This is a genomic window from Gammaproteobacteria bacterium (assembly GCA_015709695.1).
Taxonomy (GTDB): domain Bacteria; phylum Pseudomonadota; class Gammaproteobacteria; order Steroidobacterales.
In genome coordinates this window covers 2,787,515-2,844,467 of record CP054183.1, presented here as the reverse complement: position 1 = coordinate 2,844,467, position 56,953 = coordinate 2,787,515, and the positions used below count along the sequence as shown (strand labels likewise).

The 56,953-nt window shown below is 70.0% G+C and carries 52 protein-coding genes (1 of these 52 only partly in view); 16 read left to right on the top strand and 36 right to left on the bottom strand.

From position 1 onward, the window contains the following. Window positions 1–38 precede the first annotated feature (38 nt). A complete protein-coding gene (locus HRU81_13115) occupies window positions 39–1,589 on the bottom strand; it encodes an amidase (protein QOJ32983.1) in 1,551 nt (516 codons plus the stop codon). 334 nt (window positions 1,590–1,923) lie between these two features. Between HRU81_13115 and HRU81_13110 the strand changes: the two genes are divergently transcribed. Both HRU81_13110 and HRU81_13105 read left to right on the top strand, forming a co-directional pair. Next, entirely contained in the window at window positions 1,924–2,886 is a 963-nt protein-coding gene (locus HRU81_13110; protein ID QOJ32982.1) for a hypothetical protein, read from the top strand. 17 nt (window positions 2,887–2,903) lie between these two features. Next, entirely contained in the window at window positions 2,904–3,284 is a 381-nt protein-coding gene (locus HRU81_13105; protein ID QOJ32981.1) for a hypothetical protein, read from the top strand. Between the two features lie 85 nt (window positions 3,285–3,369). Here the strand turns inward: HRU81_13105 and HRU81_13100 are convergent, their stop codons facing one another. From HRU81_13100 to HRU81_13060, 9 genes are all read right to left on the bottom strand, one after another. Beyond that, window positions 3,370–3,597 carry a hypothetical protein gene (locus HRU81_13100; protein QOJ32980.1) on the bottom strand — a complete coding sequence of 76 codons (228 nt, stop codon included), beginning with the start codon at window positions 3,595–3,597 and terminating at the stop codon, window positions 3,370–3,372. 65 nt (window positions 3,598–3,662) lie between these two features. Next, window positions 3,663–4,448 (bottom strand): tryptophan synthase subunit alpha, encoded by a 786-nt coding sequence (locus tag HRU81_13095; protein QOJ32979.1) that lies wholly within the window; start codon window positions 4,446–4,448, stop codon window positions 3,663–3,665. A gap of 8 nt (window positions 4,449–4,456) precedes the next feature. Next, window positions 4,457–5,701, bottom strand: a complete 1,245-nt coding sequence (gene trpB, locus HRU81_13090) for a tryptophan synthase subunit beta (GenBank protein ID QOJ32978.1) — start codon at window positions 5,699–5,701, stop codon at window positions 4,457–4,459. Next, a complete protein-coding gene (locus HRU81_13085; GenBank protein ID QOJ32977.1) occupies window positions 5,694–6,311 on the bottom strand; it encodes a phosphoribosylanthranilate isomerase in 618 nt (205 codons plus the stop codon). The genes trpB and HRU81_13085 overlap by 8 nt, the downstream gene beginning before the upstream one ends. A gap of 10 nt (window positions 6,312–6,321) precedes the next feature. Continuing rightward, window positions 6,322–7,176 carry an indole-3-glycerol-phosphate synthase gene (locus tag HRU81_13080; GenBank protein ID QOJ32976.1) on the bottom strand — a complete coding sequence of 285 codons (855 nt, stop codon included), beginning with the start codon at window positions 7,174–7,176 and terminating at the stop codon, window positions 6,322–6,324. After that, window positions 7,173–8,204 carry an anthranilate phosphoribosyltransferase gene (gene trpD, locus HRU81_13075; protein QOJ32975.1) on the bottom strand — a complete coding sequence of 344 codons (1,032 nt, stop codon included), beginning with the start codon at window positions 8,202–8,204 and terminating at the stop codon, window positions 7,173–7,175. Before trpD ends, HRU81_13080 begins: the two co-directional genes overlap by 4 nt. Next, window positions 8,201–8,782 carry an aminodeoxychorismate/anthranilate synthase component II gene (locus HRU81_13070; GenBank protein QOJ32974.1) on the bottom strand — a complete coding sequence of 194 codons (582 nt, stop codon included), beginning with the start codon at window positions 8,780–8,782 and terminating at the stop codon, window positions 8,201–8,203. The genes trpD and HRU81_13070 overlap by 4 nt, the downstream gene beginning before the upstream one ends. Next, entirely contained in the window at window positions 8,779–10,170 is a 1,392-nt protein-coding gene (locus HRU81_13065) for an anthranilate synthase component I family protein (GenBank protein QOJ32973.1), read from the bottom strand. The genes HRU81_13070 and HRU81_13065 overlap by 4 nt, the downstream gene beginning before the upstream one ends. A 197-nt stretch (window positions 10,171–10,367) precedes the next feature. Continuing rightward, window positions 10,368–11,789 carry a hypothetical protein gene (locus HRU81_13060; protein ID QOJ32972.1) on the bottom strand — a complete coding sequence of 474 codons (1,422 nt, stop codon included), beginning with the start codon at window positions 11,787–11,789 and terminating at the stop codon, window positions 10,368–10,370. A gap of 175 nt (window positions 11,790–11,964) precedes the next feature. Here HRU81_13060 and HRU81_13055 point away from each other — a divergent pair, with 175 nt between their 5' ends. Beyond that, window positions 11,965–14,733 carry a phosphoenolpyruvate carboxylase gene (locus tag HRU81_13055; GenBank protein ID QOJ32971.1) on the top strand — a complete coding sequence of 923 codons (2,769 nt, stop codon included), beginning with the start codon at window positions 11,965–11,967 and terminating at the stop codon, window positions 14,731–14,733. Here HRU81_13055 and HRU81_13050 read toward each other — a convergent pair. From HRU81_13050 to mshL, 9 genes are all read right to left on the bottom strand, one after another. Further along, window positions 14,730–15,338, bottom strand: a complete 609-nt coding sequence (locus HRU81_13050; GenBank protein QOJ32970.1) for a prepilin-type N-terminal cleavage/methylation domain-containing protein — start codon at window positions 15,336–15,338, stop codon at window positions 14,730–14,732. The two genes, HRU81_13055 and HRU81_13050, sit on opposite strands and share 4 nt — an antisense overlap. A 126-nt stretch (window positions 15,339–15,464) precedes the next feature. After that, entirely contained in the window at window positions 15,465–16,241 is a 777-nt protein-coding gene (locus HRU81_13045; protein QOJ32969.1) for a type II secretion system protein, read from the bottom strand. Next, entirely contained in the window at window positions 16,235–17,650 is a 1,416-nt protein-coding gene (locus HRU81_13040; GenBank protein ID QOJ32968.1) for a hypothetical protein, read from the bottom strand. Before HRU81_13040 ends, HRU81_13045 begins: the two co-directional genes overlap by 7 nt. Further along, complete coding sequence (locus tag HRU81_13035; GenBank protein QOJ32967.1) at window positions 17,647–18,603, bottom strand: hypothetical protein; 957 nt, start codon at window positions 18,601–18,603, stop codon at window positions 17,647–17,649. Before HRU81_13035 ends, HRU81_13040 begins: the two co-directional genes overlap by 4 nt. Then, the gene (locus HRU81_13030) at window positions 18,590–20,116 is read right to left on the bottom strand and encodes a hypothetical protein (protein ID QOJ32966.1); all 1,527 of its coding nucleotides are present in this window, start codon (window positions 20,114–20,116) and stop codon (window positions 18,590–18,592) included. Before HRU81_13030 ends, HRU81_13035 begins: the two co-directional genes overlap by 14 nt. Further along, on the bottom strand, window positions 20,113–21,318 hold the full coding sequence (locus HRU81_13025; protein ID QOJ32965.1) for a type II secretion system F family protein: 1,206 nt from the start codon (window positions 21,316–21,318) through the stop codon (window positions 20,113–20,115). Before HRU81_13025 ends, HRU81_13030 begins: the two co-directional genes overlap by 4 nt. Continuing rightward, on the bottom strand, window positions 21,315–23,066 hold the full coding sequence (gene tadA, locus HRU81_13020; GenBank protein QOJ33408.1) for a Flp pilus assembly complex ATPase component TadA: 1,752 nt from the start codon (window positions 23,064–23,066) through the stop codon (window positions 21,315–21,317). Before tadA ends, HRU81_13025 begins: the two co-directional genes overlap by 4 nt. Window positions 23,067–23,094: 28 nt before the next feature. Continuing rightward, window positions 23,095–24,285 carry a tetratricopeptide repeat protein gene (locus HRU81_13015; protein ID QOJ32964.1) on the bottom strand — a complete coding sequence of 397 codons (1,191 nt, stop codon included), beginning with the start codon at window positions 24,283–24,285 and terminating at the stop codon, window positions 23,095–23,097. Continuing rightward, the gene (gene mshL / locus HRU81_13010; protein ID QOJ32963.1) at window positions 24,282–26,009 is read right to left on the bottom strand and encodes a pilus (MSHA type) biogenesis protein MshL; all 1,728 of its coding nucleotides are present in this window, start codon (window positions 26,007–26,009) and stop codon (window positions 24,282–24,284) included. Before mshL ends, HRU81_13015 begins: the two co-directional genes overlap by 4 nt. A 176-nt stretch (window positions 26,010–26,185) precedes the next feature. On the opposite strand from mshL, the gene HRU81_13005 reads away from it, so the two are divergent. Next, window positions 26,186–26,872, top strand: coding sequence for a hypothetical protein (locus tag HRU81_13005; protein QOJ32962.1), 687 nt, complete (start codon window positions 26,186–26,188; stop codon window positions 26,870–26,872). Between the two features lie 34 nt (window positions 26,873–26,906). On the opposite strand, the gene HRU81_13000 is transcribed toward HRU81_13005, so the two are convergent. The 8 genes from HRU81_13000 to ilvC form a co-directional block, all read right to left on the bottom strand. Beyond that, on the bottom strand, window positions 26,907–27,776 hold the full coding sequence (locus HRU81_13000) for an NAD(P)H-binding protein (protein QOJ32961.1): 870 nt from the start codon (window positions 27,774–27,776) through the stop codon (window positions 26,907–26,909). Window positions 27,777–27,845: 69 nt separating this feature from the next. Then, on the bottom strand, window positions 27,846–28,142 hold the full coding sequence (locus HRU81_12995) for a hypothetical protein (protein QOJ32960.1): 297 nt from the start codon (window positions 28,140–28,142) through the stop codon (window positions 27,846–27,848). An 89-nt stretch (window positions 28,143–28,231) separates the two neighbouring features. Beyond that, window positions 28,232–29,395, bottom strand: a complete 1,164-nt coding sequence (locus HRU81_12990) for an energy transducer TonB (protein ID QOJ32959.1) — start codon at window positions 29,393–29,395, stop codon at window positions 28,232–28,234. 50 nt (window positions 29,396–29,445) lie between these two features. Beyond that, window positions 29,446–31,413, bottom strand: coding sequence for an acetate--CoA ligase (acs, locus tag HRU81_12985; GenBank protein QOJ32958.1), 1,968 nt, complete (start codon window positions 31,411–31,413; stop codon window positions 29,446–29,448). Window positions 31,414–31,424: 11 nt separating this feature from the next. Beyond that, window positions 31,425–32,324 (bottom strand): fructosamine kinase family protein, encoded by a 900-nt coding sequence (locus tag HRU81_12980; protein ID QOJ32957.1) that lies wholly within the window; start codon window positions 32,322–32,324, stop codon window positions 31,425–31,427. Window positions 32,325–32,364: 40 nt separating this feature from the next. Then, window positions 32,365–33,249, bottom strand: a complete 885-nt coding sequence (locus tag HRU81_12975) for an exodeoxyribonuclease IX (GenBank protein QOJ32956.1) — start codon at window positions 33,247–33,249, stop codon at window positions 32,365–32,367. 62 nt (window positions 33,250–33,311) lie between these two features. Next, complete coding sequence (locus HRU81_12970) at window positions 33,312–34,046, bottom strand: HNH endonuclease (GenBank protein ID QOJ32955.1); 735 nt, start codon at window positions 34,044–34,046, stop codon at window positions 33,312–33,314. A gap of 64 nt (window positions 34,047–34,110) precedes the next feature. Then, window positions 34,111–35,127: a ketol-acid reductoisomerase gene (ilvC, locus tag HRU81_12965; GenBank protein QOJ32954.1), complete on the bottom strand. Its 1,017-nt coding sequence runs from the start codon at window positions 35,125–35,127 to the stop codon at window positions 34,111–34,113. Window positions 35,128–35,406: 279 nt separating this feature from the next. Here ilvC and ilvY point away from each other — a divergent pair, with 279 nt between their 5' ends. From ilvY to HRU81_12940, 5 genes are all read left to right on the top strand, one after another. Further along, window positions 35,407–36,282: an HTH-type transcriptional activator IlvY gene (gene ilvY, locus HRU81_12960; protein QOJ32953.1), complete on the top strand. Its 876-nt coding sequence runs from the start codon at window positions 35,407–35,409 to the stop codon at window positions 36,280–36,282. 278 nt (window positions 36,283–36,560) lie between these two features. Continuing rightward, a complete protein-coding gene (locus HRU81_12955) occupies window positions 36,561–37,370 on the top strand; it encodes a hypothetical protein (protein ID QOJ32952.1) in 810 nt (269 codons plus the stop codon). A 56-nt stretch (window positions 37,371–37,426) separates the two neighbouring features. Further along, complete coding sequence (locus HRU81_12950) at window positions 37,427–37,882, top strand: hemerythrin domain-containing protein (GenBank protein QOJ32951.1); 456 nt, start codon at window positions 37,427–37,429, stop codon at window positions 37,880–37,882. Window positions 37,883–38,064: 182 nt separating this feature from the next. Beyond that, the gene (locus tag HRU81_12945) at window positions 38,065–40,341 is read left to right on the top strand and encodes a nitric-oxide reductase large subunit (protein QOJ32950.1); all 2,277 of its coding nucleotides are present in this window, start codon (window positions 38,065–38,067) and stop codon (window positions 40,339–40,341) included. Window positions 40,342–40,424: 83 nt separating this feature from the next. Further along, window positions 40,425–40,892 (top strand): Rrf2 family transcriptional regulator, encoded by a 468-nt coding sequence (locus tag HRU81_12940; protein ID QOJ32949.1) that lies wholly within the window; start codon window positions 40,425–40,427, stop codon window positions 40,890–40,892. Window positions 40,893–40,923: 31 nt separating this feature from the next. Here HRU81_12940 and HRU81_12935 read toward each other — a convergent pair whose 3' ends face one another. Next, window positions 40,924–41,226, bottom strand: coding sequence for a DUF2249 domain-containing protein (locus HRU81_12935; GenBank protein ID QOJ32948.1), 303 nt, complete (start codon window positions 41,224–41,226; stop codon window positions 40,924–40,926). A 144-nt stretch (window positions 41,227–41,370) separates the two neighbouring features. Then, the gene (locus HRU81_12930) at window positions 41,371–41,865 is read right to left on the bottom strand and encodes a hypothetical protein (protein QOJ32947.1); all 495 of its coding nucleotides are present in this window, start codon (window positions 41,863–41,865) and stop codon (window positions 41,371–41,373) included. 169 nt (window positions 41,866–42,034) lie between these two features. On the opposite strand from HRU81_12930, the gene HRU81_12925 reads away from it, so the two are divergent. Beyond that, window positions 42,035–42,928, top strand: coding sequence for a fructose bisphosphate aldolase (locus tag HRU81_12925; protein ID QOJ33407.1), 894 nt, complete (start codon window positions 42,035–42,037; stop codon window positions 42,926–42,928). Window positions 42,929–42,977: 49 nt separating this feature from the next. Here HRU81_12925 and HRU81_12920 read toward each other — a convergent pair whose 3' ends face one another. Genes HRU81_12920 through HRU81_12905 form a run of 4 tightly spaced genes read right to left on the bottom strand, consistent with a single transcriptional unit; the run spans window position 42,978 to window position 48,472 of the window. Beyond that, window positions 42,978–44,063, bottom strand: a complete 1,086-nt coding sequence (locus HRU81_12920; GenBank protein QOJ32946.1) for a cytochrome-c peroxidase — start codon at window positions 44,061–44,063, stop codon at window positions 42,978–42,980. 32 nt (window positions 44,064–44,095) lie between these two features. After that, window positions 44,096–45,442 (bottom strand): NADP-specific glutamate dehydrogenase, encoded by a 1,347-nt coding sequence (gene gdhA / locus HRU81_12915; protein QOJ32945.1) that lies wholly within the window; start codon window positions 45,440–45,442, stop codon window positions 44,096–44,098. Window positions 45,443–45,484: 42 nt separating this feature from the next. Further along, window positions 45,485–46,894, bottom strand: coding sequence for a Re/Si-specific NAD(P)(+) transhydrogenase subunit beta (gene pntB, locus HRU81_12910; GenBank protein QOJ32944.1), 1,410 nt, complete (start codon window positions 46,892–46,894; stop codon window positions 45,485–45,487). 12 nt (window positions 46,895–46,906) lie between these two features. Further along, window positions 46,907–48,472: a Re/Si-specific NAD(P)(+) transhydrogenase subunit alpha gene (locus HRU81_12905; GenBank protein QOJ32943.1), complete on the bottom strand. Its 1,566-nt coding sequence runs from the start codon at window positions 48,470–48,472 to the stop codon at window positions 46,907–46,909. A gap of 398 nt (window positions 48,473–48,870) precedes the next feature. Here HRU81_12905 and HRU81_12900 point away from each other — a divergent pair, with 398 nt between their 5' ends. The 5 genes from HRU81_12900 to HRU81_12880 all read left to right on the top strand — a co-directional run bounded on the left by HRU81_12900 (window position 48,871) and on the right by HRU81_12880 (window position 53,222). Continuing rightward, entirely contained in the window at window positions 48,871–49,470 is a 600-nt protein-coding gene (locus tag HRU81_12900) for a hypothetical protein (GenBank protein QOJ32942.1), read from the top strand. 88 nt (window positions 49,471–49,558) lie between these two features. Continuing rightward, the gene (locus tag HRU81_12895; protein QOJ32941.1) at window positions 49,559–51,085 is read left to right on the top strand and encodes an IS21 family transposase; all 1,527 of its coding nucleotides are present in this window, start codon (window positions 49,559–49,561) and stop codon (window positions 51,083–51,085) included. Then, a complete protein-coding gene (locus HRU81_12890) occupies window positions 51,075–51,851 on the top strand; it encodes an ATP-binding protein (GenBank protein QOJ32940.1) in 777 nt (258 codons plus the stop codon). Before HRU81_12895 ends, HRU81_12890 begins: the two co-directional genes overlap by 11 nt. A gap of 142 nt (window positions 51,852–51,993) precedes the next feature. After that, complete coding sequence (locus tag HRU81_12885) at window positions 51,994–52,656, top strand: hypothetical protein (protein QOJ32939.1); 663 nt, start codon at window positions 51,994–51,996, stop codon at window positions 52,654–52,656. Then, the gene (locus HRU81_12880; protein QOJ32938.1) at window positions 52,653–53,222 is read left to right on the top strand and encodes a response regulator; all 570 of its coding nucleotides are present in this window, start codon (window positions 52,653–52,655) and stop codon (window positions 53,220–53,222) included. The genes HRU81_12885 and HRU81_12880 overlap by 4 nt, the downstream gene beginning before the upstream one ends. A 52-nt stretch (window positions 53,223–53,274) precedes the next feature. Here the strand turns inward: HRU81_12880 and HRU81_12875 are convergent, their stop codons facing one another. From HRU81_12875 to HRU81_12865, 3 genes are read right to left on the bottom strand one after another with little or no spacing between them, the layout of a single operon-like run. Further along, window positions 53,275–53,793 (bottom strand): DUF3106 domain-containing protein, encoded by a 519-nt coding sequence (locus tag HRU81_12875; protein QOJ32937.1) that lies wholly within the window; start codon window positions 53,791–53,793, stop codon window positions 53,275–53,277. Between the two features lie 10 nt (window positions 53,794–53,803). After that, entirely contained in the window at window positions 53,804–54,244 is a 441-nt protein-coding gene (locus tag HRU81_12870) for a hypothetical protein (protein QOJ32936.1), read from the bottom strand. After that, window positions 54,241–54,837 carry an RNA polymerase sigma factor gene (locus tag HRU81_12865; protein ID QOJ32935.1) on the bottom strand — a complete coding sequence of 199 codons (597 nt, stop codon included), beginning with the start codon at window positions 54,835–54,837 and terminating at the stop codon, window positions 54,241–54,243. Before HRU81_12865 ends, HRU81_12870 begins: the two co-directional genes overlap by 4 nt. Window positions 54,838–55,159: 322 nt before the next feature. Between HRU81_12865 and HRU81_12860 the strand changes: the two genes are divergently transcribed. Then, a protein-coding gene (locus HRU81_12860) for a primosomal protein N' (protein ID QOJ32934.1) crosses the window boundary here: on the top strand, window positions 55,160–56,953 show its 5' portion. Its footprint extends 414 nt past the window's final position; only the first 1,794 of its 2,208 coding nucleotides appear in the window; the start codon lies at window positions 55,160–55,162; its stop codon lies off the right edge, out of view.

The following is a 56,953-nucleotide window of genomic DNA, read 5'->3' as shown; positions in this document are numbered from 1 at the left end:
ACACCGGCACCCGGTGCCCCTGACGCGGACGTCGGCGGCTACCCTTGCAGCGCCTCCGCGAACAGCGGACTCATGTGCCCACCCCACGGCGCCACTCGCTCGAGTTGAGCCGCCAGGCGCAGCAGCGTCGCCTCGTCGCCGTAGCGGGCGCCGAACATCGTGCCGACCGGCATGCCCGCAGCGTTCCAGTGCAGCGGCAGGGTGATGGCGGGCTGGCCGGTGCAGTTGTAGAGCACGGTGAAATCGCTGCAGCCCGTCATGCTGGCGAGAAACTTGTCGAGGGGAAGGTCGAGGGTGAAATCGCCCACCTTCCACGGCGGGCGTGGCGAAACCGGCATCAGCAGCACATCGAAGTCCTGCATGAAGCGGCTCATCGCGAAGCCCAGGCGTTGTATCGCCTGGCGTGCGGCTTCGTAGTCCACGGCGCCGATCCTGGCGGACTGGTGGTACACGGCGAGCACCACGGGTTCGAGATCCTCCGCGCCGGGCTCCCGGCCGAGCTCACGGGCACGGTCGCGGATCTGCAGGCTGGCGCCGACGAGTGGCAGCGGCCCGACGTTGTCGGCATAGCGGACGAACGACTCGGGCAGGACGGTCTCGTGCAGTTCGTGGCCCAGCGAACGGCACAGGTCGACCGCCTTGCGCACCGCATCGAGGCAGTCCTGGTGCACGGCACTGCCGAGCGGCGACTGCGTGACGACGGCGATGCGCAGCCGGGCGGGCTCGCGTTCGAGTTCGCTCACATAGCGGCCCGCCGGCGCCGGCGGCCAGTAGGCCGCACCGGGCTCGGGGCCCTGCGTGAGGTCGAGCAGCAGCGCCGTGTCGCGCACGGAACGCGAGACCACATGTCCGCAGGAGAGGCCGGCCCAGCCCTCGCTCTTGTCGGGACCGAGTGGCGTACGCGCGCGCGTGGGCTTCAGGCCGACGAGTCCGCACAAGGCTGCCGGAAAACGGATCGAGCCACCGCCATCGGTCGCGTGCGCCACAGGCACGATGCCCGCGGCCACGGCGGCAGCGGCACCGCCCGAGCTGCCCCCCGCGGAATACTCCGGGTTCCAGGGGTTGAGCGTCCTGCCCCACAGCGTCGAGATGGTATTCGGCAACATGCCGAACTCGGGTGAGGCCGTCTTGCCGAAGATGTTGAGGCCTGCCGCCTGGTAGCGTTGCACCACCGTGCTGGTATGGGTGGCCACGCGGTCCGCGAAGAAACGCGAGCCGTTGCTGGTTACCGTGCCCTTCAGCTGCACGCCGAGGTCCTTCAGCAGGAACGGCACGCCGGCCAGCGGCGCCCTCGGGTCGATCGACTTCAGCGCCGCGCGGGCCGCCTCGTAGTGCTTGCGGCAGATGGCGTTGATGGCGGGATTGACGGCCTCGGTGCGCGCGATCGCGAGCTCGAGCAGCTCGGCAGCGGATACCTCACCACGCTTCAGCAGCGCGGCGAGCCCGGTGGCGTCCTGCGACAGATAATCACGCATCGCCCCGCGAGAGATACCCGCAGCGACGGCGCCGGGAGGCATCAGGGCCGCGCCAGCCAGCATGGCGCCGGTGCGGATGAATTCGCGGCGTGTGGTATCGGGTGCGTCGGTCATGGGGTACTCCATCGCTGTCGCAGGGTGGTCGCAGGGTGCCGGTGTTACGGTTTCGGTAACCGCCTCATGCTGCGCTGGACCGTTGCCTCGCGCGCAAATACCGAAACCGTAACACCGGCACCCTGTGCTGGCACCCTGTGCTGGCACCCTGTGCTGCGCTCCGCCAGCCCATTGGTCCCGGCCAGATGACAGCAGGGCCTACCCGACGATTGCCATGGGTTGCATTCTGTTTGCCTGCGGTTGACACACCCGGCTGCGCGGCCTGCCTAGACTTCCAGGCAGAGGACATCGTCGTCGCCAAGTTGCGTTAACTCGAGCTACCGGAGACAGTCGCATGAGTGCAGCAAAAGCCATTGCCCAGCCGACTCCCGCCAAGTCGAAGCTCTGGAAGCCCCCCATCGTCGGCCTCGTCACGTTCGTGGCGATGTTCCTGGCCGTGGGCCTCGGACACACCGCCATGGTGCTGATCGAGCACCTCCTCGGGCGCGAGACCACCATGATGGTTTCGCCGTTGCTCGGCTTCACCGGCATCATCATGCTCTGGTACGGGGTGAAGTCGAAGAACGAAACCTTCCAGACCTGGATCGGCTTTTTCGCCGGCCTGATCGTCTGGATGTGCTGGATCGAGTTCTTCTACATGTGGTACGGCCGCATGAACTGGGGAATGCTGCCCCGGATGAGCGGCGCCGACGGCCTGGAAGTCAGCGGCACCTACCCCGAGTACATGATCATGGGCTCGACGGTGGGCCTGCTGCTCATGATGCTGTCCTTCTACACCTTCGACAAGGACACGCGCTGCAACATGTTCCTGTGGTTCCAGGACAAGCTGGGCCTCGTCGAGGGTCTTGGGCCAAGCACCAAGACGGCCAAGGATCGCAACTACGCCATCATCACCTTCATGGAGACGATCTTCGTCACCTGGTTCTGCTACACCTGGAACCTGCTCACCTTCGATCCGGGCCTGATGGGCAAGGGCACGCTGTACGTCGCCGTCAACATGGCGTCGATCTTCGTCGCCGTGACCTGGGCGGGCTACTGTCTTACCCGGCTGTTCCAGTTCAAGCGCACCGCCACGGCCCTGCGCTACGGCATCCCGGTCGGCAACATCGCCTGGGTGAACGTGGAAATCATGGAGAAGATGGACTGGATGGGCCACGCGGTGTTCATCGAGCCCTGGAAGCACCCGCTTGAGGCCGGGACGCTGACCGCTGCCCTGCTGTTGCTGATCTACATGCTGCTGATCGCGCCCAAGAAGCCCTCCGAGCTGGGTCGCCGCGCCAGCGTTGCCACGGAATGAAGGACGGATACCGCCCCATGAAGCTGCCCCGGATGTCTTTCCGTCACGCACTGCCCGCACTGGTCCTGCTGCTTGCCGCGGGTGGTGCCCCGGCCGAGAAGCTGGAGATGCCCAGAGGAATGGGCGGCGTCCCGGACATCGGCGCGATCCCCTGCAAGGTATTCAGCGAGATGGTGCGCATCTCCCCGCTCGGCAGTCGTCACTCGCTGATCACCTGGGCCGCCGGCTACCTGCAGGCGGCCAGGGGCAAGTCGCTGCAGGAACTGGTCGACGCGGCCGACGGCAAGGGCTCGCCCTGGACCTACCAGCGTCTGGGCGACGAGCTCACGACGTTCTGCAAGGCCAACCCCGAGGCGCTGACGCGAGACGCCGTCGAGAGCATCGCCCAGGCGTTATAGCGGGTGCCGGCACCGCATACCAATATCATCACTGTCAATTTGGTGATGACTAAAAACTCAAATAAAAACAAATTCTTGAGCTTGCCTACGCCGCGCTCGCCTCTTCGATCTCCTCGATCGCTGCCAGCAGCTCCATGCGCTGTCTTTCGGCGCTCCGCCAGCGCTCCTGCGCGGCGGCCACCCGGGCATCCGAAGCCGGCAGGGCATCGCACAGGGACTGGAACTCGGTCCACGCCGCCGTCGAGTACTCGGTGATGTGGTGCCAGCGGCGCATGAGCTGCTCGAGATCGGTATCGGCGTCGATGACATCCATGGCGGTGCTCCGGGTCGGCTCCTGTCCGTGGGACAGCGAAACCGCCGCCATGTTCCGGCCCGGGGTCAGTGACGGCGGCTGCGCAAGGCCGTGAGGAAGGCGACGGGATCGCGCCGGGCCTCGAGTTCCTCGACCAGGGCGGAGCCGACGATGACGCCATCGGCGTGCCCGCTGAGCGCGCGTACCTGCTCGGCGGTGCGCACGCCAAAGCCGGCGCAGACCGGCAGCCGGGATGCGGCGCGGACGCCGTCCAGGTAGCCGGCGGTTTCCACGGGCATGGCCCGCGCGCCACCGGTGGTGCCGCGCATGGTGACGGCATAGACGAAACCACGGCTGGCCGCGCACAGCCGCTGCATGCGCGAGGCCGGGGTGGCGGGCGTGACGAGCTGGATCAGGCCCAGGCCGCGCGCGTCGAGCTGCGCATCGAACTCCGCGGCTTCCTCCAGCGGCAGGTCGGGGACGATGAAGCCGCCCACATGCGCCGCGCGGGCGGCATCGGCGAGCTTCTCGTAGCCGAATGCCAGCAGGGGGTTGAGGTAGCTCATCAGCACCACCGGCGCCGGCAGCTCCCCCGCCTTCTTCAGTTCGGCGAGTATCCAGCGCAGCGAGACGCCACTGGCGATGGCCGCACGGCTGGCGCGCTGGATGGTGACGCCATCGGCCATCGGGTCGCTGAAGGGCACGCCCACCTCGATGACGTCGGCCACCTCGGCGAGCAGCCGCAAGGTCGGGATGAAGCCGGCGCGCTCGGGATAGCCGGCGGTGATGAAGGGCACCAGCGCGACGCCATGGCTGCCTGCGGCATTGCGGATGGCGGCGGTGACGCGCTCGTGTGCGGGGATCTGCGGCATGGCGGGCCTCAGTGATGGCTGCCGGCGGCGGCGCCGGCCAGCGCCTGCGACAGCGTCGGCATGTCCTTGTCGCCGCGGCCCGACAGGCCGACGAGGATGCGCCGGCCCGGGTTGTCCCGCGCCCAGCGGCGGGCGCCGGCCAGGGCATGGGAGGACTCCAGCGCGGGCAGGATGCCCTCGGCGGCGCAGCATTCGCGCAGCGCGTCGAGCGCCTCCGCGTCGGTGACGCTGACGTAACTGACGCGGCCTATGGCCTTGAGCAAGGCGTGCTCCGGGCCCACGCCCGGGTAATCGAGGCCGGCGGAGATCGAATGCGTTTCCTGCACCTGGCCGTCGTCGTCCTGGAGCAGCAGGGAGTAGCTGCCGTGGAGCACGCCCGGCCGGCCGCGCCCGAGCGTCGCGGAATGCTCGCCCAGCCCCGTGCCGCGACCACCGGCCTCCACGCCCATCAGCCCCACCGTGGCATCGGCCACGAAGGGATGGAACAGGCCGATGGCATTGGAGCCGCCACCCACGCAGGCCACGGCGAGATCCGGCAGGCCCCCGGTGACTTCGATGAACTGGGCCCGCGCCTCCCGGCCGATCACCGACTGCAGCTCGCGCACCAGCCAGGGATAGGGGTGCGGGCCGACGGCGGAGCCGAGCAGGTAGTAGGCGTCCTCGGGGTCCGATACCCAGTCGCGGAAGGCCTCGTCGATCGCCGCGCGCAGGGTGCGGTCTCCGCTCTCCACCGGCACCACGCGGGCACCGAGCTGGTGCATGCGATCCACGTTGGGCGCCTGGCGCTGCACGTCGACGGCACCCATGTACACCGTGCAGGGCAGGCCGACGCGGGCGCAGGCCGCGGCGGTTGCCACGCCGTGCTGGCCGGCACCGGTCTCGGCGATGACGCGCCGCGCGCCCAGGCGACGCGCCAGCAGCGCCTGTCCGAGCGCGTTGTTGATCTTGTGCGCCCCCGTATGCGCCAGGTCCTCGCGCTTGAGATACACCTGCGCGCCCCAGGCCTGGCCGAGCCGGCGCACCGGTGTCAGCGGCGTCGGCCGGCCCACCCAGTCGCGCAGCTCGCCGGCGAGTTCGGCGGCGAACGCCGCATCGTGCAGGTAGCGGCGCACGCCGGCCTCCAGCCGCTCCAGCACGGACATCAGGGTCTCCGGCGCATAGCGGCCCCCGTAAGGGCCGAAGCGGCCGCGCCCGTCGGGAAACTCCCCGCGCAGCAAGCGCTGCAGCAGCGTGGCCGCCTCCTCGCTATCCATGTTCCGCATCTTCCTGTCCTGCGCGGCGCACCGCCGCGACAAACGCCCTGATCCTCTCCGGATCCTTGATGCCGCGCGCGGCCTCCACGCCGCTGCTGACATCCACGCCCCAGGGCCGGACCTGGCGGATCGCCGCGCCGACATTGCCGGGATGCAGCCCGCCCGCCAGCACCAGGCGCGTCTGCCGCGCCAGGTGACGTGCCCGGTCCCAATCGGGCGCGAGCCCGGTGCCGCTGTCGGCCGACTCGAAGAGCAGCTGATCTTCGCGGCCGGCCGCCCTGCTGTCGAGGCCGGGCGCATCCCGGTACACGGGGAGCAGGCCGATGCCGGGCGGGATGGCGAGACCGGCGATATCCGCGGTATCGGTCTGCAGCCAGTCGGGCCGCAGCACCGCCGCCACCGCATCCCAGTCCGCGGGATCCGGGTGGCGCATCACCGCCACGCGCAGGATGCCGGGCGGAACCCGGGCCGCGAGCGCCGCGGCCTGCTCCGGACTGACCCGGCGCACGGACTCGGCGAAGACGAAGCCCAGGGCATCCGCGCCCGCCTCGATGGCCGCATCAACGGCCTCCGCCGTGCGCAGGCCGCAGATCTTGACGAACGTCCGCATGGCAGCACGCCTAGCCCGCTGCGCTGCGCAGCGCGGCGCGCCCGGCGGCGAGCAGCGCGGCAGCACTCCCGGGCACGTCGCCCGAACGCATCAGCGCCGTGCCGACCAGCGCCAGGCGGTAGCCGAGGGCGGCCACCTCCGCGGCCTGGGCCGGCGTGCCGATACCGCTCTCCGCGACCCAGGGCAGGGCCCGCGGCAGCTGCGGGGCGAGGGCCGCGAAGCGCGAGAAGTCCACCTGCAGCGTGCGCAGGTCGCGGCAGTTGACGCCGAGCAACACGCGCCCGGCACCGGCCGGCGTCCTGGAGGCGGCGAGCACCGCGGGCTGGCAGCGGGCAAGGTCCTCCTGCCCGAAGACCTCGACGAGCACGAACATCCCCAGCCCGAGGGCGCAGGCCAGCATGGCTTCGAGTTGCCGGGGCTCCAGCATGGCGGCGATGAGCAGCACACCGGCAGCACCGGCGGCGCGTGCCTCCAGCACCTGGTAGCCGTCGACGAGGAAGTCCTTGCGCATGACCGGCAGGGCCGGCAGCGCGGCGGTGACGGCCTCGAGATCGGCGAGACTGCCGGCAAACTCCTCGGGCTCGGTCAGCACCGATACCACCAGCGCACCCGCCCCGGCGTACAGCCGGGCCTGCTCCACCGGCGACAGCGATGCGCCGGCCAGCTGGCCGACGGAGGGCGAGCGGCGCTTGACCTCGGCGATCAGGTGGAAGGCCGCGGCATCGAAGCGCGGTGCGGGCGGCGATGGCAGCGCCGCGACACGGCGGCGCAGGTCCGCCTCGGCGAGCCGCGCGCGCGCCTGCGCGAGCCGGCCCTGGCTCGCCGCGGCCATGCGCACCAGGAAATCGCCGCCGCTGCCGCTCACGGCCGGCTCCTGCGGAACTCCCGCAGGCGCTCCAGCAGCGCGGCGCCGGCGCCGGCATCCAGCGCCCGGCGTGCGGCCTCGATGCCGCGGCGCAGGCCGCGGGCGCGACCGGTCAGGTCCAGCACCAGGCCGGCACCGAGCACCAGCGCTTCGCGGTGCGGGCCACGGTCGCGGCCGGCCAGCACCGCCTCGAGGGCGCGTGCGTTGGCATCGGCATCGCCACCGGCCAGGCCCGCGGGCGTGCAGGGCGTGATGCCGAAGCGGGCCGGATCGCGGCGCAGCCGGCGCACCACGCCGGGGCGCACGTCGAACAGCGTGAAGGGCCCGCAGGGCGTGGCCTCGTCCCAGCCGGGTTCGCCATGGACCACGAAGCAGCGCTCGATGGGCAGGCCCGACAGGGCATCGGCCATCAGCCGCGCGGTCGGCAGGTCGAAGGCGCCGATCAGGCCGTAGGGCGGCGCCGCCGGATTGGTCAGCGGCCCGAGGACGTTGAACACCGTGCGGATGCCGAGCGCGCGTCGCACCGGGGCCACGGCCTTCATGGCCGGATGGAAGTTCGGCGCGAACAGGAAGGTGAAGCCGCAGCGGGCGAGGCAATCGAGCGCCTCCCCGGGATCGCGGGCGAGCGGCACGCCCAGCGCCTCGAGCACGTCGGCGCTTCCCGAGCGCGACGATACCGAGCGGTTGCCGTGCTTCACCACCGGCACGCCGCAGGCTGCGGCGAGCAGCGAGGCGCCGGTGGAGATGTTGAGGCTGCCGGAGCCGTCACCGCCGGTGCCCACCACGTCGGCCGCGGGCAGGCCCGCCGGCAGCTGCACGCGCCGCGCCAGCTCGCGCATGGCGCTGGCGAAGCCGCGCAGCTCCTGCGCGGTCTCGCCCTTGGCCCGCAGCACGGCCAGCACCGCCCCGGACAGCGCCGGCGGCAGGGTCTCGTCGGCGAGCGCGTGCATCAGCGCAGCGGCCTCGTCCGCCGCCAGGGAGCGGCGCGCCAGCAGAGCCTCCAGCGATGCGCCGGCGACCGCGCTCATGCCCGGCGCAGCTCGAGGAAGTTGGCCATGAGCTGGTTGCCGGCCGGCGTCAGCACGCTCTCGGGGTGGAACTGCACGCCCTCCAGCGGCAGGCTGCGGTGGCGCACGCCCATGATCTCGCCGCGCTCCGTGCGGGCGCTGACTTCCAGCTCCGCCGGCATGCTGGCGTCCTCGGCGCTGAGCGAGTGGTAGCGCCCGGCCTCGAACGGATTGTCCAGGCCCGCGAACACGCCGCGGCCATCGTGGCTCACCAGCGAGGTCTTGCCGTGCATCAGGCGCGGCGCGGCGACGATGCGCCCGCCGAAGTGCTGCACCAGGCTCTGGTGCCCCAGGCAGACACCGAGCAGCGGCACGCGGCGCTCGAAGGCGGCGATCATGGCCAGCGAAACGCCCGCGTCCTCCGGCCGTCCCGGCCCGGGCGAGATGCACACATGGCTGGGCGCCAGCGCGAGCGCTTTTTCGACCGTGATCTCGTCGTTGCGGAACACCTCGACGTCGGCGCCCAGCACCAGGAAGGCCTGCACGAGGTTGTAGGTGAAGGAATCGTAGTTGTCGATCAGCAGCAGCTTCGGTGTCACAGCCCGCCCTCCGCCATGGCCAGCGCGCGGCGCAGGATGGCGCTCTTGGCCAGCACCTCCTGGTATTCGCTCTCCGCGACGCTGTCGGCGACGATGCCCGCGCCGGCCTGGTAGCTGTAGCGGCCATCGCGGAACACCAGCGTGCGGATGGTGATGGCCTGGTCCATGTCGCCGTTGTTGCCGAAGTAGCCGACCGTTCCCGCGTACAGGCCGCGGCGCACCGGCTCGAGTTCATCGATCAGCTCCATGGCCCGCACCTTGGGCGCGCCGACCAGCGTCCCGGCCGGGAAGGCCGCGGCAAACAGGTCGAAGGCATCGCGGCCCGGCGCCAGCTGCCCCTGCACGCCGCTGACGATATGCATGACATGGCTGTAGCGCTCGATGGCCTTGTAGGGGTCCACGTGGACGGAACCGGGCACCGCGACCCGGCCGAGGTCGTTGCGCGCCAGGTCCACCAGCATCACGTGCTCGGCGTTCTCCTTCTCGTCGGCGCGCAGGTCCGCCTCCAGCTCCAGGTCGGTGGCGGCGTCCTCGCCGCGCGGGCGGGTGCCGGCGATCGGGCGCAGCGCCGCGCGGCCACCGCGCAGCCGCACCAGCGCCTCCGGCGAGGAGCCGGCCACCTGCAGCTCGCCGAGATCGAGGAAGAACATGTACGGCGAGGGATTGATCAACCGCATGGCGCGGTAGGTCTCGAACGGCGAGAGGCTGTGCTCGCCGGTGAAGCGCACCGAGAGCACCAGCTGGTAGACATCGCCGAGGGATATCGAGTGTTTGGCGCGCTCCACCGCGGCACGGAAGTCCGCGCCGCTGAAGCTCTGCACCGCGGGCCCGTGACGCTGCTCCGGCGCCGGCGGCGGCAGCGGCCCGCGCAGCAGCCGCATCACCTCCTGGCGCAGGCTGGCGCGTTCGGCACCGCTGCCCGCATGCAGCAGCGCGATGCGGCGCGTGAGGTGGTCGAAGACCAGCAGCGAATCGGTGGCCAGATAGGCCGCCTCGGGCACGGCGGGAACCGGCGCACCCGCCGGCGGCCGCGGCAGCCGCTCGAAGTGACGCACGATGTCGTATCCGGCCACGCCCACCAGGCCGCCCGCGAACGGCAGGCCCGGCACCTCCGGCGCCAGCCTCGGTGTGGCGGCGAGCGCCGCGCGCAAGGCATCGAGCAAGGCGTCGCGGCCGGGTGCGAGCGGGCGCATGGCGCCATTGACCCGCAGCCCACTCGCGTCGAGATGCAGTTCCGCGGCGGCACCGAAACCCAGGAAGGAATAGCGCGCCAGCTGGAAGCCGCCCTCCACGCTCTCCAGCAGGAACCGCGGCCGCAATGGCCGCAGCTTGAGGAACGTGGACACCGGGGTGTCCAGGTCCGCGGCGATGTCAAATGGTCCTTGCATTCAGTGCATCCATGGCAGGTGTCCGCTTTTCTTCCGGGCAACAAAAAACCCATCCCCGCTGCCGCGAAGATGGGTCATTGGCCGGACGAACGACAGGTGCTAGCCAGCAACCCCCTCCGCGGAGAGGGTGCGCCACCAACGACCGGCTTCGTTCACGGAAAACACGCGGGGCAGTATCCATGCCCCCCGCGGGGAGGTCAAGGACGGTTGTGGCCGATGGCCCAGGTGAGGCGCAGCAGGCGGCGGAAAGTCTGCGGCGGCAGCGCGCGGGCGATGCCGTCACCGTGCATGGCGATGGTGTCGGCGAAGCGCGTCACCGGCAGCAGGTGCAGGTAGGCCGGCAGCGGCCGCCGCGGGCGCCCGCGGGGAAACACCGCGTAGGGCGAGAGCACCAGCAGGTGGCGGTGGCGCAGGCCCGCCTGGCGCAGCACGCGTCGCGCCCGCTCGGCGCCGAAGCTGCGGCTGAGGCTGGCCTGCAGTTCCTGCAGCTGCAGCCCGGGGAACGGCCCCCGCTCGCGGGCCAGCGCATTGGACTCCCGCAGCAGCAGGCGGCGCAGCAGCCCGATCCAGCGCAGCGCGAGACGCACGGTGCCGAACTCCTCGGGATCCAGGCCCCAGCGGTCCACGAGGTCGCCCAGCCCCGTCACATGCAGGGCCAGGCGGCGGTTGACCAGCGCGTCCTGCCCCAGTTCGGGCGATGGCCAGTCGGCCTGCTCCACCAGGTTGTCGGCGAGCCGCAGGGTCGCCCGCAGCAGGCGGCGCAGGCCGACGAACGCGGCGGCCGGCGCCTCGCCAGGCAGGGCGTCGAGCCGCAGTTCCACGGCCAGCCAGGCGCTGTCGGCACGCACCTCGAACAGCCCGAGCGGCAGCACGGCATCGCTGCGCTCGCCGGCAGCGAGCGTGCAGGCCGGCCGTGTCGTCTGCTGCAGCAGCAGGTGCACGCCCGGCTCGCGGTGGCCGATGCCGGTGAGGCCCTGCCAGAGCGGCAGCGGATCGCCGCGCCACGCTGCGGGCTCTCCCGTCTCGGCACCGCGCAGCGCCAGCATCAGCGCATCGGGCAGGCGGATGGCGATGCCGGGACGGCCGAGCGCGGCGCAGTGGCGCAGGCGCAGGAGGTCACCGATGCCGGGATGATCCGCCCCGGCGGAGAGCGTGAGGCGGCCGGGGGCAATGCCATAGCGGGCGAGCGCCGCCGGCAACGACGCCTCGAGTCCCGAAGCCACGAGCCGCATGTGCTCCGGCCGCGGCGACTGCGCCGGCGCGATGCCGGTCACGGTGGACAGGTCCAGCGCCACCTCCGCTCCCGGCGCGAGCAATGGCGCCAGCCGCCTTGCCACCACCGCCATGCTGCGTCCGGCGAGCCAGTCCGCGTCCGCCGACACGCGCGGGAAGCAGGCGGCGTACTGCCCGGCGAGGGCCGCGAGCGTCAGCGGTGCATCCGGTTCCGGCGCCGCCACCGGCGAGATCGCCGCGTGGCCGAGCAGCCAGCGGAACTCGCCGATCCAGGTGGACGGCCCCGGCTCAGCGGCGCTCGCTGCGTCCAGCAGCTGTGCATCGACGCCGCGCCTGGCCCCGCCTGGCGGCGCATCCGCAGGACGATGCAACAGCTGCTTCGACAAGGGAGACTCCGGCGGCGGGCGAGTAGCCCGGCACGGGCAATCTGCCAGAGGGCTACTTCGCCGGCGCTGCCGATATGACGCGCCTTCATGCCGATTTGTGCGGCCCGGTGCTAAGATTTCCAGCCCCGGGGCAACCCGCCCCGCACGGGCAGCGAATCCGTCCCCCCGGCCCCTGATGTCCGCCTGGAATCCAACCAATCTCACGGGCCTGCACCCGACCGCGAGGCCGAGCGAACGGCGCCAGGACATCGAGTTTGCCGAGAAGGACGCGCAGCTGCGCCGCGACGTCCACGAACTCGGCAACCTGGTGGGCGAACTGCTGCGCGAGCAGTGCGGCGAGGAGCTGTTCCAGGCCGTGGAGGCCGCGCGGCGTGCCGCCATCGACCGCCGCGAGGGCGATGCCGACGCCGGTACGCGCATCGGCGCGATCCTCCAGCAGTTCAGCACCGCCAGCGTGCGCGATTTCGTCCGCGCCTTCTCCACCTTCTTCCAGGTGGTGAATACCGCCGAGCAGGTGCACCGCATCCGGCGCCGGCGCGACTACCTGAAGGCCTCCTCGATGCGCCAGCCCGGGAGCATCCGCGAGACCATCGCCAGGCTGCGTGACAGCGGCCTGGATGCGGACGCGGCCGGCAGGCTGCTGGCCTCGCTGCGCATCGTGCCGGTCTTCAGCGCGCACCCCACCGCGCCGACGCGCCGCACCATCCTGCGCAAGCACCAGGCGATCGCGCGCCGGCTGGTGGAGATGCAGAACCCGGAGCTGACGCCGGCGGAGATCGCCGCCTTCGTCGATGCCATCCGCACCGAGATCACCACCATCTGGCAGACCGAGGAGTACCCGGCCGAGGCGCGCACGGTGTTCGACGAACTCGAGCACACGCTGTTCTTCCTGACCGAGGTGATCTACCGCGTGATACCGGCATTCTACGAGGCCATCGAGCAGGCGCTCGCCGAGGCCTACGGCGCCGGCGCCCCGGCGCCGCCGTCCATCGTGCGCTTCGCCTCCTGGATCGGCGGTGACATGGAGGACAACCCCGAGATCACCGCGCGCGCCATCCGCGAGGTGCTCGCCCGGCAGCGCTCGCTGGTGCTCGACCTCTACCACCGCGAATGCCGCGACCTCGCCAACAAGCTCTCGCAGGGCACCGGCCGCGTGGCCGCCGATGGCGCCGTGCACGAGCGCATCCGCCACTACGCCGCGCACTTCGGCCGCGCCATGGGCGCGATCCCGCTGCGCCACCGGGACATGCCCTACCGCGTGCTGCTGCGGCTGATGATGGCGCGCCTGCAGGCAACCCATGACGACGGCAGCTACCCCTACGAGTCGCCCGAGGAGTTCCTCGACGACATCGGCCTCATCGCCACGAGCCTGCGCGCCAACCGTGGCGCCAACGCCGGGCTGTTCGCCGTGCGGCGGCTGCAGCGGCGGGTGGAGACCTTCGGCTTCCACCTCATGGCGCTCGACCTCAAGCAGAGCGCGATCGCCATCCGCGAGGTCGTCGGCCGCTGCCTCGGCGACCCGCAATGGCTGGAGCACACACCGGAGGAGCGCGCCGAACGCATCCGCGAGGCCATCCGCCGCAACGAATCGCCCCGCGAGAACCTCGACAACGATGCCAAGCGGGTGCTGGCGGCTTTCCAGGCGGTATCGTTCTGCCGGCGCAAGTACGGCAAGCGCGCCATCGGGCCGTTCATCGTCAGCATGAGCCATGGCACCGACGACCTGCTGTCGGTGCTGCTGCTCGGCCGCTGGGGGGACTTGCACGGGCCGGGCGGCTCGGTGCCCCTGGACGTTGCGCCGCTGTTCGAGACCACCGAGGACCTGGCCAATGCCCACGCCACCATGCGCCAGCTGCTGCAGGACCCCATCTACTGGGAGCACCTGGCACGGCGCGAACGCCGCCAGATCATCATGCTCGGCTATTCCGACAGCAACAAGGATGGCGGCCTGGCATCGGCCCGCTGGCTGCTGAAACAGACGCAGTCGGCGCTGGTGCAGGTGCTCGACGACGCCGGCGTGGAATTCACCTTCTTCCACGGTCGTGGCGGCGCCATCAGCCGCGGCGGCGGCAAGACCCACGCGGCGGTGCTGGCCTCGCCGCCCGGCGCGGTACGCGGGCGGCTGCGCGCCATCGACCAGGGCGAGATGGTGAGCGCCAAGTACGGCTTCCGCGGCGTGGCGCTGCGCACGCTGGAACAGGCCATGGGCTCGGTGGCGCTGGCCACGCTGCTGTCCAGCCAGGCCGGCGACCAGGACGGCGCTGCGTGGCGCGCCATGATGGAGGACCTCGCCCGCTGCAGCCGCGAGCACTACAAGGCGCTGGTCTACGACACGCCGGACTTCTTCGACTACTTCAGGCAGGCCACCCCGGTGGATGCCATCGGGCGCATGCAGTCACGCCCCGGACAGGAGCCGGCTGGCGGGGACGGCATCGACAACCTGAAGGGCGTGCCCTGGGTGGCGGCCTGGACGCAGACGCGGATGATCATGCCGGGATGGTTCGGCTTCGGCACCGGCCTCGACACCATCATGAAGCAGCATGGCGAGGCGGCGGTACGCGACATGGCGCAGAACTGGTACTTCTTCCAGGCATTGCTCGGCGATGTCGAGCTGGTGCTCGCCAAGGCCGACATGGGCATCGCCGAACGCTATTCCGAACTGGCCGGCGACCTGCACACGCGCTTCTTCGCCCGCCTGCGCAGCGAGTTCGACCTGTGCGTGGAGCGCGTGCTGGCCCTGCGCGGCCAGTCGGTCCTGCTGGAGGGCAACCCGGCCCTGCGCCGGGCCATCCGCCTGCGCAATCCCTACGTGGATCCCATGAGCCTGCTGCAGGTCGACCTGCTGCGCCGCTGGCGCGGCGGCAATCGCCAGGATGCGCAGCTCTACGAGGCGCTGCTGGCCACCGTCAACGGCATCACCCGCGGCCTGCAGGACTCCGGCTAGAAGCGGAACGCCAGGTTGTAGTTGGCGTTGATGTTGTAAGCCGTCTGCGTGGGGCTGCCCTGGATCGAACCGGAGGACGGGCTGCCGTTGTCGCCGCGCGCCTCGAGGATCTGGTCGATGTTCCCCGGCAGTGCGCCGAACACCAGCACGTGCCCGCTCAGGTTGTACAGGCCCTGCTCGAAGCCGATCAGGCCGCCGAAGGCATGGGAGGGCTGCTGGTAGCTGGCCGCGGTGTTGTCGACCGGGCCCTTGATGAAGCCGGCGCCGCGCAGGTGCTTCCAGATCTTCCGCGACTCGTCGCTGTTGACGGTGCTGTTCCAGTTGCCGTTGACCACGCCATTGCCGTTGCCGTTGTCCGCGCCGCTCCAGGTGCCGGCGAAGCGCGTCGAGGCGGCCGGATCATCGCCGGGCAGCACGCCATAGCGGTCCTGGTAGGCAAGGATGGCCGCGGTGATGCCCTTGTAGTCGTTCTCGACCCGGCTGACCTTGGCGTTGGTGATCATTTCCTGTCCCTTGAGGACGCCGCCGATCATCAGGCCGATGATGACCAGCACGATGGCGATCTCGACCAGGGTGAAGCCCTGCTGCTGCCGCGGAAGGTTCATGCTCATCTCCACTGTGGGTACCAGGCCAACCCCGGCCCGGGCTCGTGTGCGTGGCAGCAATCTTTTCGCAAACCGCGGCGGGTCTTCTGTAAAACGGCTCACAGTTTCAGGATCGTGCCGGCGCGCTCAGGGCAGCCGCCCTGCCGCCACCATCTGCCCGTACAGGCCGCCCGGTGAGATCCAGTTCACGATGTCGTCGAATTCCGCGCCGGCGGCTGCGGCCTGGGCGTGGCTGACGAAGACCAGGTCGTCGGCGACGCGATACACCAGGCCGGATGGCCCGCCGCCGATCGTCGCCCCGGCGTTCTCGACCTGGTCGGGCGAAGCGAAGGCGGCCCAGTCCTTGCCCATCGACAGCAGGATGGCGGGGGTATTGGCCACCACCGTGGTGGCGCTGCTGGCGCAGGCCGTCGCCGTGGACCCGGCCGCGGTGGTGCAGACCTTGAGGTCGGGCGCCAGGGCGGCGAGGGTCACCGCTCGCATCTGCCCGGGCCGGACGAAATCCCAGTTGCCGTCGCCGTTGGCATCGCTGCGGCTGACGGAGTAGCGGATGGGATTGCCCCAGGCGTCCAGCAGCAGCTGGTCGGCATTGCGCGGCCCGGGCAGGCCCAGCGTTGCCGCGGGCACGAAGCCGTGCTGGACCGTGCAGCCGTTGGCCGTGGGAGCGGCACGGCCGTTGCTGGCCGGCGTTGCCGGGCAGGGCAGCGCATCGTTCGCCAGCGCGTGACCCTGCAGGGCGGCGCGGATGTCCACCAGCTGCTGGGCGGTGCTGTCGTGGCGCTGCTGGTCGATGCGGGCGCCGAGGGGCATCGCCAGGCCGGCCAGCAGCAGACCCATGATGGTCAGCACCACGGCCAGTTCGATGAGGCTGAAGCCGCGTTCGCGGCGCGATGTGTTCAGCATGCGGCCACCCCCAGGTTCGCATCGATGCAGTACAGGAGGTCGTTGAAGTTCGCGCCGGGCGCAGCGGACTGGTAGTCCTTGTCACCCGTGCCATCCGGGAAGTTCGCGGCATTGCGCCCTTCCAGGTAATTGCCCGCCAGCGCGCGCGTGTCGGCATCCATCGGCGGCTGGTCGCGGATCTGGCCCGGCGCGGCCAGGCGCTGGCCGGCGAAGATCACCAGCGCCGCATGGCTGCCCGCGCCATTGACGCCGAGGCAGCTGCCGCAGCTGGAATGCGGCAGCGCATCCGGCCTGAAGCTGCCGGCAACCACATAGAAAAGGTGGTCCTTCCAGTGGCGCCAGAGGGCGAGCATCGCCGGGGTCCACTCCGGCACCGCCGCGGCATCGCAGTTGGTCAGCAGGCGCGCCAGGGTATTGCCGGTCAGCGCGTTGCTGTCGTTGACGCGATCCGGGACGCGGCCCGACAGCCAGCCGATCGACGCATCGTCGTAGCTTGCATCGCTGCGGTACTGCGCCAGCGCCATGGGTGCCGGCCAGGGCAGGCGGCGATCGGCCGCGCCGCCGGGATTGGTCTTGCCGTACCGGGCGATGCACTTCGCCACCGCGCCGGTGAGGTCGCGCAGGCGGGCCTGGACATCGGCCCGGCGCATGAGGCGATCCTCGATCTCCGCGCGGGTGACGAACACCAGCTGGTCGTCGAGGTCATCGCGGCCCGGCTCGGCATTGATGAAATCGTCGATGGCGTCGGGCAGCGCCGAGAGATCGGCGTTGTCGACGCCCGTTGCGCCATCGCGGTCCAGGTAACGCGCGGCGACGTAGTTGCCGCCACACTGCCCGGTGCCGGGGCCCGACGCCGGGCGTGCCTGCCCGGCGAGCGGCGCCCCCGGTGCGATGATCACCGCGACGGCGCGACTGGCCGGCGTCGCGCCGGCCATGAGTCTGCCATCGGCGGCCAGCACGCGGAACTGGCCATTGCTGTCGGGGTTGACGAGTTCCGCGGACGCCAGCGTCGCGGCCTTCCAGGTTCCCGACACCGCGTACCACAGGCACTCGCCGATGCTGCCGCGCGCCGGCGCCACGCCGACGGTCTTCCACGGAAAGCGTCCCATGACGCTGCGATACCGTGTCAGGCAGGCGCTGTCGTGGGCGATGCCCTCGGCGAACGTGCCGGAGGCGTCGATGTCCGGGCAGGGCAGGAGCCCGAAGCTGCCCGGGAAGGCCGCCTCGGTGGTGACCATGTAGCCGAGCAGCGCTTCCTTGGCCTCCGCCAGCGCGGCCGCGGATCGCTGCACGCGCGCGGTGGCCGTGGCCCGGGCATCCAGGCCACGAACCAGCCAGGCCGAGACACCGAGGACGAGGATCAGCATCATGATCAGCAATGCCGCGCCCCGCTGGGCACGGGCGTTCATGGCGCCGCCTGGCCGGGGTCGGGCAGCGAGGCGATGCAGGAGCCGCAGTCATGCACGCGCCGGCTGACCGGGTCCCAGGATTGCCCGGGCTTGAGGCGCAGCGGCGCGGCAGCGCCTGCTGCCGGCACGGCGACCCGGTTCTGCGCATCCAGCGGCATCTCCAGCGGCTGCGGCTGGCCGTTGAGCCAGGCCAGCGCGGGCCCGTGGCGCGGCCGCAGGACACCGTTCACCACCACCCGCCGGCCGGGAACCGGGATCGCGGGACGGTTGTCATCGCCGGCCCCGGCTTCATGCCGGCCACGCCGCGCACGTTGCAGTTCCGGCGCCGCGTGTCCGGCCAGCTGCGTGCCGGGCGCATCCAGCGGTATCGAGTACCAGCGCAGCGTGCAGCTGCCGGCGAAACTGGCCTTGCCGGCTTGTGGCGCGGCATCACCACCCACCCGCTCCAGCGAGCAGGCGGCCACGTCGAAGTAGCCGGGCACCTCCTGGCGCAGCCATGCCAGCAGGCGCAGCAGGTCGGCTTCCCGGGCGAATCCCGCCTGCACGTCCACCGCGGTGGCCATCACCGGCGCCGCCGTCCCGGTCCCGAGATAGGGAGCCTGGAAGGCGTGGCGCGGGCCCATGGCGTAGCGCAGGTACGGAATGCCGAGCGCCGTGGCGGCATCACGCAGCCCCTGCGCGATCAGCAACCGCTGCGCCTCGCCCACCACACCGGATTCCACGAGCGACTGGAAGCGCGGCTCGAACGCCTGCCGGGCGTCGAGGCGCTCGGCGAATTCCACACGCTGCTGCTCCAGGGCGGCGAGCTCACCGCGCTGCCGCTCCGAAGCCACCGAGATGCCGGTGCGCACCCACCAGGCCACGCCAAAGAGCAGCAGCGCGGCCGCGAACGCCACCAGGCGCCAGCGCAGGCCATCGACGAGGAACCCGAGGTCGATATCAGCCCGTCGCATCGGGGAGCCTCATCAGCAGTTCCAGCGTGAAGCCAGCCCGGGCCTTGCCGGGCTGGTCGCCAGCGACTTCGTCGGTGAGCGTCGACCCGGGGCTGAGGTCGAGCGGCTGCGCCTTGAGCGTCACCTGCGCGGCGGCGGGCTGGCTGCGCAGGGCCTGTGCAAAGGCTTCGACCTCGGCGAACGCCTGCACGTAATCCCCGCTGAACGGGGCGACATGGCCGCGCAGCGTGACCGTCACCCTTTCGGCGGCGGGCACGGACGCAGGCGCGGGCGGCGTCTCCTCATCCACCCCGGGTTCGACCGGTGGCGCATCGGCCGCGGCCACCGGCGGGCCGACCGTCCATTCGATGCCATCCAGCCGGATTCCCTGTCCGGCGCCCATGGCCTCGCCCACCGCGGCGAGGACCCAGGCCGGATCGGCCTGGTGCCCGGCCACGGCGTCGTAGGCCGTCACGGCCGCACGCATGAGCAGCGGGTCCACGCCCCTGCGGGCGCTGCCCGGATCCGGCAGGGCCGCGTCGAGCTGGTCCACCGCGGCGGCCGAACCGGCCACCTGCTGGCGGGCCTCGAGGATCGCCAGGCCGTTGGCCAGCGCGCCGGCCAGCGACAGCCCGGTCGCGACCAGGCAGGCCACGCTGGCGTAGCGGCGCACGCGGAACAGCTGGTAGCAGCGGCGTTCTCCGGCGGTCGCGAAATCGCCGGCCGGTGGCAGGATCCGCAGCAGGTCGATGAAGCAGCGGACGGAGTCCCCGGGATCGAAGGCACGCGCCTGCCAGTTCTCGCCGCCGGAACCGGCAGCGGCCAGTGCCGCCAGGTCGGCCGCAGGCAACAGCAGCTGCAGCGGCTGCCCGGCACTGGCCTGGTAGGTGGCGTCGAAGTAGCGCAGGCTTTCCTCGACCTGGCGCTGCACCAGCAGGCCATCGCCGGCCTGCTGCCCGGACCCCGCACGCAGGCCGCGGCTGCCAGCCAGCCTGCCGCGGCGGAAGAAGCAGTGCTGGAGGCGCCCGCTGGCCCGGCGCAGCACCAGCAGCGTGGCGTCGGCGCCGCGGGCCGCCTCATCGAGCAGCCGGCCGGCGAGCAGCGCCGGCACCTGCACGCCGGCAACCGGGATGCGCGCCGCGGCCAGCGCATCGAGCAGTTCACGCACCGGTTCCGGACGCGTGAGGGCGGAGAACAGCACATCGGTCTCGCCGGGGTTGCGCAGGCTGGGTCCCTGCAGCTGTGCCGTGCGGAACATCGAGCGCGGAAAGGCACGCGCGAGCCTGCGCTCGAGCACGGCCCGCTGGTCGCGCCGGCCAAGCCGCGGCAGGGTGTCGCGCAGGTGTTCCTCGTCGACGCGATCGACCAGTACCGCAACCGGGGCCGGCGGCAACACCCGCAGTGCAGCGACCAGCTGCGTCGTGCCGGTTGCCGTGCCGGGCGGCAGCGGCGCGAAGCCGCGCCCCCGCCACGCCCAGAGCGTGGCGCCGGAGCTGCCCAGGTGTATGACGTAGCCGATGCGCATGGCGATCACATGGCGATCCGGCCGATGGTGTCGTAGATGGGGCCGAGCACCGCCAGCATCACCCAGCCGAGGATCAGGCCGAGGATCACCGTCATGGCCGGCTCGATCATCGCCTGCAGCCGCTCCACCGATTCCTTCACCTCGCGGTTGTAGAAGTAGGTGATGTTGAGCAGCGACTGCTCGAGCTGGCCGACGTCCTCGCCCATCTTCACCATGCGCAGCACCAGCGGCGGGAACAGCTCCGCCCGCGCCAGCGCTGAACTCAGGCTGTTGCCCTGCTCGACGTATCCATGGGCCTTGCCCAGGGCCTCGGCCACCACGGCATTGCCGGCAAGGTCGCGCGAGGTCTTCAGCGCATCGACGACCGTGATGCCGGAGGCGTACATGATCTGGAAATAGGTGATGAAGCGGCTCATCACGATCTTCTCGAGGATCGGCCCGACGATCCACGCACGCAGCTTGAGGCGGTCGAAGGCCAGCCGGGCCCAGACATGGCGCCGCACCAGCCAGCGCAGGCCCAGGGCAAGCACCACCGGCAGCACGAGGAGCAGGTACCAGTACGCGGTGACGAAGGCCGAGGTCGCCACCAGCGCGCGGGTGTGCAACGGCATGTCCTGCCCCATGTTCTTCAGGAACTCGCTCATCTGCGGCACGACATAGATCATCAGGAAGGCCACCACGGCCATCACCACCGTGGCGACGAAGGCCGGGTAGAGGGTGAGCCGGCGGGTCTGTGCGACGAGCTCGTCCTGCCACTTCAGCGAGGCGGTCATCTGCTCCAGCACCGCGGCCAGCTCGCCCGACTGCTCCCCCGCCCTGACGAGGTTGACGAAGACCCGGTCGAACGTGACCGGGAAGGCCGCCATCGCCGCGGAGAGCCCGCGCCCGCCCTCCACCGCCAGCGCCAGCGAGGCCAGCACGTCGCGGAAGGCCGGGTTGCCGGTACTGTCACGCAGGTCGCGCAGGGCATCGAGGATGGGCAGGCCCGCCTTGTGGGCCTGGCCGAGGTGGAAGCAGAAGTTGATGAGTTCGCGGCTTCCCGCGCGGACGCCGCCCGCGCTGGCTCGCCCCTGCCGCAGCGGCCGGCAGTCGATGAGCTGCAGGCCGGTCTGCTGCAGCAGACCGTCGAGTTCCAGCTCGCTCGCCGCCGCGAGCTGGCCACGCACCACCCGCCCGCCGGCGGCCACGGCCCTGTAGGCAAAGCCGCTCATGGGCCAATCTCCATGGCGCGCTCGGTGAGGTCGACGACCCGCGAGACCTCCTCGAGGCTGGTGTCACCCGCCAGCACGCGGCGCATGCCATCTTCGGCCAGCGGCCGGAAGCCCCTGGCGAGCGCCAGCGCGCGCAGCTCGCCGAGGGACTTGCCCTCGGCCAGCGCGTAGTCCAGGTCGCGATCGAAGCGGACGATCTCCATGAGGGCGAGGCGGCCGCGGTAGCCGGTCCCGTGGCAGCGCTCGCAGCCGCCCGCTTCGAACAGCTCCGGTGCTGCGTCGGCGTCGATGCCCAGCAGGCGCCGCTCGATGTCGGAGGGCGGATGCGGCCGGCGACAGTGGTGGCAGAGCCGGCGCACCAGCCGCTGCGCGAGGATGCCGATGATGTTGCCGGCGAGGATGCCCGGGCGCAGGCCGATGTCGAGCAGGCGCGGGATGGCGCCCAGCGCCGAGTTGGTGTGCAGCGTCGAGTACACCTGGTGGCCGGTCATCGCCGCGCGGAAGGCCATCTCCGCGGTCGCCTCGTCGCGGATCTCGCCGACCAGGATGATGTCCGGGTCCTGGCGCATCATCGAGCGGATGCCGCCGGCGAAGTCGAGCTTCACCGCATCGCCGAGCGAGGTCTGGCGGATCATCGGGAACGGGTATTCGACCGGATCCTCCAGCGTCATGATGTTCACCGACTCGTCGTTGCGGTGGTTGAGGATCGAGTACAGCGTGGTGGTCTTGCCGCTGCCGGTCGGGCCGGTGACGAGGATGACGCCCTCGGGCCTGGCCATCAGCAGCTTCAGCAGCGTGAGCTGGTCATCCGCCAGGCCGAGGTCGTCGAGCGGCACGACCCCGGAGCGCCGGTCGAGGATGCGCAGCACGATGTTCTCGCCGTGGATGGTCGGCTGGCTGGCGACGCGGAAGTCCACTGCCCGGCCGCCATGGCTGAGCGAGATCCGCCCGTCCTGCGGCGCGCGGGTCTCGGTGATGTCCATGCCCGCCATCACCTTCAGGCGCACCACCATGGCCGCCCAGAACTTCTTGTGCACCGTGGACACCTGCCGCAGCACGCCGTCGATGCGGTAGCGCACGCGGATGAAGCCGTCCTCCGGCTCCAGGTGGATGTCCGAGGCGCGGCGCTTCACCGCATCGGCCAGCAGCGCGTCGACCAGGCGCACCAGCGGCTGGGTGACCTCCTCGTCGCCGGCCATGGCGGCCGGAACGGCGCCGTCGCGGGGTGCGTCGATCTCCTGGAGGATGGCCGCCAGCGAGAACTCGTGGTCGTAGAAGGCCTCGATCGCCCCCTGGATCTCGGCATCGCTCGCCAGCAGCGTGCGGATCTGGATGTTGCCGCCGAGCAGTGCCGCCACCTGGTCCAGCGCGACGACGTCGAAGGTATCCGACATGGCGACGGTGAGCACGCGCAGGTTCGGGTCGTAGGCCACCGGCAGCAGGCGGAAACGTCGCGCCAGCTCCTCCGGCAGCAGCGCCACGGCATCGCTGTCGGGCACCACCCTGGAGAGGTCGATGCTCTCCACGCGCAGCATCTCGGCCAGCGCATCGCGCAGCACGGACTCGCTCGCCAGGCCCAGGCGCACCAGGATCTTGCCCAGACGCTCGTTCTTCTGCTTCTGCTCGGTGAGGGCGACCCGCAGCTGGTCACGGTTGATCAGCCCCTTCTCGACCAGGAACTCGCCGAGCTGCTTGCGCGGCGCGCGACGCTCCCGGGCCGGCGCGGCGGCGGCCGGCCGCGCAGCCATCGGCTGGTGGGGAGCGCCGGGCATGGCCTCAGCCACCCGGCCCGCGCAGGCTCGCGAGGCGGGCGCGCGCGGTGTCGATGTCGAACTGCTGGCCGCCGGTAGCCAGCTCGATGGCGCGCTGGTAGTAGCTGGCGGCAGGCTGCACCTGTCCCAGCCGGTCCAGGCTCACGGCGAGGTTGAACGCATAGTCCGGGTTGCGCGGCGCCAGACGCAGGGCCTCGAAGAACTCCAGCTGGGCATCCGGCCAGCGTTGCCCGGCGACATACTGCAGCGCCAGCGCGAAATGCAGACCCGCCGAGCCGGGCTGCTCGGCCAGAAGCACCTTGAGCTGGCTTTCGCCGGCATCGATGCCGGCCTCGCCGGGGAGCGCCGACAACGCGGCGGCTGCCGCGGCATTCTTCGGATCGAGCTGCCGGACGCGGCGGAACTGCTCGCGTGCCTCCGCATGGCGCCCGGCCTGTGCGGCCAGGGTACCCAGGCCGAGGAGCGCATCGATGTTTCCCGCATCGGCGGCCAGGACCTCGCGGTACGTCGACTCGGCGGCGGCCGCATCACCCGCCACCAGAGCCTGGTAGGCGGCGGAAAGGCGCTCGAAGGCGGGGTCCGGCCGGGTGCCGCGCGTGATGCGGATTTCCGTGTCGGTGCTGGCGGGTGCCGCCTGGGCTGCGCCGTCCTCGGCGGGCAGGGCGGGCTGGTCATACCAGGCGAGCACCGGCCCGGGCTGCGCCGGGACCGCGGCCCTCGCCGGGTGGCGGCGCGTCGTGCCGCGGGCTGGCGCCGCCGGCGGCGGTGCCAGGGCCGCGGTGTCGGCGGGGGCGGCGTCGCTTGCGGCCGCGGTCGCCTCTTCCTCCACCACCGCCGCCGCATCCGGCGTGCGGAAGTACTGCCAGGCCAGCCAGCCGATGCAGGCCAGCCCCGCGATCGCCACCACGGCCACCGGACCCAGGCGCCCGCGGGCGGCGGGCGGCAGCGTCATGGCTCTCGTCATGACCGGCTCCGCCGCCGGTGCCGGCGCCGGTGTGGCCGGCGGCTCGCGATCATCGGTCCAGCGGCGCGAGAAACCCTGCGTGTCGCCCGCCTCGTCGCCCTCGGGCGCAAGGCTGAGCGTGGCCTCCTGCGGCTGCCCGGCCGCGGGCTCGTCCGCTTCCGGTGCTGGCGCCGTGGCGGCGAGCTGCGCGCGCGACGGGCGCTTGTGCAGGACGTCGAGCAGAGTGCTCACGGCTGGCGTACCAGGGACGGCAGGCCCGGCGCATCCAGCGAGGTGGGCAGTGCGGCCCGGGCCACCGCCGGCGCACCGACGCCGGCGCTGCGGATCACCGTCGGGCGCAGGAACAGCACCAGCTCGCTCTTGCGCACGGCATCGTCGCGGTAGGAGAACAGGTTGCCGATGCCCGGCAGGCGGCCGAGCAGCGGGATCTCGTCGCGGTTCTTCTGCAGCTCGTCGGTCATCAGGCCGCCGAGAACCACGGTCTGGCCGTCGGCCACCTCGAGGAGCGACTCGATCTCGTTGACGTGGATTTCCGGCACGAGGTTCTCGAAGTCCGCGCCCATCAGCTGCGGCGCCGGATCCGTCGCGAAACCGAGGATGCGCGTCAGCGTCGGGCGGACATTGAGGCTGACATTGCCGTTGGGGTTGATCTGCGGCGTCACGCTCATGACGAAGCCCACCGGCACGGTGTGGATCTCGCTGGTGATGATGGTGCGCGGGTTGTTGTTGTCGGTGCCTTCCACCGTATCCTGCTTGAGGCTGAAATAGACCCGCTCGTCCACGACCTTGAGCAGCGCGGTCTGGTTGTTCAGCGCCATGATCCGCGGACTCGACAGCACCTTGGTGTCGCCGAACTGCGCCAGCAGTTTCACCGCCGCGGAGAAACCGCTGCCGTCGGCGTCGAAGTTGTTGTAGGTCATGGTGAAGACCGGCGGCGACGCCAGGTTGCTGCCGAGCATGGTCGACAACATCGAAATGCCGTCCTTGCCGGCGCCGCCCGCGGAAGAAACCTTGGACCAGTCGACCCCTGCCTGGTAGGCATCGCTGAGGTTCACCTCCACCACGGTGACCTCGATCAGCACCTGGCGCTTGGCATTGGTCGTCACATGGTCGAGATAGGCCTGCACCTGGGCATGCCGGGCCTGGGTCGCCAGGACGCTGATGATGCCGGCGACGGGATTGGCGACCACCGGGTCAGCGGCTGCCGTCGCGCCGGCCTCGCCGCCGGCCCCGCCGCTCGCGGACTGGCCGGTGACGAGCTGGCGGACGTTCGCCGCCAGCGTGGCCCAGAAGCTGTTGTCCGAAGTGCTCTTCACCTTGGTGCGGGAGGTGTTGCCCTCGCCCTCGTCGCCACTGCCGCCGGAGCTGGTGCCGGAGCTGGTGCCGGAACCGGAGGCTGCCGAACCGACGTCGGCACCGCCGGTGGTGGCCACCTGCGTGGCCACGCTGACCTCGCCCTCGCTGGTGCGCGCCAGGTTGACGTAGTCGACCGCGTAGTTGCGCCAGAACGGCGCGTCCGGCATCACCACCAGGCTGCCGGATTCGAGCTGGTAGCGCAGGCTCACCTGCCGGGAGATGCGATCGAGCAGCTGCACCAGCGTCTGGTCGATGGCGTTCATGGTGACGCGGCCCTGGATGTCGCCGTGGATGTCGACATTGATGCCGGCATCGCGCGCCAGAGCGAAGAGCACGTCGCGCACCGGCAGGTCGGTGACGACGACGCTGAAGGTCTCCGGGCGCTGCGCCGGCTTCGGCGGTGGCGGCAGCGGCACCTGGCCCACCGGCTCCGGTATGCCCTGCCTGGCGTCGGCGGACTCCAGGTGCCCGGGGTCGGGATCGTATTTCGTCAGCGGCCCGCAGCCGGCGAGCAGGGTGATGCCCGCCGCCAGCAGCGTCAGCAGCAAGCGCTGCGGCAGGGATGCCGCGGCAGGAATGCCCTTGCGCCCATAGATCATTGCCGTACGCCCTGTTGTGGATCCACGCCGTTGCACCCCGCCCGCAGGCGGGTGGCACCGGCGCCGGCAGCTTCCCCGACGGCGTGAACGGGCGACGTGTCATATGTCACATTCCCGCCTGCCGGGCGGGTTCCGGCCGCAGGTTATGCAAAGTGGTTCTCGGGTAGAGTGACCCCATGATGGGTTCGTTCGGCAGGTTCCTCGAGGTCAGCGTGCCCGCGGCGGACGTGCTGCGTTCACTGAACTTCTACCGTGCGCTCGGCTTCGGCGAACTGCCCGCGGGTGACATCCGGCCCTGGCACTACGCCGTGGTCACTGACGGCACCCTCGTCGTCGGCCTGCACGGTGGCGGCCTGGACGAGCCGGCGCTGTGCTTCGTGCGCCCGAACCTCGCCCGCCAGGTGCGAGCCCTGGAAGCGGCCGGCCTCGGCTTCGAGACCTGCCGCCTGGGCGAGGACGAGTTCCACGAGGCCGCCTTGCGCAGCCCGGACGGCCTGCTGCTGCTGATGCTCGAGGCACGGACGTTCTCGCCGGGTGACGGGATCGACCGTGGCAGCTCCCTCATTGGCCGCTGCACCGAGGTCACGCTGGACTGCGCCGATCCGGCCACCAGCCGCGCCTTCTTCGAGGCCGCCGGCTTCCTCGAATCAGGCAGCGACGACGACACCGTGAGACTGGACACACCCGGCCTCAGGCTGGCACTGCGCCGGGCAGCACGTCCGGGCGGACTGGCCTTGCGCTATGCGGAACAGGATGGCGACACGCTGACCCGTGCCCTGGCAGCGCGGGATTTGCAGCCCGTCCGTGGACCGGACGGCCGGCTGTTGCGCGCGCCGGAGGGCACGCGCCTGCTGCTGGGCTGAAGGCGCGGACGGCGGGCGATGGCCGTGGCGCGGCTCAGCCGGTGGCGCGCTTGCTCCGGCAGTCTTCCATCATCTGGCGCAGGGAGCGGCAGGGACGCCCGGTGGCGGCGGCGAAGTCCGACGGCACATCGAAGGCGCCGTTGCGGATGCACTGGAAGCAGCCGGTCAGCATGCGCGCCACGTCCTCGCCGCGTTCCGGGTAGACGCGCAGGAACCGGGCGATGCAGTCCTCGTCGCTCTCGGTGTCGTAGGCCACCGCGAGCCCGAACACCGCATTGGCGAGAGCCACCAGCTCCGCCTGGGTCGCGCACTCGCCGCAGAGGTTGTAGACCCGACCGGCTGGTGCCGCGCCCGTCACCAGCCGCGCGGCACCGAAGGCCAGCTCGTCGATGGTGATGTAGGGCGCCCGCCCGGGCCCGCCCGGATTGCGGTACACGCCGCCTTGCGCGCCGGCGCGGATGATGTGCTCCAGGTCGAGCTCCATGTACAGGCCGTTGCGGGCGACGATCCATTGCATGCCGGAGGCGCGCAGCTCCGCCTCGGTCTGGCGGTTGAGGCCATGCATGGGCTTGAACAGCGTCCCTTTCGCGCCGTCGCTGCCGATCACGCTGGTGTAGAGGGTGGTCTTCACCCCGGCGCGGGTGGCGCCGGCGATGGCGTTGCGGTGCAGGGCCAGGCGATCGGTGCCCGGCGTCACCGGCGCGGAAATCATCACCAGCGCATCGATGCCTTCGAGCGCTGCCTCCATGGACCGGACGGACTGGTAGTCGCCGCTGCGGGTCTCGATGCCCGGCACGGCGATGCGTGCCGGCCTGCGCGCGACACCGACCACGCTTGCGGCACCGACCTCACGGACCAGCGCGCGGAGCGTCGCGTGGCCCAGCCGCCCGGACGCGGCAGTCACGGCCACCCTCAAGATTCACCGTCCTGCGAGGCGGGTTCCCGTGCCGGCCTGGAACGGCACACGGCCCGGTCAGATCTCGCCCAGCGGTCGCACGAAAGTGAAGCGCGCCGGCTCCACCACCAGCTTCTCGGTGGCCGCGCCGACGTTGCCGCCGAGCGCGCTGAACGGCAGCGTCACCACCCAGGCAGCCGCGCCGAGCACCATCGCGCCCAGGCCCAGCGGTCGGACGATCACGCCATCCACGAGCATGGCCTCGAAACCCGGGTCCTCGTCCACCATGCCGCCGGCCAGCACGGCAGGTGGCGCCGCCAGCGCCGCCGCGACAGCCAGGGCAATGATCTTCTTCCGCAGCGAATGGTTTCGCATATGACGGTTCTCCGCCGACAACCTGCGGGGGACGCTAGGCGCCGCGGGCCGGCTTGTCAACGCGGGGCGTCACAGGCCGGCCCGCCGGTTCATGGGCCGGGTGGCGGGGTCTGGCTGGTGGCGGCTATTGGATATTCGACGAGCTTCAGCTTCGCACCGGCATCGCCGAAGACGAACACATCACAATTGCCCCAGCTGGCGGGCAGTTCCAGTACCACCTCGGTACTGACCGGGGCGCGAACCCGCCTCCAGTCGCAGCGCAGTTCGAACTCGTCAACTTTGCCCTCCACAGCCTCGAAGCCGAACTTGCGGCGCAGGAGGGCGTGCTGCCAGTGGGGGTGATCCTCATCGGGGTTCGCGCGACGGCGGATCTCCCCCGAGAACTCGAGGTATTGCGGTGAATCGATGCGGCTGCGCACTTCCCGTGCCAGCCTGTCGACCTCGGGATCATCGAGCGCGGGATTGAGCTCCTGGATATCGGCCCAGGTATCCAGTGCCTCCCGGTAGTGCCGGGTGGCCACCTGCAGCTTGAACAACTGCACGACGGCGATCCGATAGGCCTGGCGCTCGATGTACTTGCCCTTGCCAGCGATACCTGCACTCACGCTGTGCATGGCGTCATCGAGGTCTCCTCGTCGCTGCTGGACGTTACCCTGCAGCAGCTTCAGCCACGAGGATTCATAGAGGTTCCAGCCCCCTTCATCGCGCAGTGTGTCGAGGCGGGCCTGCGCTTCATCCAGACGACCGGCAGACAACAGCGCATTCACGCCCCGGTATGCCCGCAGGAACGACCGGCGCCCTCCGGTCTGTCCCGCAATCTTGAACTGGAACAGAACCCGGGTCGCGCATTGGAGCACTGGCTGGCCCTGCCAGGTGGCGGGCACGAATCGCGAACCACGCAGGCCTTCCAGTGCGGCCTGCTCGAAAACCTCGCCGCCGCTCGACTGCTCCACGACCGGGTCGATCACCTCGCCCGCGGGAGAGACGCAGAAGCTCATCTGCACCCAGCCCTCCTGGCCAAGCCGCAGGGCGTATGGCGGATACCGGACCTTCGTGCTTTCGGGCACGCGCTGCGCGGCCGTGCCTCCCTCAAGCAGCAGCGCAGGCGGGCGCCCCATCAGCAAGGCAGCGCCGGCCTCCTCGCCGTCATCGGCTGCGGACTCTTCGGGGCCGGCACCGGGGTCGGCGGCTGCCCCCAGCAGCAGGACTGGGAGCAGCACCAGAGCGGGCCCGGCCAGCTTGTCGAAGCGCATACCGCCCCCTCTTTGGCCCCGGGAACCTGGCGCGGATCTCCCGGCCGATACTACGCCTCCCCGCGCAGCTGCTCGAGGATCGCCGGGTTCTCCAGCGTGGACACGTCCTGGGTGATCTCCTCGCCGCGGGCGACGGCGCGCAGCAGCCGGCGCATGATCTTGCCGGAGCGGGTCTTCGGCAGGTTGTCGGCGAAGCGGATGTCGTCGGGCTTGGCGATGGCGCCGATCTCCCGGCCGACCCACTCGCGCAGCTCGTGGGCCATGGCCTCGGCGGCGGCACCGGTGGGCCGCTCGCCCTTCATCACCACGTAGGCGCAGATGGCCTCGCCCTTGATGTCGTGCGGCCGGCCCACCACGGCGGCCTCGGCCACCCGCGGGTTGGCGACGAAGGCGGATTCGATCTCGGCGGTGCCGAGGCGGTGGCCGGACACCTTGAGTACGTCGTCGGCGCGGCCCATGACCCAGAAGTAGCCGTCCTTGTCACGGTGCGCGGTGTCGCCGGCGACGTAGAAACGGTTGCCGAAGCGTGCCCAGTAGGTGGCGAGATAGCGCTCGTTGTCGCCCCAGATGGTGCGCAGCATGAAGGGCCAGGGCTTGCGGATGACCAGATGTCCGCCGCGGTTCGGGTCGTCGATCTCGTTGCCGTCATCGTCCACCACCGCGGCCTCGATGCCGGGCAGCGGCAGGGTGCAGGAGCCGGGCTTGGCGGCCACCGCGCCCGGCAGCGGCGCGATCAGTGTCGCCCCGGTCTCGGTCTGCCACCAGGTGTCCACCACCGGACAGCGTTCCCTGCCGATATTGCGGTGGTACCAGATCCAGGCCTCCGGGTTGATCGGCTCGCCCACCGAGCCGAGGAGGCGGATCTTCGACAGGTCGTACTTCGCGGGGATCTCCTCGCCGTACTTCATGAGGGCGCGGATGGCCGTCGGTGCCGTATAGAAGATGGTCACGCCGTGGCGCTGGCAGATGCTCCAGAAGCGGCCGGCGTCGGGATGCACCGGCGCGCCCTCGTAGATCACCACGGTGGCGCCGGCGGCCAGCGGCCCGTAGGCCACGTAGGTGTGCCCGGTGACCCAGCCGATGTCCGCCGTGCACCAGAAGACATCGTCGTCGCGCAGGTCGAAGGCCCAGAGCGTGGTCAGCTTGGCGCCGAGCAGGAAGCCGGCGGTGGAGTGCTGGATGCCCTTGGGCCTGCCGGTGGAGCCCGAGGTATAGAGCAGGAACAGCGGGTGCTCGCTCGGCACGAACACCGGCGCGCAGCTCGCCGCCTGGCCCGCCACGGCGTCGGACCACCAGACATCGCGGCCCGGCTTCATGTCCACCGGACAGCCGGCGTGGCGCAGCACGATCAGCTTCTCGATGCTGGGGCAGGCGCCCGCCAGCGCCTCGTCGGCGGCGGCCTTCAGTTCCACCAGCTTGCCGGCGCGGTGTCCGCCGTCGGCGGTGATGAGCAGGCGCGCGCCCGCGTCCTCGATGCGATCGCGCAGGGAGCGCACCGAGAAACCGCCGAATACCACCGAGTGCACCGCACCGATGCGCGCACAGGCCAGCATGGCGATGATCGCCTCCGGCACCATGGGCATGTAGATCACGACACGGTCGCCGGCGGCGATGCCGCTGGCCTTCAGCGCATTGGCCAGGCGGCAGACTTCCGCCGCCAGCTCGCGGTAGCTCAGGCGCCGGACCTCGCCGGGCTCGGACTCGAAGATGATTGCGGTCTTGTCGCCCCGCTCGCGCAGGTGGGCGTCCAGGCAGTTCCAGGACGCGTTGATCTCGCCGTCGGTGAACCAGCGGTAGTTGGGTGCGCCGGCCTGCTCGAGCGTGACGCTGAAGGGCTTGTGCCAGCCGAGCGTCTCGCGGGCGATGCGGCCCCAGAAGCCTTCGTGGTCGGCGCGGGCCTCGGCCACCAGGCGCTCGCGGTCGGCGGGCTTGATGCGCGCGCGGGCGGTGAACTCCGCGCCCGGCGGAAACACGCGGCGTTCCTGGAGGATGGAATCGAGGCTCTTCCTGTCGGTCATGGGCTGTTCTCTCAGCTGTGTTCCCGGACGGCCGCCAGGACCCGGTCCATCAGGCCGATGGCTTGCGCCAGGTAGGCGCCACCGAAGAGGTTCAGATGATTCAGGACGTGGTAGAGATTGTAAACGTCGCGGCGCACAGGGTAGCCCGGTGGCAGGGGCCAGGCGTGCTGGTAAGCGACATAAAACTCCCGCGGGAAACCGCCGAAGAGTTCGCTCATCGCCAGGTCGGTCTCGCGGTCGCCGTAGTAGACGGCCGGATCGAAGATCACCGGCTCCCCGGCCCGGGTCATGCCCCAGTTGCCGGCCCAGAGGTCGCCGTGCAGCAGGGACGGTGCCGGCCGATGGCCCGCGAACAGCAACGGCAATGCCGCCAGCAGGCGCTCGTCGCGACCATCGAACGCCGCGCCGTGGCCATGCCGCGCGGCGAGGTGCAGCTGGAAGCCGAGCCGCTCGCGCCGCCAGAACTCCAGCCAGTCATCCTGCCAGCCGTTGCGCTGGGGCGTGGTGCCGATGCTGTTGTCACGATGCCAGCCATGATGGTCCGCGCCGCGGCGGTGCTGCAGCGCCAGCCGCTCGCCGAGGCGCGTGGCCGCGGCGGCATGGCCCTGCTCGAGCTCGATGTACTCGAGCAGCAGCCAGGCGACATCGTCGGCGACGCCATGGCCGATCACCGCGGGTACGCGCAGCGCCTGAGCATGCGCCAGCTCCGCCAGCCCCGCCGCCTCGGCGGCGAACAGCGGCGCACAGTCGGCTTCGTTGAGCTTGAGGAACCAGGCGCGGCCGCTTCGCTCCGCCACCCGGTAGCAGGCGTGGATGCTGCCGCCGCCCACGCTGCTGACGCTGCCCGGCACCAGCGTCACGCCGGTGGCGGAGCGCAGGGCGAAGAGCAGCGGCTCGCTGAGGCTGGTCATGGCTGGCGGTGCAGGTCCACGGCAGGCCCGCGCGCGCCACTCAGCCCGCGGCCAGGCGCCGGGCCTGGCGACGCAGCGATTCGCCGAAGCCGGCGACGTCGTAGAGATCGCCCAGGCCCTCGAGGTCGGGCGGGCGGCGCAGCAGCGCATCGGCATCGTCGAACACCGGCGCATCGTAGCGGACCCGTGTCAGTTGCAGCGCCACATCGACATTGCCGCGATGCTGGCGCAGCTTCTCCGGCAAGGCGGGCGCCGCGCGGATCTTCAGGCGCCCCACCGCATCGAGATTGGCGTAGAGGGCATCGATGCTGGCGAAATGCCCGAGCAGCGCGGCGGCGGTCTTCGGGCCGATGCCGCGCACGCCGCGGATGTTGTCCACCGCATCGCCGGTGAGGGCGAGGAAATCGGCGATCTGCTCGGCGCGCACGCCGTAGACCGCCGGCACGTCCTCGTAGCCGATGCGCCGGCCGGAGGGATAGTCCCAGAGCACGTCGCCCGGCTGCAGCACCTGGGCGAGGTCCTTGTCGCGGCTGAGGATGGTGACACGATGGCCGGCCGCGCGGGCGCGGGCCGCCATCGCGGCGATGAGGTCATCGGCCTCGAACGCGGTGTCGGCGCAGTCGGCCAGCCCCAGCGCGCGCGCCACCGCGCGGCAGCGCGCGAACTGCAGCTTCAGTTCCGCCGGCGCGGGCTCGCGGTTGGCCTTGTAGGCGGGATAGATGGCGGTGCGCACGCAGCTCGCCTCGCGGTTCCCGTCGAAGGCCACCGCGACGCGCTCGGGGCGCAGGTCCTCGAGGAAATCGCCGAGGAAACGGCTGAAGCCGTAGAGCGCATTCACCGGGTTGCGCGCCGGGTCGAGCATGTCGGCCGGGATCGAATACCAGGCCCGGAAGACGAACACGCTGGCGTCGATGAGATAGACCATGCGCGGCAGGGCTCCGGCAGCGGGCCGCGGGCGCTCCCGGGGAGCCGCGCGGGCCGCCTAGCTCAGTCGTGGAAGACGCGCAGGCCGTGCCCGGCGCCGGACTTCAGGCTCGTGCTCAGGCGCGCATGCAGCGGGCTGGAACGCGGAATGTGCGCCAGCAGGAATTCCATCTGGTCGGCCATCACGCGCCGGCCCTTCAGGTAGATGTACTCGGCATAGGTGGGCGTGAAGGGCACGGCGATCAGCTGCAGGCCCGCCCCCTCGGGCGTGCGGCCACCCTTGTGGTTGTTGCAGCGCCGGCAGGCGGTGACGACATTGGTCCAGCTGTCGCGGCCGCCCTTGCTCAGCGGGGTGACATGGTCGCGGGTCAGGTCGCGCGACATGAAGCGTTCGCCGCAGTACAGGCAGAGGTTGGCATCGCGCCGGAACAGCGTCTTGTTGTTGAGCGGCGGCACGTAGCTGTCGCGCATGCCGGCGATGCCGGGCGTGCGACCGACGGTGGCGACGATGGAATTGACGTCGACGATGCTGCGATCACCGCTGCGGGCGCTCCAGCCGCCATGCACACGGTAGAGCAGCGACCCGCAGCTGTAGGCGACCTGCTCCATGCAGTAGAGGCGCACCGCCTCGCGGTAGTCGATCCACTCCAGCGGCATGCCGGCGACATCGGTGCGCAGCACCTGCTGGGAGAAGTCCGCGGCCGCAACCTCCCCGCCAGGGGCCGGTGCTCCGGCCCTGGCAGGGGGGTCCCAATCCTGGTTCGCGGGAGCCAGGGCGCTCGCGCAGGCGGCGGTCATGCCGCCAGATATTTCAAGACTCCGGGCGAAAAATCAATCGGCTGCCCGGCAGTCCGGCCGTCGCCTAGTTGCGGCTCTTGTCGACGATCCTGTTGGCGGCGATCCAGGGCATCATCGCCCGCAGGGTCGCGCCCACCGTCTCGATGGGGTGCTTCGCATTGGCGGCCCGCGCCCGGGTCATCTCCGGGTAGCCGCCGGCACCCTCGGCCAGGAAGCGCTTCGCGTAGGAGCCGTTCTGGATGTTGGCCAGGGCTTCCTTCATGGCCTTGCGCGACTGCTCGTTGATGACCTTCGGGCCGGTGACGTACTCGCCGAACTCGGCGTTGTTCGAGATGGAGTAGTTCATGTCGGCGATGCCGCCCTGGTACATCAGGTCGACGATCAGCTTCAGTTCGTGCAGGCACTCGAAGTAGGCCATCTCGGCCGGGTAGCCGGCCTCCACCAGGGTCTCGAAACCGGCCTTCACCAGCTCCACGCAACCGCCGCAGAGTACGGCCTGCTCGCCGAAGAGGTCGGTCTCGCATTCGTCCTTGAAGGTGGTGCCGATGATGCCGGTGCGCCCACCGCCGATGGCCGAGGCGTAGGACAGCGCGGTCGCCAGCGCCTTGCCCGAGGGGTCGCGGGCGACGGCCACGAGGTCCGGGATGCCGCGGCCCGCCTGGTACTCGGTGCGCACGGTATGGCCGGGCGCCTTGGGCGCAATCATGATGACGTCGAGATCGGCGCGGGGCCTGATGCTCTCGAAGTGGATGGCGAAGCCGTGGGCGAAGGCCAGCGTGGCGCCCTTGCGGATGTTGGGCTCGATCTCGTTGGCGTAGAGCTGCGCCTGGAATTCGTCGGGCGTCAGGATCATGACCAGGTCGGCGGCCTTCACCGCGGCCGGCACGTCGGCGACCTTGATGCCGTGGGCCTCGGCCTTCTTGCGGGAAGCCGAACCCGGCTTCAGCCCCACCGTCACATCCACGCCGGAGTCCTTGAGGTTGCAGGCATGGGCATGGCCCTGGGAGCCGTAGCCGATCACCGCGACCTTCTTGCCGCGGATGATGGAAAGATCGCAGTCCTTGTCGTAGTAGACCTTCATGTCGATTGCCTCCGGCGGACGCCCGCCCTGCTTGCCTGCACCATGCAGCCCGGCAGGCACTGTAGCGCCGCCCTGACGTTGCGTAAAACGATATATACGCAATGGTGCATGCTGATCTGTGCAACAATAAGCCATGAACTCCAGACCATTGCCCCAGATCGTGCCCCTATTGGTGTCTGCCCCTATTGGTGTCAGGCCGGGCTTTTCGGGCTTTTTGCGCTGACGCAGACCGAAAAAGCCCGAAAAGCCCGGCCTGACACCGTAATAGACACCGTAATAATGGATATTCGCCAACTGCGGCAGTTCGTGCATCTTGCGGGGGCCCTGCATTTCGGCAGAGCCAGTGCCATCAGCCATGTCAGCGCCTCGGCCCTGAGCCGCAGCATCCGCCAGCTGGAAGCCGAGGTGGGTGCCGTGCTGTTCAGCCGGGACAACCGTTCGGTGGCCCTCACCCGCCAGGGCGAGACCTTCCTGCGCTGGGCGCGCGAGGTGCTGGCGGGCTGGGACGAGGTGCGCCACACGCTGCTCGAGCAGGCGGGCACGCTGCAGGGCGAGGTGAGCCTCTACTGCTCGGTGACCGCCAGCTACAGCTTCCTCTTCGAGCTGCTGGGGCGGCTGCGGCGCGATCACCCGCGGATCGAGATCAAGCTGCACACCGGCGATCCGGAGGACGCCATCGCACGGGTGCTGGGTGGCCACGAGGACATCGCCATCGGTGCGCGCCCCGATGTGCTGCCCGCCGGCCTCGCCTTCAGGCCCATCACGCGCTCGCGGCTGGTGTTCATCGCCCCGGCCGGGGAGCCGCGCCGGCGCGAACTCGAGCGGCGCCGGCCGGATCCGGCGGCCTGGGGCAAGACGCCGATGATCCTCGCCGAGAGCGGCCTGTCGCGGCAGCGGGTGGAACGCTGGTTCCGCGAGCTCGGCGTCGCTCCCCGCATCTACGCGCAGGTCGCCGGCAACGAGGCCATCGTCAGCATGGTCAGCCTGGGCTTCGGCGTCGGCGTGGTGCCGCAGATCGTGCTCGACAACAGCCCTCTGGCCGCACAGGTGGTGGTGCTGGAAGCGCGACCGGCGCTGGCGCCCTTCGAGGTGGGCCTGTTTACGCTGGAAAAGAAATTGCGCAGCCCTCTGGTGGGAGCATTCTGGGCCGCCTGACACCATCTTATGTCACATGGCCAGACATCCCCGGTACGCAAAGCCGATATAGTCGTGCCGAATGGTGCGCAACCGTCGCCAACGGCATCCGCCCACCAGCCCGTGGGGCCATGACAAGAACAACGAAGGAGATGCCCATGTCTTCCATCAATTGCGGACGCAGCATGCGTTTCGCCCTGGCATGCGCCTTGGCCCTGGTCATGCCTAGCCATGCCGCCTTGGCCGTCCCGCTGGAAGTCACGATTGGCAACGGGCCCTCCTCAGGGAGCGGGGACTACGTGAACGCGGCGGAGATCGCGCAAACCATGGCGTTCACGACGGTGCTGATCAGCGCCGGGCAGAATATCGCCGTGGCCGATTCCTCGGACCTGTCGGCCTCGGTGATATTCGGGCCAACCCTCTTCGACCTGTGGCTGGAGGCGCCCGGCAGCATCGTCATCGACGCAGACCTGAAGATGGGCGCCGGCAACGTACGCCTGCTGACCCCCACCGTTACCCTCTCGGGCGTGCTGCGTGACGCCGATGGCAACGAGCTCGACCACACGCGCATGGCCAGCAACGCGCAAACCATCGGGGTCGGCAGCGGTGGCAGCGTGCTGCAGGCCTCATGGCTGGCATACCTGAACGGCGGCAACCCGGTGCACGTCACCGTGGATGGTGCAATCGATACCAACCAGGCCAACGTCTGGACCAACACCGTGCTGGCGTTGCAGGCCGGGTCACTGGAGGGCGTGACGCTGATGGGCAGCGGCTCGGTTTTCGACTGGCGTGGCGGCCAGCTCGGCGCCACCGGCATTTTCGGCTTCGGCGGCATCGCCAACATCTACGGCACGGGCTTCCAGGTTGCGCCGGCCGGGATCTGCGAGTCGATGCCCGAGGCAGCATGGACCGCGGCCCCGGGTTCGCTGGCGAATGCCATGGCCTGCCTGCGCGGCACGCTGTCGAGCGGCGAGTCCTTCCTCGCCAATTTTCACAGCAATGGCACGGTGAACTTCATGGCTGCCGCGGTGCCGGTGCCCGGTGCCGCGTGGCTGCTGGCCTCCGCCCTCGGGCTCGGAGCCCTGTTGCGCCGACGGTCCATGGCCTGAACCTGCTGGCCGATGCACCCGGCGCCAGCGCCTGATCCGCTACACTGCGGGCGCCCATGAAGCGCCACGAATCCCTGTTGCTGATTGCCCGCGAGCACCACGAGAGCCTGGTGCTGGCGCGCCGCCTGGTGACCGGCACCGGCAGCGCGGGCAGCGGCTGGCCGGCCGCGCCGGCGGCGCAGGCGCAGGCCCTGGCGGCGTTCCATGAGCGCCACCTGCGCAGGCATTTCCTCGCCGAGGAGCAGGTGGTGTTTCCCGCGGCGCAGGACTGCGGCGCCGAGGCCGTGGCGATGGCGGAGCGCCTCGCGGCGGAGCACCGGCAGATGACCAGCCGGATCCGCGAGCTGGCCGCCGACGATGCAGTCGATGCCGCCGCGCTGGCGGCATTCGGCGAGCTGCTCAACGCCCATGTGCGCCTCGAGGACCGGCAGTTCTTCCCGCTGCTGGAGGCCGGCCTGCCACCGGCCCGGCTGCTGCGCCTGCAGGCCGGGCTCGAAGCCCTGTATCGCTGATCCCGGCCCGGCCGGTGCAGCAGCGCCGGCCACCCGCATAGTGCAAGGCGCTCTCCCTGTAAAGATGTAATTGACGAATTGGTCAAGGCCGCGCGCTTCGTACAATAAGCGGCATTTCGTATGCATCTACTGGCACCGAGGGTGCCGCTTTCGCCAACACGACCATCCCCGGGGATCCCTCCATGCAACCGACGCGCAAACTCTGGCAGTGCCTTGGCATTGTCTTCGTGCTCTCCTTCGCCGTGCTGGGCTGGACCGGCCGGCAGATCTACCTGCAGGCACCGCCCATCCCCGAGCGGGTGCTGGATGCCGACGGCGCCACGGTCTTCACCGGCGAAGAGGTGCAGCAGGGCCAGCGCATCTGGCTGGCCACCGGCGGCCAGCAACTCGGCAGCGTCTGGGGCCATGGCAGCTACGTCGCCCCGGACTGGTCGGCGGACTGGCTGCACCGCGAGGCCCTGGCGCTGCGGGATCGCCTGGCCGAGCGACGCTTCCGCGCACCCTACGCCGGGCTGGACCTCGAGCAGCAGGGCGCCATCGATGCGGCGCTCCGGCAGGAGATGCGCCACAACGGCTACAGCAGCCACAGCGGAATCCTGACGGTTTCGACCGAGCGCGCCGCGGCCATCCGCGCGGTCGCCGGGCACTATGCCGACCTGTTCGGCAGCGCCGCCGGGCTCGACACGCTGCGCGAGCAGTACGCCATGACGGCCGATACGGTGGCGGATGCCGCGGACCGTACCGCGCTCACCGCCTTCTTCTTCTGGTCGGCCTGGGCCACGGTGACCGACCGTCCCGGCGAAACGGGGCTCTCCTACACCAGCAACTGGCCGCACGAGCCGCTGGTCGACAACACCCTGACCGCCGACAGCGTCATCTGGACCATCGCCAGCATCGTGCTGCTGATCGCCGGCATTGCCGCCATGCTCTGGTTCCATGGTTCCCGCGGCCACGCCGCGGACCCGGCGCCGCCGGCAGCCGATCCGCTGCTGGGCGCGGTGCCCACCGCCTCGATGCGCGCCACGCGCAAGTATTTCTTCGTGGTCGTGGGCCTGCTGCTGGCGCAGATCGGCATGGGGGCGATCACCGCCCACTACGCCGTGGAGGGCCAGGCCTTCTTCGGCTTCGCGCTCGCCGAGGTGCTGCCCTACGTCGTCAGCCGCACGGTGCACACCCAGTACGGCATCTTCTGGATCGCCACCGCCTGGCTGGCCACCGGCCTGTACATCTCGCCGCTGCTCTCCGGCCACGAACCGAAGTGGCAGAAGGCCGGCGTCGACCTGCTGTTCTGGGCGCTCATCGTCATCGTCGTCGGCTCCACCGCCACCGGCTGGCTCGGCACGCTGCAGGCACGCGGCGCGGACTACGCCTTCTGGATCGGCAACCAGGGCCTGGAATTCACCAGCATGGGGCGCATCTGGCAGGTGCTGCTGTTCGTCGGCCTCGCCTTCTGGCTGCTGCTGATGGGCCGGGCGCTGTGGCCTGCACTGCGCCAGCCGGGCGAGACCCGCGGCCTGATCGCCATGGTGTTCCTCTCCGCCCTCTGCATCGGCGGTTTCTACACGACCTCCCTGGTCTGGGGCCCGACCACGCACTACTCGATGATCGAGTACTGGCGCTGGTGGCTGGTGCACCTGTGGGTCGAGGGCTTCTTCGAGGTATTCGCCACCGCGGTCATCGCCCTGATCTTCACCCGCCTCGGGCTCATCCGCGCCGCCACCGCCAACTCGGCCATCGTGCTGGAAACCGTGGTGTTCCTCTTCGGCGGCATTCTCGGCACCCTGCACCACCTGTACTTCACCGGCACGCCGACCTCGGTGATCGCGCTCGGCGCGGTGTTCTCGGCGCTGGAGGTGGTGCCGCTGGCGCTGGTCGGGCTGGAGGGCTACCAGACCTACCGGCGCAGCCGCGCGGCACCCTGGATGGCCGCCTACCGCTGGCCGATCCTGTGCTTCGTCGCCGTGGGCTTCTGGAACATCGTCGGCGCCGGCCTGCTCGGTTTCTCGGTCAACCCGCCGGCCTCGCTGTACTACGTGCAGGGCCTGAACCTGACCGCGGCCCATGGCCATGCCGCCCTGTTCGGCGTCTACGGCATGCTCGGCATCGGCCTGATGCTGTTCTGCCTGCGCGGCCTGTACCCGCGCGGGCTGCACCCGGACCGCCTGCTCGGGCCGGCCTGGTGGAGCCTGAACATCGGCCTGGCGATGATGGTGTTCCTGTCGCTGCTGCCGGCCGGCATCTACCAGGCCGCCGCCAGCATCAGCGAGGGCCTGTGGTACGCCCGTTCCCCGGAGGTCATCCACTCGCCGTTCATGGAGGCGATGGTCTGGCTGCGGGTGCCCGGAGACATCGTGTTTGCCGCGGGGGGCTTGTTCCTCGGGGCATACACCGTGAAACTGCTGTGGAAGCGCAGGCGCGCCCGTGCCGCCCTGCGCGCCGGGCTGGCCGAGCCAGCCTGAGGTACCCGCAACGGCTGCGGGCAGGCGCAGGCCTGTCCGCAGCCGTTGCCGTTCTGGCCCGGGAACCAGCGGACAGCCAAGCGATGCGCCTGACGACCTTCACCGATTACAGCCTGCGGGTGCTGATCTACCTGGCGCTCGAGCCGGACCGGCGCGCGACGATCGCCGAGATCGCCTCGGCGTTCGACGTCTCCGAGAACCACCTGATGAAGATCGTGCACTTCCTGGGCAAGAACGGCCTGCTCGCCAACGTGCGCGGCCGCGGTGGCGGCCTGCAGCTGGCGCGGCCACCGGCGAAGATCAACGTCGGGGAAGTGGTGCGGCTCACCGAGGCCGGCTCGATACCGGCGGAGTGTTTCGACCACGACAGCAACACCTGCGTCATCGCCCCGGTGTGCCAGCTGCGCAAGGCGCTGGCGGAGGCGGTGGAGGCATTCGAGGCGGTGCTCGACGGCTACAGCCTCGCGGACCTGGTCGAGAAGCGCCGGCCGCTGGCGCAGATCCTCTCGGTGCCGCTGCCCGATCCGCGGCGCCCGCGCCGCGCCCGCTGAGGACGCGAGGCGGCCGCCGCCGGGCCGGTCGTCAGCCGCAGGAACCGCCCGAGCAGCAGCTGCCGCCCGTCGTCGCGGCCGCAGGCGCCGCGGCGCCCGCCAGCTTGCCGATGCGCACCCGCCAGAGGGCCGGGCCCGACTCGAGGTAGTCCCAGGTGAACTGGCCGCCATTCAACGCCTGGAACTGGTAATGCAACGGGCGCGGATCGTGGTCGTTGACCAGCTGCAGGGCCTCTCCCGGGCGCAGCTCGTTGAACCGCCCGAAGATCAGCGGGTGGCGCTGGTACGGCGGGATTTCCCGCACATCGATGGTCACGGCAAAGTTCTCGGCCATGGTGTCTCCCGGTCTGCCCGGCAGGGCCCAGGGCCGCACCGGTTCCATTGGTTGAAGGGTTTGCGACGCTATCAATGCCGCCGGCCGCTGGCAACGCCGCGGCATTGCGGAATGTAGCTATAGGCACCTGCCTGGCGGCGGATCTCAGCCCTTGCGCTGCGGGTCGGTGCCCTTGTCACCATGGCCACCAGGGCCGCGCGCCGCCATCTTGCTGCGGAAGACGATGGTGCAGACATACACGCCGGCCAGCTGGCCCCCACCGCCGGCCACCAGCACCTGGTTGTTGGCGGTGATGGCATGCGGGCCGAACATGCCGCCGGCGATGCCACCCAGCCCGGCCGCCAGCAGCAGGAAGCCGGTGAAGTGGAAGAACTGCAGCGGCTCGCGGAATTGCAGCGGGTTGAGCGACCAGTCCGGGTACTGCCAGGTGGCGGCCGACCAGGGATTGGCACGCTGCAGCCCGATGACCAGCAGCATCACCGGAATGCTGGCCACGAACATCCCCAGCAGCAGGATCCAGGGAATCTGCTCGCTGACCAGCGCCGCCTGGGCGCCCATGACGCCGCCGATGAAGGCGATGGCCACCAGGGACACCCGGAAGAACGTCCAGTTGGTCGCGGATGCCTTGTCCTTTGCCACCGATCCATATCCTCGTCGGCTCACCCGGAGGTGATTCTAGCAGCCGCTGGCGCCGGCTCAGGCGGACCGGCTTATGTGATTCCACGGACTGGCAGGCCGCAGCGCTTGATCTACAATCCCGAGTTGCGCCCGGACCAGCCCGGCCGCCCCACCCACGCGAGGCAGAATGATGAACAGGATCGAGCAGCAGACCCGCAAGATGGCCAGCCAGCAGGGCTTCATCGCCGCGCTGGACCAGAGCGGCGGCAGCACCCCCAAGGCACTGGCCCTCTACGGCATCAAGGGCGATGCCTGGTCGAACGACGAGCAGATGTTCGCGCTGGTCCACCAGATGCGCACGCGGATCATCACCACCCCGGCCTTCAACGGCGACCGCATCCTCGCCGCGATCCTCTTCGAGAACACCATGGACCGGGACATCCACGGCCAGTCGACCGCCGACTACCTGTGGAACACCAAGCGCGTGGTGCCGATCCTCAAGGTCGACAAGGGCCTGGCCGACGAGGCCGACGGCGTGCAGCTGATGAAGCCCATGCCGGCGCTCGGCGCCTTGCTGGAGAAGGCCGTGTCCAGGCGGATCTTCGGCACCAAGATGCGCTCGGTCATCAAGCAGGCCAACGCGGCCGGCATCGGCAGGATCGTCGCCCAGCAGTTCGAGGTCGGCAGGCAGATCCTCGCCGCCGGCCTGGTGCCGATCATCGAGCCCGAGGTGGACATCAAGTGCCCGGACAAGGCCGGGGCCGAGGCCATGCTGAAGGCGGCCATGATGAAGGAGCTCGATGCCCTGCCGGCCGGCAAGCGCGTCATGCTCAAGCTCACGCTTCCCGAGCAGGACAACCTCTACGCCGACTGCATCGCGCACCGCGGCGTGCTGCGGGTGGTGGCGCTCTCCGGCGGCTACAGCCGCGAGGAATCCAACCGGCGGCTGGCCAGGCAGCACGGCATGATCGCCAGCTTCTCGCGTGCGCTGGTCGAGGGATTGACCGCGCAGCAGACCGACGCCCAGTTCGACGAGGCCATGGACGCCTCGATCCAGAGCACCTTCGAGGCGTCGCGCACCTGAAAGGCGGCGCCACCGGGCCCGGCTGCCGGGTCCGGTGGCGCCCCGGTCCTCAGCCCTTGTCGGCCTTCGGCGTCTCCGGGCCGCTCGCCGGCAGTTCCGGCCTGGCGACGTACTGCGCCGGGATCTCGCCCTTGAGGCTGCCGAGGAAGGCGCGGATCTCGCCGACCTGCGCATCCGTCAGGCTCCTGCCCAGCTGGTGCTCGCCCATGAGGCGGATGGCCTCGTCGAGCGTCACCACCTTGCCATCGTGGAAGTACGGCGCAGTCTCGGTGATGTTGCGCAGCGAGGGCACCTTGAACATGAACTTGTCGGCCTCGTTCTTCGTCACCTCCTCGCGCCCGAGGTCGGATGTGGCGAAGGGCTTCACCAGGCCGAGCTTCTGGTACATCCCGCCGCCGATGCCCACGCCGTTGTGGCAGGTGGTGCAGCCGACATCCATGAAGGTCGCCAGGCCGGTGCGCTGCTCCGCGGTCAGCGCCGCGCTGTCGCCCTCCAGGTAGCGATCGAACGGCGAGGGCGTGACCAGGCGGCGCTCGAAGGCACCGATCGCGGCGGCCGCGTTGTCGTAGGTGATGGGATCGGCCTCGCCGGGGAAGGCGGCGGCGAAGGCGGACGCATAGCCCGGGATGGACTTCAGCACCTTCACCACGGCGGCGCCATCCGGCATCGCCATTTCCACCGGGTTCAGCACCGGGCCCTTGGCCTGCTCCTCGACATCGGCCGCCCGGCCGTCCCAGAACTGGGCGATGTGCAGCGCCGCGTTGTAGGTGGTCGGTGAATTGCGCGAACCGCGCTGGGCCTTGAAGCCCGGGCTGGTCGCCTCGCTGTCCACGCCGTAGCGGGCGAGGTCATGGCAGGAATTGCAGGACAGCTCCTGGTTCCTCGACAGGCGCGTGTCGAAGTACAGCATGCGGCCGAGGCTGACCTTGGCCTCGGTGAGGGGATTGCGCTCGCTGGTCATCTCCGCGGGCAGCGGCCTGAAGAGCGCGGCGGCCCGGGTCTGCAGCTCGTCGCTGGCCGGGGCGGGAGCAGCCGCCTGGCTGTCCGGGCTGGCGGCGGGGGGTGTTGCGGCCGGCTTGCCGCAGCCGGCAAGGGCCAGCGCGGCCAGCGCGGCGGTGAGCATTCGCTTGGACATCGGTGACTCCGTGGATGGTTGGTCGATGAACTTCAGATCAGGCCGAGCGCCAGCATGGCTTTGGCGACGCGGATGAACCCGGTGATGTTGGCGCCCACCACGTAGTTGCCCGGGGCGCCGAACTCCTCGGCGGTTTCCCAGGTGGCCTGGTGGATGCCGGTCATGATGCTGTCGAGCTTGCGTTCGGTGAACTCGAAGGTCCATGAATCGCGGCTGGCGTTCTGCTGCATCTCCAGCGCCGAGGTGGCCACGCCGCCGGCGTTGGCGGCCTTGCCCGGCCCGTAGGCGATGCCGGCATCGAGGAACACGCGGATGCCATCCGGCGTGGTCGGCATGTTGGCGCCCTCGCCCACGGCGATGCAGCCGTTGCGCACCAGCTTGCGGGCATCCTTGCCGTTGATCTCGTTCTGCGTGGCCGAGGGCATGGCCACCTGGCAGGGCACATCCCAGATGTTGCCACCCTCGAGGTAGCGCGCGTCCTTGTGATGACTGGCGTAGTCGGCGATGCGCCGGCGCTCGACTTCCTTGAGCTGCTTGACGAGGTCCAGGTCGATGCCCTTCTCGTGCACGATCACGCCCTGGGAATCCGAGCAGGCGATGACCCTGGCGCCCATCTCGGTCAGCTTCTCGATGGTGTAGATCGCCACGTTCCCGGCGCCCGAGACCACGCAGACCTTGCCTTCCAGCGAGTCCTTGCGCACGCGCAGCATCTCGCGCACGAAGTACACCGCGCCGTAGCCGGTGGCCTCCTTGCGCACCAGGGAACCGCCCCAGCCGATGCCCTTGCCGGTCAGCACGCCGGATTCGTAGCGGTTGGTCAGCCGCTTGTACTGGCCGAAGAGGAAGCCGATCTCGCGGCCGCCCACGCCGATGTCGCCGGCCGGCACGTCGGTGTACTCGCCGAGGTGGCGGTGCAGTTCCGTCATGAAGCTCTGGCAGAAGCGCATGATCTCGGCATCCGAGCGGCCCTTGGGGTCGAAGTCCGCGCCGCCCTTGCCGCCGCCGATCGGCATGCCGGTCAGCGCGTTCTTGAACAGCTGCTCGAAGCCGAGGAACTTGATGATGCCGAGGTACACCGAGGGGTGGAAGCGCAGCCCACCCTTGTAGGGACCCAGCGCGCTGTTGAACTCGACGCGGAAGCCGCGGTTGATCTGCACCTCGCCGCGGTCGTCCTGCCAGGGCACGCGGAAGATGATCTGCCGCTCCGGCTCGCAGATGCGCTCGATGATCTTGTGGTCGGAGAACTCCGGGTACTTGACCAGCACGGGGCCCAGCGACTCGAGGACCTCCTTCACCGCCTGGTGGAACTCGCCCTCGCCGGGGTTGCGGGCCTTGACCTGCTGGAAGATGGTTTCGATTGCCTCGGGTAACGCACTCATCGTCGGAATCCTTGTCCAGTCTGATTGCACATCGCGGCGGGGCTAATCCTTCAGGGCCCCGAGCACTTCCTCAAGCATCTTCTTCGCGTCACCGAAGAGCATGCGGTTGTTCTCTTTATAGAAGAGCGGGTTGTCGACACCCGCGTAGCCGGAGGCCATGGAGCGCTTCATGACGATGGAGGTCCTGGCCTTCCACACCTGCAGCACCGGCATGCCGGCGATGGGGCTCGCGGGGTCGTCCTCGGCACCCGGATTGACGATGTCGTTGGCGCCGATGACCATGGCGACGTCGGTGTCCGGGAAGTCCTCGTTGATCTCGTCCATGTCCAGCACGATGTCGTAGGGCACCTTGGCCTCGGCCAGCAGCACGTTCATGTGGCCCGGCATGCGCCCGGCCACCGGGTGGATGGCGAAGCGCACCTGCACGCCGCGCTCGCGCAGCAGGCGGGTGATCTCGTAGACGGTGTGCTGCGCCTGGGCCACCGCCATGCCATAGCCAGGGACGATGATGACGCTCTGCGCCGCGCGCAGCAGCTCGGCGGTTTCCAGCGCGGAGATCGGCGTCACCTCGCCGGCCGGCTGGCTGCCGGCGGCCGCGGGGGCCGCGCCCTCGCCGGCGCCGAAGCCGCCGGCGATGACGCTGATGAAATTGCGGTTCATCGCCCGGCACATGATGTAGGAGAGGATCGCGCCCGAGGAACCCACCAGCGCGCCGGTGACGATCAGCAAGTCGTTGGCGAGCATGAAGCCGGTGGCCGCCGCCGCCCAGCCGGAGTAGCTGTTGAGCATGGAGACCACCACCGGCATGTCGGCGCCGCCGATGGCCATCACCATGTGCACGCCGAACAGCAGCGCCAGCACCGTCATCACGGTGAGCGGCATCATGCCGGCGGCGACATCCGGCGCCTGCAGGAAGGCGTAGCCGAACCAGATGACGACCAGCAGCGCCAGCAGGTTCAGCCAGTGGCGCGCCGGCAGCAGCAGCGGCCGGCCGCCGATCTTCCCGGACAGCTTGCCGAAGGCGATCACCGACCCGGAGAAGGTGACGGCGCCGATGAGGATGCCGATGTAGACCTCCATCTCGTGGATCGCCTTCTCGGCGCCAGCAAGTTCCACGGTGGGATCGATGTAGCTGGCGAAGCCGACCAGGCAGGCGGCCAGGCCGACCAGGCTGTGCATGAGGGCCACCAGCTCCGGCATCTGCGTCATCTGCACCACGCGGGCGGCGTACAGGCCGATGCTGCCGCCGACGAGCATGGCGGCGATGATCCACGGGAAACCCGCGGCGGTAACTCGCGGCCCGAACACCGTGGCCAGCACCGCCAGCACCATGCCGATGGTGCCGAGCAGGTTGCCGCGGCGGGCGGTCTCGGGATTGGCGAGGCCGCCGAGACTGAGGATGAAGAGGATGGCTGCGCCGATATAGACGACAGCGACGAGGCTGGATGACATGCGCGCGACCCCTTACTTGCGGAACATCGCCAGCATGCGCCGCGTCACCGCGAAGCCGCCGAACATGTTGATGGCCGTGAGCGCCAGCGCGACCACCGCCAGGCCGAGGATCAGGCCCGATGGCCGCCCCTGCGGCGGCGCCACCTGGATCAGCGCGCCCACGGCGATGATGCTGGAGATGGCGTTGGTGACGCTCATCAGCGGCGTGTGCAGGGCCGGCGTGACGTTCCAGATCACCATGTAGCCGATGAAGCAGGCCAGCACGAACACGGTGAAGTGGGCGAGGAAGGAAGCGGGCGCGAACAGGCCGATGAGGGCGAACAGCACGGCGCCGATGCCGAAGACGGTGGCCAGCGCCCCGGCCGACATGGGCTCGCCCGGGCCATGCGCGGACTTCTTCGCGGCCACCGGCGCCGCGACGGGCTTCGCCGCCGGCGCGGCCACGGGCTTCGGCGGTGGTGACGGCCAGGTCACCGCGCCATCCCTGATCACCGTGGTACCGCGCAGCACCTCGTCGTCGAAATTGACGTCGATCTGGCCATCCTTCGTCTTGCACAGCTCCTCGGCGAGCCGCAACAGATTGTTGGCGTAGAGCGTGGAGGCCTGGCGGGCAAGGCGGCTCGGCAGGTCGGTATAGCCGATGATGGTGACGCCGTGCTCCACGACGACCTCGCCCGGCCGGGTGAGCTCGCAGTTGCCACCCTGCTCGGCGGCGAGGTCGACGATGACGCTGCCCGGGTGCATGGACCGGACCATCTCCGCGGTAATCAGCCTCGGCGCCGGCTTGCCCGGGATCAGCGCCGTGGTGATGATGATGTCCACCTCCGCGGCCTGCTTCGCGAAGACCGCGAGCTGTGCCTTCTGGTAGCCCTCGCTCATCACCCTGGCGTAGCCGCCGACGCCGCTGCCTTCCTCCTGGTAGTCCACGGGGACGAATTCCGCGCCCATGGACTTCACCTGGTCGGCGACCTCGGGGCGCGTGTCGTTGGCGCGCACCACGGCGCCGAGGCCCACGGCCGTGCCGAGCGCGGCGAGGCCGGCGACGCCGGCGCCGATCACGAACACCCTGGCCGGCGGCACCTTGCCGGCGGCGGTGATCTGCCCGGTGAAGAAGCGCCCGAAGTGCTGCGCCGCTTCGATCACCGCGCGATAGCCGGCGATGTTCGCCATGGACGACAGCGCATCGAGCTTCTGCGCGCGCGAGATGCGCGGCACGCAGTCCATGGCCAGCACCGTCAGCCGGCGTGATGCCAGCTGCTGCATGAGCTCCGGGTTCTGCGCCGGCCAGATGAAGCTCACCAGCGTGGTGCCCGGCTGCATCAGCGCGACTTCCGCGCTGTCCGGCGCACGCACCTTGAAGATGAGCCCCGCGCTGGCCCAGACCTCGGCCGCCGTGGCGGCGACCCGGGCACCGGCCGCGCGATAGGCCTCGTCGCTGAAGGATGCCGCCTCGCCCGCACCGCTCTCGACGGTGACCGCGAAGCCCAGCTTCACCAGCTTGCCGACGACCTCCGGAACCGTGGCGACACGCTTCTCACCCGCGAAGTTCTCGCGCGGAACCCCAATCATCAGCGGCATGGCAACCTCGGCAAGGGCAGGGACGGACCCGTACCGCCAATCGCCCTGTGACGGGCGGAACGGGGCCGCCATGATACGCAGGTTACCGGCGAATTCGAAGCGAAATCAGCATGATGTAGCGGCCCGCCGGCAGCAGCCAAGCCGCTGGCTGGTCAATATCCTCCAGCCTGGCGCCATGCAGTTTTCCCGGCGACCCGCCGTCCCGGCAGCCGGATCCACCCGGATCCCGCTCGCCCGCTAAAGGATCCGCGCTGCGGGCCGATAACCCTTCCAGGTGTTTCCTGCCACGCATCGTGGGCCGGTGTGCAACTTACCTGCCCCCAGGTGGGAATTGTCATGATCTTGCGGCTGTTCATGGCGAGTGCCATGGCCGCAGCGAGCAACGGTGCGGTCTGGCGATGCCACTGAGATTCCACCTGGCGGCAAATTCCTCGGCGAACAGAGTGCAGCGCTGGTTGTGGCCGACCGTGGGTCGCAAGGCCATTTTCCTCGCCACGCTCGCGACCGCCCTCGCCGCCACCGTTACCGCCGTCTCGGTGTGGCAGGTCCTGTCACGCGATCTGATTGCACGCGAAGACGAGCGGCTGGCCATTGCCGCCTTCGCGGCCGGTCGCCGGTTCGATACGTTCACCCGGTCCATACGCCAGGACGCCACATTGCTGGCTGCCGTTCCCGCCATCCGGGCTTTCAACTCGTCCGGCCACGATGCCGGGCCTGCCCTCGCCGGCCGAACCGGCATCGTCGACATCCTCAAGGCGATGCTGGACGCGAAGCAGAGCTACCAGCAGATCAGCTTCTTCGGTGCCGATGCGGAGGGACGCGAACTGCTGCGGGTCCGCCGCGAATTCACTGGCGGCATGGAACGGCTGATCGTGACATCAGCAGCGGACCTCGGGTTCCAGCCTTACGATGTCGTCGGTCATCTGGCCCTCAAGCTCAAGCAAGGCGAGAACCTGCTGTCACCGGTCAACTTCAGCAGCGTGTTGATTTGCGCCTAAAACTGACCCACCTATAGCGGGTATTTGCATCCAATTTTGACCCACGTGTACACCCCCGTCCTGCTCTTTGGGGCAGGAGATTTCTGGAGTGATCGACGTGGCGATATTGAGTGTTATACGACGCTGGCACCTGCGCGAAGGGGTGCCGATCCGCGAGATTGCCCGGCGCACCAAGCTGTCCCGGAACACGATCCGCAAGTACCTGGCCAGTGGCGTGGTGGAGCCGGTCTACCCGCAGCGCAAGAGTCCGAGCAAGCTCGACCCGTTTGCCGACATGCTCGCCTGCTGGCTGGAGCGAGAGGCCGGACGCGGCCGCAAGCAGCGGCGCAACTGGCGCCAGCTGCACAACGATCTGCGGGCGTTGGGCTACGAGGGTTCCTATGACCGCGTAGCGGCCTTTTCCCGCGCATGGCAGCGCCAGCTTCAAGAAGCCGAGCGCACCAGCCGCGGCACGTTCGTGCCGCTGAGATTCGCGCCTGGAGAGGCGTTCCAGTTCGACTGGAGCGAGGACTGGGCGGTGATCGGCGGGGAACGCTGCAAGTTCTCCGTGGCGCAGTTCAAGCTGTGCCACAGCCGCGCTTTCCTGCTGCGGGCCTATCCACAGCAGAGCCACGAGATGCTCTTCGACGCCCATAATCACGCCTTCGCTGTCTTTGGCGGCGTACCCCGGCGCGGCATCTACGACAACATGAAGACCGCGGTGGACAAGATCGGACGCGGCAAGGAGCGCATCGTCAACGTGCGCTTCCGGGCCATGGCCAGTCACTTCCTGTTCGAGACCGACTTCTGTAACCCGGCCGCCGGATGGGAGAAGGGCCAGATCGAGAAGAACGTGCAGGATGCGCGACCGCGCATCTGGCACGAGGTGCCCCGGTTCCCGGATCTGCCGGCGCTCAATGACTGGCTGCAGCGACGCTGCATCGGCCTGTGGAGCCAGATCCAGCACCCGGAACATCCGCAACGCACCGTGGCCCAGGTGCTGGCCGAGGAGCAGCCTCACCTGATGCCTGCGCCTTCGCCGTTCGATGGCTATGTCGAGGACACCAAGCGCGTCTCGCCCACGTGCCTGATCACCTTCGAGCGCAACCGCTACAGCGTCCCGGCCTCGTTCGCCAACCGGCCGGTGAGCGTGCGCGCCTATGCCGATCGGCTCGTCGTGGTGGCCGAAGGGCAGATCATCGCCGAGCATGCGCGCCTGTTTGCGCGCGACCACAGCAGTAACGCAGCTCGCACCGTCTACGACTGGCGCCATTATCTGGCCGTCATCCAGCGCAAGCCCGGCGCGCTGCGCAATGGCGCCCCCTTTGCCACGTTCCCGGAAGGACTGCGGCGCCTGCAGTCGGTGCTGCTCAAGCGCCCGGGCGGAGATCGGGAGATGGTGGAGATCCTCGCCCTGGTGCTGCGCCATGACGAGCAGGCGGTGCTGTGCGCCGTCGAGCTGGCGCTGGACTCCGGCACCGTCTCCAAGCCGCACATCCTGAACCTGCTGAGTCGGCTGCTGGCCGCCGATGTGCCAGCGCCCATCCACACCCCGGCGCGCCTGGCCCTGCAACAGGAACCCGAAGCCAACGTGGACCGCTACGATCACCTGCTGGGAGATCGCCATGTCGGCTGACGCCCTGGCCCTTTCTCTCAAGTCCCTGAAGCTCTACGGCATGGCCCATGCGGTGGATGACCTGTCTGCCCAGCAGGGTCCGGCGTTCACCCAGGCTCGGCCGATCCTGGAAGACCTGATCAAGGCCGAGGTCGCCGAGCGTGAAGTGCGCTCGGTCAACTATCAGCTCAAGGGTGCGCGGTTCCCGGCGCACCGTGATCTGGCCGGGTTCCGGTTCGAGCACAGTGGCGTGGATGCCGCGCTGGTCAAGACACTGCACGAGTGCCAGTTCCTGCGCAGCGCCCACAACGTCGTGCTCGTCGGCGGACCCGGCACCGGCAAAACACATCTGGCCACCGCCATAGGCATCCAGGCCGTCGTGCATCATCGCCTGCGGGTGCGGTTCTTCTCCACCGTCGATCTGGTCAACCAGCTCGAGGCCGAGAAGGCCTTCAACAAGGCCGGGTATCTTGCCAAGGGCCTTGCCAACACCGACATGGTCATCCTGGACGAACTCGGCTACCTGCCGTTCTCCCAGGCCGGAGGAGCACTGCTGTTCCACCTGCTCAGCAAGCTCTACGAGCGAACCAGCGTGCTGGTGACCACCAACCTGAGCTTCTCAGAGTGGGCCAGCGTGTTCGGGGACGCGAAGATGACCACGGCCCTGCTGGACCGGTTCACCCATCACTGTCACATCGTCGAGACCGGCAATGACAGCTACCGGTTCAGGAACAGCTCAACCCAACCCCGCAAGGAGCGACGAACCACCAAATCCACCCCTGCCTGAGACATACTGACAACGACCAAGGCGGGTCAACTTTAGATGCAAATCCCGGGTCACCTTTAAGCGCAAAACAACACTGACGAATCCGGCTGCCTACAGCCGCGCTGCCAGGATCCAGCGATATGCGGGGGCCATTGCCGAGGCGATGGGGGTTGCCAACAACTGGCAGCTGCGCCTGGCAGCGATGCTGTCACAGATCGGCTGCATCACCCTGCCGGCGGAAGTGCTGACGAAGATCTACGGGGATGCCGCGCTTTCCGCGGACGAGCAGCGCCTCTATCGCTCGCACCCGGAGGTGGGCGCCCGCCTCCTCGGCAGTATCCCGCGTCTGGAACCGGTGTCCGAGATCATCGCCCAGCAGATGACCCGACCGGATCTCAGTGGTGCCTCGCAGATTGCTGCCCGCTGGGACACCAGGGTACTGGGGATCGTGGTCCTGTATGCAGCGACGGAGGTCGATCGACTGGTTGCCAGCGGATCGACACCGGCCGTGGCATTCCAGAAGCTGGTCGAGTCCTGGACGACCCTGCCTCAGGCGGTGGCGGATGCCATCCGCACCACGCGCCTGGCGGAAGGCGAAGTCGTGGTCCGCGCCATCGGGCTTGCCGATCTCGCACCCGGCATGATCCTGGATGAGGACCTGAAGAGCAGAAACGGCATCCGGCTGGTGCCGCAGGGGCAGGAAGTCACCAACGCAGTCATGGCGCGCCTGCGCAGCGTGGCCGAGGGTGTCGGGATCCGGGAACCATTTCGGGTGCGCATGCTGCTGGCGGGTAGCGCATCTTCGACGGAGGGCAAGACGTCATGAAGAGGGCAACCCTGCTGCTGGTCGATGACGAGCCGAACGTGACCCTTGCCCTGAAGCGCGCACTGCGCCAGGAGCCCTACGAGATTCTCACGGCGGATGGCGCCGAAAAGGCACTGCAGCTGCTGGCTGCCAACCCGGTGGACGTGGTGGTTTCCGACGAACGCATGCCTGGCATGCCCGGTTCGGTGTTTCTCGCGAAAGTACGGGAGGCCTATCCGGAAACGGTGCGAATCATCCTCTCAGGCCAGGCCAGCCTGGAGGATGCGATCCGGGCAATCAACGAGGGCGGGATCTACCGCTTCTGCCTGAAACCCGTGAATGCCGCCGATCTGGCCGTGACCATCCGCCAGGCCATCCAGCACAAGCAGCTCGTCGAGCAGAGTCGTCGCCTGCTTCGCGAGTACCAGAAGCGTACCGCGCAGCTCGACGAGTACCAGCGCAAGCATCCGGGCCTGTTCCAGCTCGAGATGGACGATGATGGCGCCATCGTTCTCGATGAAGAGGACGATAGCGACGTGGATACCCTGCTCTCCCAGATGGAAGCGGCGCTGTCCAAGGGCAGCTGAAGGCCCGGTGCCCTGACCGCCTGCCCGACTGCGCTGGTCGCGGGCCGTCAACTCACCTGTCGGCGCCGGATTTCGGCGCCTTCTTGCCTGCCGGTGGTGCCGCTGTGCGCCCGCGTCTTTGCTCATCGCGCCACTCCCGCCGCTGCTCCGGCGTCATCTGCTCCCAGCGCTGGCGCAACGCCCGGCGCTCCTCGGGAGGCAGCTTGCGGAAGCGCTCGAAGTTCTCGCGCAGCCGCTCCTGCTCCTGCGGCGGGAGCTGCTCGAAGCGGCGCATCTGCTGGCGCATGTCGGCCCGCTGTTCCGGCGTCAGGTCCTGCCAGCGCTGCAGGCGGTCCCCGGCGCGGGCCCGCTGCTCGGGGGTCATGCCGGCCCAGCGCCGGGCACCGGCGGCGAGCCGGGCCTGCCGCTCCGGGGGCAGCTGATCCCAGCGCTCGGCCAGTGGCCCGAGCAGCTGCTGCTGTTCCGGCGTCAGCGACTGCCAGGCCACCCCGGGGCCGTCGGCGCGCGATGCCGGCGAGGTGCCTAGCAGCAGGCAGGCAAGCAGGACGGCGATGGGGCGGACGCGGTTCACGATCGTCGGTTCAGCTGGTCAGGTCGGTGTCCGCGGCGGCCCCGGCGCCATTGCCGGATCCCAGCCACTCGTAGAACTCGAGGTTCTCGATCAGCTCGAGGTTGTCGCTGCTGTAGACCGCCTCGAGATCGGCCGCCTGCTCCGGGTGCACGATATCGGCCGGTGCCGACACGCCGGCCGACAGCCCGGGGGCGCCCGGGGACAGGGACCGGCTGGTCCACAGCCCCACGGCCACCACCGCGATGGCCGCTGCCGCCGCCGCGGCCTGCCAGCTGCCGCCGAATCCCGGCAGCCGGCGCCTGGCGCGATCGTATTCCTCCAGCGCGACCTGGCGCGCGCGGTTGAGCCGCGACTGGGTGGCGGCATCGAGCTCCTCGGCGCCCTGGCGCAGCAGACCACCCGCGGCGCGCTCGAAGCGCTCCGCCTGCCTGACTTCGTCTTCGCGGTTCATGGCCAGTGGTCCCCCAGTTCGGCCCGCAGGCTGTGCACGGCCCGCGAGTAGTGTGTCTTGACGCTGCCCTCGGAGCAGCCCATCGCGAGGGCGGTGGCGGCGACATCGAGGCCCTCCATCGTGCGCAGCAGGAACGCCTGCTGCTGCCGGCCCGGCAGGCGGCTCACCGCGGCCTCGAGGGCCTGCATGGCATCGGCCAGCACCACCCGCTCCTCGGGGATGTCCCCGGCGGGCCCGGGTGCCGCGGCGACCGGATCGAATTCATCGTCCTCGCCATCGCCACCGAACCAGGCGAGCACGCGCCGGCGCACGCTGCCGCGCCGCTGGTGGTCGAGGATACGATTCCTGAGGATGCGAAAGAACAGCGGCTGCCATTCCGCCTCGGGCGCGCGGGCGTAACCGCGCACCAGCCGCAGCATGGCGTCCTGGACGATGTCGAGCGCATCATCGGTATCACGCACCGCAAAGCGCGCAATGTGGAACGCGCGCTTCTCCACGCCCGCCAGGAAGCGCTCCATCGCGGCCCGCTCCGTCAGAACGCTCTCCTTCACTGGATGATCCGGCCCCGCCCCGAGCAGGGCCCCGGCCGGCATGGTGCTGGAATTGCGCATAGCATAGGAAGAACGGCCGTCCCGCCAATGGGTTGACGATGCCAGGGCAGCAAAAAGACGGCTGTTGTCCACACCAGGCAAGGGAAACCTGTCGTTACGCCAGGAACGGCCGCCGTGAAGCAAAATACTCGCACAAGCCACTGATCGAGAACAACAAAATTGCAAAGGACAAAAAATAGCCAGCTTGTCATAAGTGGCCTGCGCTGCGGGCCGCGCGCTGGTCGGCGCCAGCAGTCCACAGACTTATCCACCGGAATTGTGGATAAATGACGCAGCGCTCCGCGCCGGCAGACCGGAGGCCGCGATGACGGCCGGGCCCATCCTCAAGGTGGCCATCGACGCGCCGGTGATGACGACCTTCGATTACCTGCCCCCTGCCGGCCACGCCGTGCAGCCCGGGCAGCGGGTACGGGTGCCTTTCCGCAGCGGCAAGCGGGTGGGCGTGGTGATGGCGACGGCGCCGCAGTCCGCGCTGCCGGCGAACCGCCTGCGCCGCGCGCTCGAGGTGCTCGACCCCGAGCCGCTGCTGGATGCACCGCTGCTGGCGTTGCTCGAGTGGGCTGCCGGCTACTACCAGCATCCGCCCGGCGAAGCCTGCGCGGCCGCGCTGCCGCGGCTGCTCCGTCACGGGCGCGACACCGGCACCGGCACGATGGCCTGGCAGATCAAACCCGCGGGCCGCGCGGCACACGAGGCCGGCGCCGCCGCCCGCGCACCCGTGCAGGCGCGGGTGCTCGCCGCCCTCGCGGCCCCGGGAGCGGCGGCCGGCGGCCTCGACGCCGATGCCCTGGCGGCCGTGGCCGAACGCTGGCGTCCCTCGGTCCGGGAACTGGAGCGCCGCGGCTGGGTCCGGCGCCAGCGCGGCGATGCCTGGGAACGCGACGCCGGCGCGGCAGCGGAGCAGCCGCCCACGCCGACACCGGCCCAGGCCGGGGCCATCGCGACGATCACCGCGGCGGACGGCTTCCAGGGTTTCCTCCTGCAGGGCGTCACCGGCAGCGGCAAGACCGAGGTCTACCTGCGCTGCATCGACGGGCTGCTCACCGCCGGCCGGCAGAGCCTGGTGCTGGTGCCCGAGATCGGGCTGACGCCACAGCTGGTGGCGCGCTTCCGCCGCCGCTTCCCGGCCGCGGGCATCGTCGTGCTGCATTCCGGGCTGACCGACCTGCAACGCCTGCAGGCCTGGCAGCGCGCCCGGGCTGGCCAGGCCGACATCGTCATCGGCACCCGTTCGGCGGTGTTCGTGCCGCTGCCGCGGCCCGGCCTGATCGTGGTGGACGAGGAGCACGACGGCTCCTTCAAGCAGCAGGATGGCTTCCGCTACTCGGCACGGGACATCGCCGTGTGGCGCGCGCGCCAGCTCGGCGTGCCGGTGGTGCTCGGCTCGGCCACGCCCTCGCTGGAAAGCCTGGCCAACACCGCATCCGGCCGCTACCGGCGGCTGCAACTGCCCGAGCGCACCGGCGCGGCGGGCCACCCCAGCGTGCATTTCGTCGACCTGCGCCGGCACGTGGCCACCGATGGCCTGGCGCAACCGATGCTGGGCGCCATCGGGCGCCATCTCGAGGCCGGCGGCCAGGTGCTGCTCTACCTCAACCGCCGCGGCTATGCGCCGACGCTGATGTGCCCCGGCTGCGGGGAGTCCGTGGAATGCCAGCGCTGCGACGCGCGCATGGTCCTGCACCGGCGCGAGGGGCGCGTGAGCTGCCACCACTGTGGCGCCACCCGCCCGGTGCCGGAGCGCTGCGCGGCCTGCGGCGGCGAGCTGTTCGCCGTCGGTCAGGGCACCGAGAGGCTCGAGGCGGCGCTCGGCGAGCTGTTTCCCGGCCAGCCGCTGGTGCGGGTGGACCGCGACACCACCCGCGGCCGCGACCAGATCGCGCAGCGCCTCGACGAGGTCGCGAGCGGCCGCGCCCGCATCCTGCTCGGCACGCAGATGCTGACCAAGGGCCACGACTTCCCGGGCGTCACGCTGGTCGGCATCGTCGATGCCGACCAGGGCCTCTTCGGCACCGACTTCCGCGCCGCGGAGAAGCTGGCGCAATCCTTCGTCCAGGTCTCCGGCCGCGCCGGCCGCGCGGACAGGCCCGGCGAGGTC

Coding starts and splice junctions, on each gene's coding strand:
- HRU81_13115 (QOJ32983.1), bottom strand. CDS start 1,589: ATGACCGACGCACCCGATACCACACGCCGCGAATTCATCCGCACCGGC.
- HRU81_13110 (QOJ32982.1), top strand. CDS start 1,924: ATGAGTGCAGCAAAAGCCATTGCCCAGCCGACTCCCGCCAAGTCGAAG.
- HRU81_13105 (QOJ32981.1), top strand. CDS start 2,904: ATGAAGCTGCCCCGGATGTCTTTCCGTCACGCACTGCCCGCACTGGTC.
- HRU81_13100 (QOJ32980.1), bottom strand. CDS start 3,597: ATGGATGTCATCGACGCCGATACCGATCTCGAGCAGCTCATGCGCCGC.
- HRU81_13095 (QOJ32979.1), bottom strand. CDS start 4,448: ATGCCGCAGATCCCCGCACACGAGCGCGTCACCGCCGCCATCCGCAAT.
- trpB (QOJ32978.1), bottom strand. CDS start 5,701: ATGGATAGCGAGGAGGCGGCCACGCTGCTGCAGCGCTTGCTGCGCGGG.
- HRU81_13085 (QOJ32977.1), bottom strand. CDS start 6,311: ATGCGGACGTTCGTCAAGATCTGCGGCCTGCGCACGGCGGAGGCCGTT.
- trpD (QOJ32975.1), bottom strand. CDS start 8,204: ATGAGCGCGGTCGCCGGCGCATCGCTGGAGGCTCTGCTGGCGCGCCGC.
- HRU81_13065 (QOJ32973.1), bottom strand. CDS start 10,170: ATGCAAGGACCATTTGACATCGCCGCGGACCTGGACACCCCGGTGTCC.
- HRU81_13055 (QOJ32971.1), top strand. CDS start 11,965: ATGTCCGCCTGGAATCCAACCAATCTCACGGGCCTGCACCCGACCGCG.
- HRU81_13050 (QOJ32970.1), bottom strand. CDS start 15,338: ATGAACCTTCCGCGGCAGCAGCAGGGCTTCACCCTGGTCGAGATCGCC.
- HRU81_13045 (QOJ32969.1), bottom strand. CDS start 16,241: ATGCTGAACACATCGCGCCGCGAACGCGGCTTCAGCCTCATCGAACTG.
- HRU81_13040 (QOJ32968.1), bottom strand. CDS start 17,650: ATGAACGCCCGTGCCCAGCGGGGCGCGGCATTGCTGATCATGATGCTG.
- HRU81_13035 (QOJ32967.1), bottom strand. CDS start 18,603: ATGCGACGGGCTGATATCGACCTCGGGTTCCTCGTCGATGGCCTGCGC.
- HRU81_13025 (QOJ32965.1), bottom strand. CDS start 21,318: ATGAGCGGCTTTGCCTACAGGGCCGTGGCCGCCGGCGGGCGGGTGGTG.
- tadA (QOJ33408.1), bottom strand. CDS start 23,066: ATGGCTGCGCGGCCGGCCGCCGCCGCGCCGGCCCGGGAGCGTCGCGCG.
- mshL (QOJ32963.1), bottom strand. CDS start 26,009: ATGATCTATGGGCGCAAGGGCATTCCTGCCGCGGCATCCCTGCCGCAG.
- HRU81_13005 (QOJ32962.1), top strand. CDS start 26,186: ATGATGGGTTCGTTCGGCAGGTTCCTCGAGGTCAGCGTGCCCGCGGCG.
- HRU81_12995 (QOJ32960.1), bottom strand. CDS start 28,142: ATGCGAAACCATTCGCTGCGGAAGAAGATCATTGCCCTGGCTGTCGCG.
- HRU81_12990 (QOJ32959.1), bottom strand. CDS start 29,395: ATGCGCTTCGACAAGCTGGCCGGGCCCGCTCTGGTGCTGCTCCCAGTC.
- acs (QOJ32958.1), bottom strand. CDS start 31,413: ATGACCGACAGGAAGAGCCTCGATTCCATCCTCCAGGAACGCCGCGTG.
- HRU81_12980 (QOJ32957.1), bottom strand. CDS start 32,324: ATGACCAGCCTCAGCGAGCCGCTGCTCTTCGCCCTGCGCTCCGCCACC.
- HRU81_12975 (QOJ32956.1), bottom strand. CDS start 33,249: ATGGTCTATCTCATCGACGCCAGCGTGTTCGTCTTCCGGGCCTGGTAT.
- HRU81_12970 (QOJ32955.1), bottom strand. CDS start 34,046: ATGACCGCCGCCTGCGCGAGCGCCCTGGCTCCCGCGAACCAGGATTGG.
- ilvC (QOJ32954.1), bottom strand. CDS start 35,127: ATGAAGGTCTACTACGACAAGGACTGCGATCTTTCCATCATCCGCGGC.
- ilvY (QOJ32953.1), top strand. CDS start 35,407: ATGGATATTCGCCAACTGCGGCAGTTCGTGCATCTTGCGGGGGCCCTG.
- HRU81_12950 (QOJ32951.1), top strand. CDS start 37,427: ATGAAGCGCCACGAATCCCTGTTGCTGATTGCCCGCGAGCACCACGAG.
- HRU81_12945 (QOJ32950.1), top strand. CDS start 38,065: ATGCAACCGACGCGCAAACTCTGGCAGTGCCTTGGCATTGTCTTCGTG.
- HRU81_12940 (QOJ32949.1), top strand. CDS start 40,425: ATGCGCCTGACGACCTTCACCGATTACAGCCTGCGGGTGCTGATCTAC.
- HRU81_12935 (QOJ32948.1), bottom strand. CDS start 41,226: ATGGCCGAGAACTTTGCCGTGACCATCGATGTGCGGGAAATCCCGCCG.
- HRU81_12925 (QOJ33407.1), top strand. CDS start 42,035: ATGAACAGGATCGAGCAGCAGACCCGCAAGATGGCCAGCCAGCAGGGC.
- HRU81_12920 (QOJ32946.1), bottom strand. CDS start 44,063: ATGTCCAAGCGAATGCTCACCGCCGCGCTGGCCGCGCTGGCCCTTGCC.
- gdhA (QOJ32945.1), bottom strand. CDS start 45,442: ATGAGTGCGTTACCCGAGGCAATCGAAACCATCTTCCAGCAGGTCAAG.
- pntB (QOJ32944.1), bottom strand. CDS start 46,894: ATGTCATCCAGCCTCGTCGCTGTCGTCTATATCGGCGCAGCCATCCTC.
- HRU81_12905 (QOJ32943.1), bottom strand. CDS start 48,472: ATGCCGCTGATGATTGGGGTTCCGCGCGAGAACTTCGCGGGTGAGAAG.
- HRU81_12900 (QOJ32942.1), top strand. CDS start 48,871: ATGCCACTGAGATTCCACCTGGCGGCAAATTCCTCGGCGAACAGAGTG.
- HRU81_12890 (QOJ32940.1), top strand. CDS start 51,075: ATGTCGGCTGACGCCCTGGCCCTTTCTCTCAAGTCCCTGAAGCTCTAC.
- HRU81_12885 (QOJ32939.1), top strand. CDS start 51,994: ATGGGGGTTGCCAACAACTGGCAGCTGCGCCTGGCAGCGATGCTGTCA.
- HRU81_12880 (QOJ32938.1), top strand. CDS start 52,653: ATGAAGAGGGCAACCCTGCTGCTGGTCGATGACGAGCCGAACGTGACC.
- HRU81_12870 (QOJ32936.1), bottom strand. CDS start 54,244: ATGAACCGCGAAGACGAAGTCAGGCAGGCGGAGCGCTTCGAGCGCGCC.
- HRU81_12865 (QOJ32935.1), bottom strand. CDS start 54,837: ATGCCGGCCGGGGCCCTGCTCGGGGCGGGGCCGGATCATCCAGTGAAG.